The organism is Bacteroides cellulosilyticus (assembly GCF_020091405.1).
GTDB lineage: Bacteria > Bacteroidota > Bacteroidia > Bacteroidales > Bacteroidaceae > Bacteroides.
Map to the genome: position 1 here is coordinate 2,542,501 of NZ_CP081903.1, position 54,696 is coordinate 2,597,196.

General features: G+C 43.8%; 70 protein-coding genes and 1 tRNA gene (2 of these 71 cut by a window edge). 64 read left to right on the plus strand and 7 right to left on the minus strand.

From position 1 onward, the window contains the following. From K6V21_RS08905 to K6V21_RS08955, 11 genes are all read left to right on the plus strand, one after another. Positions 1 to 244 carry the 3' portion of a hypothetical protein gene (locus K6V21_RS08905; protein WP_044265594.1) on the plus strand. 206 nt of this gene lie to the left of the window's left edge, so the window shows 244 of its 450 coding nt (coding positions 207-450); the start codon falls outside the window, past its left edge; the stop codon is at positions 242 to 244. 203 nt (positions 245 to 447) lie between these two features. Continuing rightward, positions 448 to 1,260, plus strand: coding sequence for a MotA/TolQ/ExbB proton channel family protein (locus K6V21_RS08910; protein ID WP_007667673.1), 813 nt, complete (start codon positions 448 to 450; stop codon positions 1,258 to 1,260). A 31-nt stretch (positions 1,261 to 1,291) separates the two neighbouring features. Continuing rightward, positions 1,292 to 1,897, plus strand: a complete 606-nt coding sequence (locus K6V21_RS08915) for an ExbD/TolR family protein (RefSeq protein ID WP_195538492.1) — start codon at positions 1,292 to 1,294, stop codon at positions 1,895 to 1,897. A gap of 12 nt (positions 1,898 to 1,909) precedes the next feature. Continuing rightward, positions 1,910 to 2,566 (plus strand): ExbD/TolR family protein, encoded by a 657-nt coding sequence (locus tag K6V21_RS08920; RefSeq protein WP_195538493.1) that lies wholly within the window; start codon positions 1,910 to 1,912, stop codon positions 2,564 to 2,566. A gap of 26 nt (positions 2,567 to 2,592) precedes the next feature. Then, positions 2,593 to 3,408, plus strand: coding sequence for an energy transducer TonB (locus tag K6V21_RS08925; protein WP_195538491.1), 816 nt, complete (start codon positions 2,593 to 2,595; stop codon positions 3,406 to 3,408). Positions 3,409 to 3,421: 13 nt separating this feature from the next. Beyond that, positions 3,422 to 4,372 (plus strand): PstS family phosphate ABC transporter substrate-binding protein, encoded by a 951-nt coding sequence (locus tag K6V21_RS08930; protein WP_224321530.1) that lies wholly within the window; start codon positions 3,422 to 3,424, stop codon positions 4,370 to 4,372. A 5-nt stretch (positions 4,373 to 4,377) separates the two neighbouring features. Continuing rightward, a complete protein-coding gene (locus tag K6V21_RS08935; protein ID WP_217714659.1) occupies positions 4,378 to 5,823 on the plus strand; it encodes a tetratricopeptide repeat protein in 1,446 nt (481 codons plus the stop codon). Positions 5,824 to 6,052: 229 nt separating this feature from the next. Continuing rightward, entirely contained in the window at positions 6,053 to 6,907 is an 855-nt protein-coding gene (locus tag K6V21_RS08940; RefSeq protein ID WP_195538488.1) for an ATP-binding cassette domain-containing protein, read from the plus strand. Beyond that, positions 6,904 to 7,740: a hypothetical protein gene (locus tag K6V21_RS08945; RefSeq protein WP_217714657.1), complete on the plus strand. Its 837-nt coding sequence runs from the start codon at positions 6,904 to 6,906 to the stop codon at positions 7,738 to 7,740. The genes K6V21_RS08940 and K6V21_RS08945 overlap by 4 nt, the downstream gene beginning before the upstream one ends. A gap of 2 nt (positions 7,741 to 7,742) precedes the next feature. Beyond that, complete coding sequence (locus K6V21_RS08950) at positions 7,743 to 8,111, plus strand: GntR family transcriptional regulator (RefSeq protein WP_007209418.1); 369 nt, start codon at positions 7,743 to 7,745, stop codon at positions 8,109 to 8,111. Between the two features lie 11 nt (positions 8,112 to 8,122). Further along, a complete protein-coding gene (locus K6V21_RS08955; protein WP_224321531.1) occupies positions 8,123 to 8,947 on the plus strand; it encodes a hypothetical protein in 825 nt (274 codons plus the stop codon). 249 nt (positions 8,948 to 9,196) lie between these two features. On the opposite strand, the gene K6V21_RS08960 is transcribed toward K6V21_RS08955, so the two are convergent. Then, positions 9,197 to 9,649 (minus strand): hypothetical protein, encoded by a 453-nt coding sequence (locus K6V21_RS08960; RefSeq protein WP_224321532.1) that lies wholly within the window; start codon positions 9,647 to 9,649, stop codon positions 9,197 to 9,199. A gap of 58 nt (positions 9,650 to 9,707) precedes the next feature. Here K6V21_RS08960 and K6V21_RS08965 point away from each other — a divergent pair, with 58 nt between their 5' ends. The 41 genes from K6V21_RS08965 to K6V21_RS09165 all read left to right on the plus strand — a co-directional run bounded on the left by K6V21_RS08965 (position 9,708) and on the right by K6V21_RS09165 (position 40,549). After that, positions 9,708 to 9,980 carry a hypothetical protein gene (locus K6V21_RS08965; RefSeq protein WP_224321533.1) on the plus strand — a complete coding sequence of 91 codons (273 nt, stop codon included), beginning with the start codon at positions 9,708 to 9,710 and terminating at the stop codon, positions 9,978 to 9,980. A 1-nt stretch (position 9,981) separates the two neighbouring features. Then, entirely contained in the window at positions 9,982 to 10,332 is a 351-nt protein-coding gene (locus K6V21_RS08970; RefSeq protein WP_224321534.1) for a response regulator transcription factor, read from the plus strand. Positions 10,333 to 10,376: 44 nt separating this feature from the next. Further along, entirely contained in the window at positions 10,377 to 10,655 is a 279-nt protein-coding gene (locus K6V21_RS08975; protein ID WP_224321535.1) for a hypothetical protein, read from the plus strand. Between the two features lie 22 nt (positions 10,656 to 10,677). Then, on the plus strand, positions 10,678 to 10,872 hold the full coding sequence (locus tag K6V21_RS08980) for a hypothetical protein (RefSeq protein ID WP_224321536.1): 195 nt from the start codon (positions 10,678 to 10,680) through the stop codon (positions 10,870 to 10,872). Positions 10,873 to 10,891: 19 nt separating this feature from the next. Then, on the plus strand, positions 10,892 to 11,920 hold the full coding sequence (locus tag K6V21_RS08985) for a hypothetical protein (RefSeq protein WP_224321537.1): 1,029 nt from the start codon (positions 10,892 to 10,894) through the stop codon (positions 11,918 to 11,920). Between the two features lie 203 nt (positions 11,921 to 12,123). Then, entirely contained in the window at positions 12,124 to 12,345 is a 222-nt protein-coding gene (locus K6V21_RS08990; protein WP_224321538.1) for a hypothetical protein, read from the plus strand. A gap of 129 nt (positions 12,346 to 12,474) precedes the next feature. Beyond that, complete coding sequence (locus tag K6V21_RS08995; protein WP_224321539.1) at positions 12,475 to 12,816, plus strand: hypothetical protein; 342 nt, start codon at positions 12,475 to 12,477, stop codon at positions 12,814 to 12,816. Between the two features lie 58 nt (positions 12,817 to 12,874). Continuing rightward, a complete protein-coding gene (locus K6V21_RS09000) occupies positions 12,875 to 15,916 on the plus strand; it encodes a CHC2 zinc finger domain-containing protein (protein WP_224321540.1) in 3,042 nt (1,013 codons plus the stop codon). After that, positions 15,916 to 16,236, plus strand: coding sequence for a hypothetical protein (locus tag K6V21_RS09005; protein WP_224321541.1), 321 nt, complete (start codon positions 15,916 to 15,918; stop codon positions 16,234 to 16,236). The genes K6V21_RS09000 and K6V21_RS09005 overlap by 1 nt, the downstream gene beginning before the upstream one ends. Before the next feature lie 59 nt (positions 16,237 to 16,295). Beyond that, positions 16,296 to 16,625, plus strand: coding sequence for a hypothetical protein (locus K6V21_RS09010; RefSeq protein ID WP_224321542.1), 330 nt, complete (start codon positions 16,296 to 16,298; stop codon positions 16,623 to 16,625). A gap of 603 nt (positions 16,626 to 17,228) precedes the next feature. After that, entirely contained in the window at positions 17,229 to 17,813 is a 585-nt protein-coding gene (locus tag K6V21_RS09015) for a hypothetical protein (RefSeq protein WP_073314394.1), read from the plus strand. Further along, complete coding sequence (locus K6V21_RS09020; RefSeq protein ID WP_224321543.1) at positions 17,794 to 17,973, plus strand: hypothetical protein; 180 nt, start codon at positions 17,794 to 17,796, stop codon at positions 17,971 to 17,973. The genes K6V21_RS09015 and K6V21_RS09020 overlap by 20 nt, the downstream gene beginning before the upstream one ends. Further along, entirely contained in the window at positions 17,957 to 18,274 is a 318-nt protein-coding gene (locus tag K6V21_RS09025; protein ID WP_224321544.1) for a hypothetical protein, read from the plus strand. The genes K6V21_RS09020 and K6V21_RS09025 overlap by 17 nt, the downstream gene beginning before the upstream one ends. Positions 18,275 to 18,396: 122 nt before the next feature. Further along, on the plus strand, positions 18,397 to 19,524 hold the full coding sequence (locus tag K6V21_RS09030; protein ID WP_224321545.1) for a Clp protease ClpP: 1,128 nt from the start codon (positions 18,397 to 18,399) through the stop codon (positions 19,522 to 19,524). 19 nt (positions 19,525 to 19,543) lie between these two features. Next, complete coding sequence (locus tag K6V21_RS09035) at positions 19,544 to 20,779, plus strand: hypothetical protein (protein WP_224321546.1); 1,236 nt, start codon at positions 19,544 to 19,546, stop codon at positions 20,777 to 20,779. 11 nt (positions 20,780 to 20,790) lie between these two features. Beyond that, positions 20,791 to 21,390, plus strand: a complete 600-nt coding sequence (locus K6V21_RS09040; RefSeq protein ID WP_118424663.1) for a hypothetical protein — start codon at positions 20,791 to 20,793, stop codon at positions 21,388 to 21,390. A 134-nt stretch (positions 21,391 to 21,524) separates the two neighbouring features. Further along, a complete protein-coding gene (locus K6V21_RS09045) occupies positions 21,525 to 22,415 on the plus strand; it encodes a hypothetical protein (RefSeq protein ID WP_224321547.1) in 891 nt (296 codons plus the stop codon). A gap of 20 nt (positions 22,416 to 22,435) precedes the next feature. After that, on the plus strand, positions 22,436 to 23,005 hold the full coding sequence (locus K6V21_RS09050; RefSeq protein ID WP_224321548.1) for a hypothetical protein: 570 nt from the start codon (positions 22,436 to 22,438) through the stop codon (positions 23,003 to 23,005). Continuing rightward, positions 22,977 to 23,264: a hypothetical protein gene (locus K6V21_RS09055; protein WP_224321549.1), complete on the plus strand. Its 288-nt coding sequence runs from the start codon at positions 22,977 to 22,979 to the stop codon at positions 23,262 to 23,264. Before K6V21_RS09050 ends, K6V21_RS09055 begins: the two co-directional genes overlap by 29 nt. Continuing rightward, positions 23,257 to 23,856, plus strand: coding sequence for a hypothetical protein (locus tag K6V21_RS09060; protein WP_224321550.1), 600 nt, complete (start codon positions 23,257 to 23,259; stop codon positions 23,854 to 23,856). Before K6V21_RS09055 ends, K6V21_RS09060 begins: the two co-directional genes overlap by 8 nt. Before the next feature lie 104 nt (positions 23,857 to 23,960). Next, a complete protein-coding gene (locus tag K6V21_RS09065) occupies positions 23,961 to 24,278 on the plus strand; it encodes a hypothetical protein (RefSeq protein WP_224322021.1) in 318 nt (105 codons plus the stop codon). A 35-nt stretch (positions 24,279 to 24,313) separates the two neighbouring features. Then, positions 24,314 to 24,496, plus strand: coding sequence for a hypothetical protein (locus tag K6V21_RS09070; RefSeq protein ID WP_224321551.1), 183 nt, complete (start codon positions 24,314 to 24,316; stop codon positions 24,494 to 24,496). A gap of 75 nt (positions 24,497 to 24,571) precedes the next feature. Next, positions 24,572 to 24,784: a hypothetical protein gene (locus K6V21_RS09075; RefSeq protein WP_025834342.1), complete on the plus strand. Its 213-nt coding sequence runs from the start codon at positions 24,572 to 24,574 to the stop codon at positions 24,782 to 24,784. A 12-nt stretch (positions 24,785 to 24,796) separates the two neighbouring features. Beyond that, on the plus strand, positions 24,797 to 26,524 hold the full coding sequence (locus K6V21_RS09080) for a hypothetical protein (protein WP_138292324.1): 1,728 nt from the start codon (positions 24,797 to 24,799) through the stop codon (positions 26,522 to 26,524). Positions 26,525 to 27,341: 817 nt separating this feature from the next. Further along, a complete protein-coding gene (locus K6V21_RS09085; protein WP_073314388.1) occupies positions 27,342 to 27,908 on the plus strand; it encodes a phosphoribosyltransferase in 567 nt (188 codons plus the stop codon). A gap of 15 nt (positions 27,909 to 27,923) precedes the next feature. Next, positions 27,924 to 28,514: a RadC family protein gene (locus K6V21_RS09090; protein ID WP_224321552.1), complete on the plus strand. Its 591-nt coding sequence runs from the start codon at positions 27,924 to 27,926 to the stop codon at positions 28,512 to 28,514. A 166-nt stretch (positions 28,515 to 28,680) separates the two neighbouring features. Continuing rightward, positions 28,681 to 29,241 carry a phage holin family protein gene (locus K6V21_RS09095; protein ID WP_224321553.1) on the plus strand — a complete coding sequence of 187 codons (561 nt, stop codon included), beginning with the start codon at positions 28,681 to 28,683 and terminating at the stop codon, positions 29,239 to 29,241. Next, positions 29,225 to 29,725 (plus strand): hypothetical protein, encoded by a 501-nt coding sequence (locus tag K6V21_RS09100; RefSeq protein ID WP_224321554.1) that lies wholly within the window; start codon positions 29,225 to 29,227, stop codon positions 29,723 to 29,725. Before K6V21_RS09095 ends, K6V21_RS09100 begins: the two co-directional genes overlap by 17 nt. Next, a complete protein-coding gene (locus tag K6V21_RS09105) occupies positions 29,719 to 30,795 on the plus strand; it encodes a hypothetical protein (RefSeq protein WP_224321555.1) in 1,077 nt (358 codons plus the stop codon). Before K6V21_RS09100 ends, K6V21_RS09105 begins: the two co-directional genes overlap by 7 nt. Before the next feature lie 12 nt (positions 30,796 to 30,807). After that, positions 30,808 to 31,086, plus strand: a complete 279-nt coding sequence (locus tag K6V21_RS09110) for a hypothetical protein (protein WP_025834352.1) — start codon at positions 30,808 to 30,810, stop codon at positions 31,084 to 31,086. Continuing rightward, positions 31,086 to 32,441, plus strand: a complete 1,356-nt coding sequence (locus K6V21_RS09115) for a hypothetical protein (RefSeq protein ID WP_224321556.1) — start codon at positions 31,086 to 31,088, stop codon at positions 32,439 to 32,441. Before K6V21_RS09110 ends, K6V21_RS09115 begins: the two co-directional genes overlap by 1 nt. Next, complete coding sequence (locus K6V21_RS09120; protein ID WP_224321557.1) at positions 32,441 to 33,472, plus strand: DUF6712 family protein; 1,032 nt, start codon at positions 32,441 to 32,443, stop codon at positions 33,470 to 33,472. Before K6V21_RS09115 ends, K6V21_RS09120 begins: the two co-directional genes overlap by 1 nt. After that, entirely contained in the window at positions 33,469 to 34,263 is a 795-nt protein-coding gene (locus K6V21_RS09125) for a hypothetical protein (protein WP_224321558.1), read from the plus strand. Before K6V21_RS09120 ends, K6V21_RS09125 begins: the two co-directional genes overlap by 4 nt. Beyond that, entirely contained in the window at positions 34,260 to 34,736 is a 477-nt protein-coding gene (locus tag K6V21_RS09130; RefSeq protein ID WP_025834359.1) for a hypothetical protein, read from the plus strand. The genes K6V21_RS09125 and K6V21_RS09130 overlap by 4 nt, the downstream gene beginning before the upstream one ends. Position 34,737: 1 nt before the next feature. Next, complete coding sequence (locus K6V21_RS09135; protein WP_224321559.1) at positions 34,738 to 36,183, plus strand: hypothetical protein; 1,446 nt, start codon at positions 34,738 to 34,740, stop codon at positions 36,181 to 36,183. Beyond that, a complete protein-coding gene (locus K6V21_RS09140; protein WP_224321560.1) occupies positions 36,180 to 37,301 on the plus strand; it encodes a hypothetical protein in 1,122 nt (373 codons plus the stop codon). Before K6V21_RS09135 ends, K6V21_RS09140 begins: the two co-directional genes overlap by 4 nt. Positions 37,302 to 37,319: 18 nt before the next feature. Further along, a complete protein-coding gene (locus tag K6V21_RS09145; protein ID WP_224321561.1) occupies positions 37,320 to 37,628 on the plus strand; it encodes a hypothetical protein in 309 nt (102 codons plus the stop codon). Continuing rightward, complete coding sequence (locus K6V21_RS09150) at positions 37,625 to 38,665, plus strand: hypothetical protein (protein WP_224321562.1); 1,041 nt, start codon at positions 37,625 to 37,627, stop codon at positions 38,663 to 38,665. The genes K6V21_RS09145 and K6V21_RS09150 overlap by 4 nt, the downstream gene beginning before the upstream one ends. Before the next feature lie 18 nt (positions 38,666 to 38,683). Beyond that, on the plus strand, positions 38,684 to 39,487 hold the full coding sequence (locus K6V21_RS09155; RefSeq protein WP_224321563.1) for a hypothetical protein: 804 nt from the start codon (positions 38,684 to 38,686) through the stop codon (positions 39,485 to 39,487). Positions 39,488 to 39,589: 102 nt separating this feature from the next. After that, the gene (locus K6V21_RS09160; protein WP_034524878.1) at positions 39,590 to 40,123 is read left to right on the plus strand and encodes a hypothetical protein; all 534 of its coding nucleotides are present in this window, start codon (positions 39,590 to 39,592) and stop codon (positions 40,121 to 40,123) included. Between the two features lie 63 nt (positions 40,124 to 40,186). Beyond that, positions 40,187 to 40,549, plus strand: a complete 363-nt coding sequence (locus K6V21_RS09165; protein WP_224321564.1) for a hypothetical protein — start codon at positions 40,187 to 40,189, stop codon at positions 40,547 to 40,549. A gap of 6 nt (positions 40,550 to 40,555) precedes the next feature. Here the strand turns inward: K6V21_RS09165 and K6V21_RS09170 are convergent, their stop codons facing one another. Beyond that, positions 40,556 to 41,287, minus strand: coding sequence for a hypothetical protein (locus K6V21_RS09170; RefSeq protein ID WP_224321565.1), 732 nt, complete (start codon positions 41,285 to 41,287; stop codon positions 40,556 to 40,558). A 75-nt stretch (positions 41,288 to 41,362) separates the two neighbouring features. Here K6V21_RS09170 and K6V21_RS09175 point away from each other — a divergent pair, with 75 nt between their 5' ends. The 5 genes from K6V21_RS09175 to K6V21_RS09195 all read left to right on the plus strand — a co-directional run bounded on the left by K6V21_RS09175 (position 41,363) and on the right by K6V21_RS09195 (position 48,542). Continuing rightward, on the plus strand, positions 41,363 to 41,971 hold the full coding sequence (locus K6V21_RS09175) for a master DNA invertase Mpi family serine-type recombinase (RefSeq protein WP_224321566.1): 609 nt from the start codon (positions 41,363 to 41,365) through the stop codon (positions 41,969 to 41,971). Between the two features lie 42 nt (positions 41,972 to 42,013). Then, complete coding sequence (locus K6V21_RS09180; protein WP_224321567.1) at positions 42,014 to 42,538, plus strand: glycoside hydrolase family 108 protein; 525 nt, start codon at positions 42,014 to 42,016, stop codon at positions 42,536 to 42,538. A 64-nt stretch (positions 42,539 to 42,602) separates the two neighbouring features. Next, positions 42,603 to 43,175, plus strand: a complete 573-nt coding sequence (locus tag K6V21_RS09185; RefSeq protein ID WP_224321568.1) for a hypothetical protein — start codon at positions 42,603 to 42,605, stop codon at positions 43,173 to 43,175. Then, complete coding sequence (locus K6V21_RS09190; RefSeq protein WP_224321569.1) at positions 43,162 to 46,737, plus strand: phage tail tape measure protein; 3,576 nt, start codon at positions 43,162 to 43,164, stop codon at positions 46,735 to 46,737. Before K6V21_RS09185 ends, K6V21_RS09190 begins: the two co-directional genes overlap by 14 nt. After that, positions 46,734 to 48,542: a hypothetical protein gene (locus K6V21_RS09195; RefSeq protein ID WP_224321570.1), complete on the plus strand. Its 1,809-nt coding sequence runs from the start codon at positions 46,734 to 46,736 to the stop codon at positions 48,540 to 48,542. The genes K6V21_RS09190 and K6V21_RS09195 overlap by 4 nt, the downstream gene beginning before the upstream one ends. A gap of 51 nt (positions 48,543 to 48,593) precedes the next feature. On the opposite strand, the gene K6V21_RS09200 is transcribed toward K6V21_RS09195, so the two are convergent. The 3 genes from K6V21_RS09200 to K6V21_RS09210 form a co-directional block, all read right to left on the minus strand. Continuing rightward, positions 48,594 to 49,010 carry a DUF5053 domain-containing protein gene (locus K6V21_RS09200; protein WP_224321571.1) on the minus strand — a complete coding sequence of 139 codons (417 nt, stop codon included), beginning with the start codon at positions 49,008 to 49,010 and terminating at the stop codon, positions 48,594 to 48,596. A 44-nt stretch (positions 49,011 to 49,054) separates the two neighbouring features. Then, positions 49,055 to 49,252 (minus strand): hypothetical protein, encoded by a 198-nt coding sequence (locus K6V21_RS09205; protein WP_224321572.1) that lies wholly within the window; start codon positions 49,250 to 49,252, stop codon positions 49,055 to 49,057. A gap of 287 nt (positions 49,253 to 49,539) precedes the next feature. Next, complete coding sequence (locus K6V21_RS09210) at positions 49,540 to 49,800, minus strand: hypothetical protein (RefSeq protein ID WP_224321573.1); 261 nt, start codon at positions 49,798 to 49,800, stop codon at positions 49,540 to 49,542. A 178-nt stretch (positions 49,801 to 49,978) separates the two neighbouring features. Here K6V21_RS09210 and K6V21_RS09215 point away from each other — a divergent pair, with 178 nt between their 5' ends. From K6V21_RS09215 to K6V21_RS09240, 6 genes are all read left to right on the plus strand, one after another. Then, positions 49,979 to 50,488 carry a phage antirepressor N-terminal domain-containing protein gene (locus K6V21_RS09215; RefSeq protein ID WP_224321574.1) on the plus strand — a complete coding sequence of 170 codons (510 nt, stop codon included), beginning with the start codon at positions 49,979 to 49,981 and terminating at the stop codon, positions 50,486 to 50,488. A gap of 208 nt (positions 50,489 to 50,696) precedes the next feature. Continuing rightward, entirely contained in the window at positions 50,697 to 51,125 is a 429-nt protein-coding gene (locus K6V21_RS09220) for a hypothetical protein (protein ID WP_224321575.1), read from the plus strand. 419 nt (positions 51,126 to 51,544) lie between these two features. Next, positions 51,545 to 51,742, plus strand: a complete 198-nt coding sequence (locus K6V21_RS09225) for a hypothetical protein (protein ID WP_224321576.1) — start codon at positions 51,545 to 51,547, stop codon at positions 51,740 to 51,742. Further along, the gene (locus K6V21_RS09230; RefSeq protein WP_224321577.1) at positions 51,739 to 52,101 is read left to right on the plus strand and encodes a hypothetical protein; all 363 of its coding nucleotides are present in this window, start codon (positions 51,739 to 51,741) and stop codon (positions 52,099 to 52,101) included. Before K6V21_RS09225 ends, K6V21_RS09230 begins: the two co-directional genes overlap by 4 nt. After that, entirely contained in the window at positions 52,094 to 52,279 is a 186-nt protein-coding gene (locus K6V21_RS09235) for a hypothetical protein (RefSeq protein ID WP_025835944.1), read from the plus strand. The genes K6V21_RS09230 and K6V21_RS09235 overlap by 8 nt, the downstream gene beginning before the upstream one ends. Further along, positions 52,272 to 52,577, plus strand: a complete 306-nt coding sequence (locus K6V21_RS09240; RefSeq protein WP_224321578.1) for a hypothetical protein — start codon at positions 52,272 to 52,274, stop codon at positions 52,575 to 52,577. Before K6V21_RS09235 ends, K6V21_RS09240 begins: the two co-directional genes overlap by 8 nt. Positions 52,578 to 52,643: 66 nt before the next feature. Here K6V21_RS09240 and K6V21_RS09245 read toward each other — a convergent pair whose 3' ends face one another. Both K6V21_RS09245 and K6V21_RS09250 read right to left on the minus strand, forming a co-directional pair. Then, the gene (locus K6V21_RS09245; RefSeq protein WP_224321579.1) at positions 52,644 to 53,813 is read right to left on the minus strand and encodes a tyrosine-type recombinase/integrase; all 1,170 of its coding nucleotides are present in this window, start codon (positions 53,811 to 53,813) and stop codon (positions 52,644 to 52,646) included. 132 nt (positions 53,814 to 53,945) lie between these two features. Next, positions 53,946 to 54,018: transfer RNA gene (locus tag K6V21_RS09250), tRNA-Met, on the minus strand. 233 nt (positions 54,019 to 54,251) lie between these two features. Between K6V21_RS09250 and K6V21_RS09255 the strand changes: the two genes are divergently transcribed. After that, positions 54,252 to 54,696: the 5' portion of a TetR/AcrR family transcriptional regulator gene (locus tag K6V21_RS09255; protein ID WP_026367270.1), read on the plus strand. Its footprint extends 143 nt past the window's final position; 445 of the gene's 588 nt are visible here — the first part of the coding sequence; it begins with the start codon at positions 54,252 to 54,254; the stop codon falls past the right edge of the window.

Sequence of the window (54,696 nt, forward strand, 5' to 3'; positions counted from 1 at the left end):
TATGTGGACCACGGATGCCGAACTTGGAAGCAAACCTATCTCTGAAAGATATTCTTTTAATCCTTATCGTTTTCGTAGAGCTATTGAAACAGCGTCTGTAATGAGAGGCTTTTTGATGATTTCTTCTCACCACAACTTGTTGGTACACGACCAATCCAAATTGTATTATTCAGATAAAGACCCGCATTACACATCCTTCAGTAGTGAATACTACATCTATACTTTGCGGCGGATTGTGATTTAAACTTCCTTTTTATTTAGTTTTCCCTTTTTTCCCTTTACTTCTTTCCCTAAATATGGCTGAAAGCAGGTGACCTTTTACAACCCTATGTCTTGGGGTAGGTTATACGGGCGTTAGCGGCATGTCTATGCTGTGAAGGGGAGAACTGTATCCATGCGCTTAATTTTAAAAATCAATTTAATACAAACCCATTTAATTTTTTCATCATGGAAACTATTCAAAAGAAATCCGCCTCTTTTAAAGGCATCAAGTCCGCCGGTTGGGTAATCGTAATTTGCTTTATCGTTGCCGTGCTTATTTTTCACTTTGTGTTGGGAAACCCCTCTAACTTCATGAACAATGACCCGAACAACCATCCGCTGCCAGGGAACTTCCTCGGTACTATCTACAAAGGTGGATTCATCGTTCCGGTTATTCAGACTCTCTTGCTGACCGTTATTGCACTGAGTATTGAACGCTACATCGCTATTGGTGCTGCTTTCGGTAAAGGTTCATTGGCTAAATTCGTTGCTAACATCAAAGCTGCTTTGGCTGCCGGTGATATGAAGAAGGCTCAGGAACTTTGTGACAATCAACGTGGCTCTGTAGCCAATGTAGTAAATGCTACTCTGAAGAAGTATGCTGAAATGGAGAATGATACGACTCTTGCTAAAGACCAGAAGTTACTTGCCATCCAGAAAGAGTTGGAAGAAGCTACCGCATTGGAACTGCCGATGATGGAACAGAACCTGCCTATTATCGGTACTATCACTACTCTGGGTACATTGATGGGATTGCTCGGTACGGTTATCGGTATGATCCGTTCGTTTGCCGCTCTGGCTGCCGGAGGTTCTGCTGACTCTATGGCATTGTCACAAGGTATTTCCGAGGCTTTGATTAATACTGCCTTCGGTATCTTAACCGGTGCATTGGCCGTTATCTCCTATAACTATTATACCAATAAGATTGATAAGTTAACTTACAGCCTTGACGAGGTTGGTTTCTCTATCGTGCAGACATTTGCAGCTACGCATAAATAAATCGGTCGAACCCTTTTAAAATACTACAATTATGGGTAGAGCGAAAATAAAAAAGAAAAGTACGTTCATCGACATGACCGCGATGAGTGACGTGACTGTATTGCTGCTGACATTCTTCATGTTGACGTCTACGTTCGTGAAGAAAGAGCCGGTACAGGTTACCACTCCGGGGTCCGTATCCGAGATTAAGATCCCGGAAACGAATATCCTACAAATATTGGTCGATCCGGAGGGAAAAGTATTTATGAGTCTGGACAAACAGTCTGACTTGAAAGATGTGCTGGAAGCAATGGGGCAAGAATATGGAGTGACTTTCACTCCGGAGGAAACTAAAAAATTCTCATTGGTATCTACTTTCGGGGTACCGATGAAGAGTATGAAGAAGTACCTTGATTTGCCGCAGGATCAGCAAGACGCTGTGTTAAAGAATGAGGGGATACCTACCGACAGTATCGATAATCAGTTCAAAGCCTGGGTACGCAATGCCCGTGCCGCGAACAAAGATTTACGTATCGCCATCAAGGCGGATGCCAATACTCCTTATTCCGTAATCAAGAATGTGATGAACTCACTTCAGGACCTCAGAGAGAACCGGTATAACCTGATTACTTCTCTGAAGACTACTTCTGAAGACTAACAGAAAGGAAATATTATGGCTGAAATACAAGAAAGCGGCAATAAGAATAAAGGCGGAAAAAATAAGCAGAAGAAAATGACCGTCAGGGTGGACTTTACACCGATGGTGGACATGAATATGTTGCTGATTACCTTCTTTATGCTTTGTACTTCACTGAGCAAACCTCAGACAATGGAGATAAGCATGCCGAGCAATGACAAGAATGTTACCGAAGAGCAGCAGTCCAAAGTGAAGGCTTCACAGGCTATCACATTGCTGTTGGGAGGTGACGATAAATTGTATTATTACGATGGAGAGCCCAACTATAAGGATTATAGTTCGCTGAAGGAAACAACCTATAAGGCGGATGGTCTGAGAGCAATGCTTTTGCAACGTAATAGAGCTGCTGTAAATGAAGTGAACGAACTGAAACAGCAGAAACTGAATCTTAAGATATCAGAAGAAGAGTTTACGAAGAAAGTGGGGGAAATTAAGAGTGGAAAGGATACCCCGACCGTGATTATCAAAGCCACCGATGACGCTTCGTACAAGAATCTGATTGATGCACTCGATGAAATGCAGATATGTAATATAGGTAAGTATGTGATTACGGACATCGCTGAAGCCGACCAGTTCCTGATAAAGAACTACGATAGCAAAGGTGAATTGTCGCAGAACATTGCCGAATAATGTGTAACACCTAAAAAAGTAAGAATATGGCTAAAGTAGATTTAAGTTCTTCGGAATGGTGTGACCTGATATTCAGTGGCAAGAATAAGGCATACGGTGCCTATCAGTTAAGAGAGAAATCTCCGAAGCGTCATAATATCGCTGTGATACTGGTGATTGTCATCGCATTGATAGGGTTTAGTATCCCTACTTTGATAAAGATGGCTACGCCGAAGCAGAAGGAAGTGATGACCGAGGTGACTACCTTGTCTCAATTGGAAGAACCGGAAATTAAGCAGGAAGAAATGAAAAGAGTGGAGCCCGTTGCTCCCCCGCCTCCTGCACTGAAGAGCTCTATCAAATTCACGGCTCCCGTCATCAAGAAGGACGAGGAAGTGAGAGATGAGGATGAAATAAAGAGCCAGCATGAACTGGCGGAAACGAAGGTGACTATTTCTATCGCTGACGTGAAAGGTAACGACGAAGAGCATGGTAAGGATATTGCCGACCTGAAACAAGTGGTTACCCAAGCTGAACCGGAACCTGAAAAGGTTTTCGATATGGTAGAACAGATGCCTCAGTTCCCTGGTGGGCAGGCTGAGATGATGCAGTTCATCAGCAAGAATATGAAGTATCCGACTATTGCCCAGGAAAACGGAACGCAGGGACGTGTGACTTGCCAGTTTGTAGTAGGTGCGGATGGTCGTGTGCGTGATGTGAATGTGCTGAGAGGTGTAGACCCTTACTTGGACAAAGAAGCTGTCCGTGTGATTATGTCCATGCCTAAGTGGATTCCCGGTAAACAGAATGGTAAAGCTGTATCGGTGAAGTATACAATTCCGGTAGTGTTTAGGTTACAATAATAATGTGTGTGTCATGAAAACGGTGAAACAACTTCAACTTTTGAGTTTGGCAGTGATGCTGCTTGCAGTGTCTGCCTGCCAAAGTAAGCCTAAGGATGGGCTGACGGATACGTACACTTCGGGTGTGATAGCAATTGCTGCGGACGAAAGTTTCCAGCCTATCGTACAGGAAGAGGTGGATGTATTTGAAGGACTGTTTCCTCTGGCAGGAATTGTGCCCCGTTATGTGACGGAAGTGGAAGCCGTCAATCTATTGCTCAAGGACAGTCTGCGGTTGGCTATAACCAGTCGCAGGCTGACACCGGAGGAGGTGAACTCTTTCAATAGCCGGAAGTTCTTCCCGCAGGAGATAAAGATTGCTACGGATGGGCTAGCGTTGATTACGAACAGGGAGAATCCTGATACGTTGATCACCGTGAACGAAATTCGCAGCATCCTGACGGGAAAGGTTACACAATGGAAGGAGATTTATCCGGCATCCCGGCTGAAGGATATCTGCCTGGTATTTGATAACAAAAACTCCAGTACCGTGCGTTTTGCGGTAGATTCCATTTGTAAGGGTGCTCCGTTATCGGACCAGGTGAAAGCATTGAAAACCAACAGAGAGGTCATCGACTTTGTGTCAAAGACTCCTGATGCTATCGGTATTATCGGCGTGAATTGGCTGAGCGACCGTAATGACAGCACAGGGCTCTCCTTCAGCAAAGAAGTACGTGTGATGTCCGTCAGCGCTGCCGACAAGGCGACGCCGGAAAACAGTTTCAAACCCTATCAGGCATATTTGTTTTACGGTGATTATCCGTTGGCACGCAGCATCTATGCCCTGTTAAACGATCCGCGGAGCGCGCTTCCGTGGGGATTTGCCTCCTTCCTCGCTTCCGACCGGGGACAGCGGATTATTTTAAAGTCGGGATTAGTACCCGCTACCCAACAGGTACGGGTGGTGAATATAAAAGATAAATAACTAAAATGAGTGCTATTATGAAAACGATGTTAGTTCTTAGTATGGGAGCGTTGCTGTTGGCCGGCACACTTTCCGCACAAACGCCTGTACCCGAATGGCAGGCTGGGGTAGATAAAGTAAAAACCTTGATTCAGTCCAATCCCGCACAAGCTTCCGAGGAGGCTGGGGAGTTGCTGAAAGGGAAGAATAAAAAGAATGTGGATCTTGTGACTTCCGTAGCCCATGTTTATCTGGACGCCGGAAAGATCACCGAAGCTCAGGAATATCTGGCTATGGCAAAGAAAGCCAATAACAAGGATCCCAAGGTGTCTGTATTGGAGGGGGATATTGCCCTTGCACAAAAGAATATTGGACAAGCTTGCCAACTTTATGAGCAAGCCATCTATTTTGATCCGAATTGCAAGGAAGCCTACCTGAAGTATGCGCAGGCTTATAAGTCTGCCAGTCCTACACAGGCCATTGAAAAGTTGGAGCAGCTCAAAGCTGTAGATCCGAACTGTCTGGAAGCTGACAGGGAACTGGCTGAGGTATATTATTCCGGCAACCGTTTTGGCAAAGCTGCCGAGATGTATGCGAAATTCATCGACACGCCTCTTGCTACGGAAGATGATATGCTGAAATATGCTTTTGCCCTGTTCCTGAATCATGATTTTGAGAAATCATTGCAGGTTGCACAGAAGGGGTTGCAGAAGAATGCACGCCACGCTGCCTTCAACCGCCTTGTCATGTATAACAATACGGACCTGAAACGCTATGAAGATGCCGAGAAGGCTGCTGATGCTTTTTTCAATGCTTCGGACCGTGCAGACTATTCTTATTTGGATTACCGCTATTATGGCGCTTTACTGAGTGCATTGAAGAAATATGATAAAGCTATTATAGAATATGGCAAAGCATTGGATAAGGATAATACACAAGTGGACTTGTGGCGTGAAATATCCGATGCCCATGAAATGAACAATAATTATGCAGAGGCTATTGCGGCTTACCGCAAATATTACGATGCATTAGCTAAAGACAAGAAGACTCCTGAAACATTATTCCAGTTAGGACGTCTTTATTACGGACAGGGCACATCTTCGGATTCGCTCGCCGTGCAGCCTGCCGACCGTAAACTGGCGTTGCAGTCTGCTGACTCTGTGTTCGCACTTGTTTCCGAACAAGCTCCTGACAGTTATCTGGGAGAAATGTGGCGTGCCCGAACCCATTCTGCTATGGACCCCGAAACTACTGACGGGTTGGCGAAACCTTATTATGAAAAGGTAATGGACATGCTGCTGAGTAAAAACGAACCGAAGTATAACTCTGCGTTGATAGAGTGCTACAGTTATCTGGGCTACTACTATCTGTTGAAGAGCGACTATCCTGCTTCGAAAGAGTTCTGGAATAAAATTCTGGCTATAGACCCCGCCAATGCTACTGCCAAAAAGGCGTTGGAAGGCATCAAATAGCAACAATTTTAGTTGTTTGTCGTGTCGGGAGGAGTGGAGAGTGATTCTTAGCTCCTCCTTTTTTTATGTTTTTTTCTGTAAACGCTTGGATTATTAAAAAGATTATCTACCTTTGCGGTGTACTAATAAACTAATACACTAATATTGGGGTTAACAAGGTATCAGATACCAGTTGACAAGGCCTTCTCCTTGTATCTTGTTTCCTTGCCACCTATAAAAACATATAAGTATGCTACAGGTAGAAAACATTTCGTTCAGTTATCGTCGGGGTAAAAAAGAAGTCCTGCACGATTTTTCGCTCTCGTTAGAGAAGGGTAGGGTATACGGGTTACTGGGAAAGAACGGTGCCGGCAAATCTACACTGCTTTATCTGATGAGCGGTTTGCTTACTCCCAAGAGTGGGAAAATAATGTACCATGATACCGATGTACGCCGTCGGTTGCCTATCACACTACAGGACATGTTCCTGGTTCCCGAAGAATTTGAATTACCTCCTATATCTTTAGTCAGCTACGTGGAGTTGAACAGCCAGTTCTATCCCCGTTTCAGTAAGGAGGACATGGTGAAATACCTGCATTACTTCGAAATGGAGCAGGATATTGATCTGGGAGCCTTGTCTATGGGGCAGAAGAAGAAAGTCTTTATGAGCTTTGCATTGGCTACCCACACCTCACTGCTGATTATGGACGAACCGACCAATGGTCTTGATATTCCGGGTAAGAGCCAGTTCCGTAAATTTATAGCTTCGGGCATGTCGGACGACAGAACCATTATTATCTCTACCCACCAGGTGCGGGATATTGATAAGATACTGGATCATGTGGTGATTATGGATAACAGTCATGTGTTGCTCGACGCATCCACTGCCAACATCTGTAGTAAGTTTCTTTTCGTTGAAAGCGATGACCGCGAATTGGCAGAAGCAGCAATATACACGCTTCCTTCCATACAGGGTAATTTCCTGATGTTGCCGAATACGGATGATGAAGAGTCGGAGATCAATCTTGAATTGTTGTTCGGTGCTGCGCTTACGGACCCTGAGAAAATAAAAGGAATGTTTCACCCTAAACAGAATGAACAATGATACGCGATACCTTTTTTAGTGCACCCCGTTTTGTGAACTTATGTCGCAAAGAAATGGTGGAGAGTTGGAAGGCAAATTTGCTCCGCTTCGTAATGATGTACGGTATAATGGCGATTGCTTTCGTATGGAACGGATATTTTCAATATAATTATCCGGAAGGTCTGATTAATAGAGGGATAACTCAGGATCCTATCTGGAATTTCGAGTTAGGAGCTTTCGTCTGGGCACTTGTTATTATGGGGCTTTTGAGTGCTTCGTTTATAATGGAGCGCATGAAGACTAAAACGAGTCGGATAGCTATGTTGATGATTCCTGCCACAATGTTCGAAAAGTTTTTCTCACGTTGGCTGGTATTTACCTTCGGTTTCCTTATCGTATTTCTAATAGCTTTCAAACTGGCGGACTGGACACGTGTAACAGTTTATATGATTAGTTATCCCGAGTTGAAAGGCATTATTGCTTCTACTCCGCTTTCCCATCTGGTAGGAAAAGAACAATTCTGGACGGTTTTTGATGATTGCAATTATTTCATGTTGGGAGTAAGTGCTTATTTCTTTGCACAGTCCCTGTTTGTTTTGGGTAGCTCCATTTGGCCAAAGAATTCATTTGTGAAGACTTTTTCAGCTATTGTTGTGATTGCTATAGTTTATATAGCGATAGGCTCAGTATTAGCGAAAATGCTATTTGAAGGTCGCGGTGGTGGAGTAAATCAGACCGTATCGGATGAAACGATGACACTCTCATCTACGGTAATCTTTTTCGCAATGGCCGTCTTTAACTGGGTAGTTGCTTATTTCCGTTTCAAAGAGTCTGAAATCATTAACCGCTGGTAAGTATGAATTTTAAAGAAAGTAAAGCCATCTATCTTCAAATAGCAGATCGCATTTGTGACGAGGTACTTCTCGGGCAATATCGGGAAGAGGAACGCATACCATCCGTCAGAGAATATGCAGCTGTGGTAGAGGTGAACGCCAATACAGTGATGCGTTCATACGATTATCTGCAATCGCAGGAAGTTATCTATAACAAACGTGGTATCGGTTATTTTGTCGCTTCCGGTGCTCGCGCGTTAATCCTTTCATTGCGTAAAGAGTATTTTCTCAAAGAAGAAGTTGATTATTTCTTCAAGCAGATGTATACCCTCGGTATTTCGGCGGAGGACATGTCTGCTATGTACAGAGAATTTAGTAAGAAACAAAAATAAAGAAGAAGATTATGAAACGAACAACTTATATAATATTTGGAATGTTGCTTACCGGATTGGTTGTGGTGTGCGCTGGCATATTCTACGCCTCTATGCAAGTTACAGGTTGGGATAATATTTTCCTGGATATTAAAGGAGAAAAGAAGGCGGTTCAACTGCCGGAATGCAAAGTTATACAGATGGTGGCGGTTAGAAATATCATCACTACCGGCGAGGGCGAAGAGAAGGGAATAAGAATGCCGGCATTTGGAGGGCTTCCTTTGAAAATTACTCCTGCCGAAGCTGGACGGGGAACTTTCACTTATGCTTCCGGTATGGATGAATTCATGACGATGAACTCAGTTGGAGATACATTACGTATCGTATTTGATTTTCCTAATGATAAGCTTGAAAAGAAATATCAGGATCTGTATTGGCTTAATTTGCGCTCCGAAGAGATGACTATAGCTCTGCCGGATCATGTTCAGTTCTTACAGACCAGTCTTGAAGCTCAAAAAATGACTGTTGAAGGGTTAACCCGCGATTCATTGTCTTTGATGGTGCAAGATTATGCTACCATAAATGACTGTAATTTTAGAGCTCTAACAGTCCAGAATGGTGCGTGGTTGTTTAATACTGGCAAAGCGGATAATTTGTATCTTCATCTGAACGGGATACGGAGTTGGAATGTGAATGCAAGTTCTTTCCATGTTGATACGGAATATCTATATGCTCATGGTTATCAAAAATGTACTTTGGAAAATGGCGAATGTCGCCAGGTAGTTTGGATGCCTCAATCTAAAGACGCTTCATTGGATATAAAGTTGAAAGAAGCTGCAACAGTAGTTGTGAAATAACAATAGGTATTGTCAGGATACGAAAAAAGACCGTTGAAAAACGGTCTTTTTTATTTAGTTGCGGAGATCCGACCTTATATGTAAACTTACATTATTCGGCATATCTGAATATCAATCTAATACGCTTTCTGATTCAGTTGTTTTTATAGGGTATTTGTCCGAAATCTGTCCGAGGATAAATCTCGTAATGTGATTTTTACTGCTCTTTTTTATTTGGTACAATCATCTAATATTTGGATATAATATATTCTATTTTCCCAAATCTGATCCGCTTGCAATGGCACATATTACATTGTCTTTCTCGGGGACATGTTTTTTAATTTCTTTGATCTGTTCTTGAAGTTTACCTATTTCGCGATTTAATTCTTCATTTCTTATTTTTAATTCTTTATTTTCTTCTTTTAAATGCTGAAAAAGGGCGTCTGTAGGTTCAGGAGTTATGAACTTTTCTCCTTTTCCAGTGATAAGCCACATAATATTGACTTGAGGATATATGATTAATATATCATTCAATACGCCTGAAGTTATATCATTGTTTAGACTTGTCACATAGGTTGATGTACGGCCTATGCTGATGGAAAACTCACGTCGTGATAGCTCTAATGCCTCGCAAAGAGCAATTAATCTATCTCGAACAGCCGATGATTTTTGTTTTGTACCCATAATAAAAGTTAATCGAACTATATATAATTCACATTTCATTTGTTTTTAAACTATATATTGTTCATATTTGCATTGTATTTTAAATCACACGAAACAAATGTACAAAGAAATCGAAACCCCTGCAATAGCGAAAAAACGCTATTACTTTAAAAAAGGCTATCGTCAAGTGACTATAGCCCAGAAAGATGAAGTTCGCAAGAACTTGATGCATGCATTAGGCATTACACGTTACACTTACTTTTCGCACTTACTTAATAGTGGTATTGTGGATATCACTATGTCGAAGTATGAAGTAATCACTGACATTCTCCAGAGATATGGAGTGGTTGATATTTGGGAGATTGTTCCTGAAGATCAAAATATACGATGATATGGCTGCATTGTCGAATAGAGAAATACAAATCGCGGAACGTATAGCTTGGGGGGCTTCCCAAAAAGAAGTTGCTGATGATCTTGGTATTTCTCGCTATACCGTGGATAATATTCTTCGTAAGATATATCAAAAACTTCATATCGGTAAGATAAATGAGCTGTCTGCATGGTGGTTTTGCACGCACTTCAACATTAGCTTTGAGCTATCACCTTTAAAGCGTGCCATTGGTGCAGTGGCTTTGGTTGTTTTGATAATCTTTAATGATTTTATTTCAGATGGTTCCTATTGTCGTAGTCGAGGACGGAAAGTAAAAACGGAGGAGTTGGTGCGCTTGAAAGAAGTAGCTTAATTATTTCTTTAATACATGGGTGATAAGTTAATAACTAAAGAAATATGAGCAAATATACAGCAAAGCAAATAGCTGAATCTGACGAACTGTTTGAAAAGCAAATACATAAAGTCAGAAAATTTTATTTGAGCCGTAATCCCGATAAAATGATGATGCTTGAAGAAAGAAAAGCCGTCATTAAAGAACGAAATAAAGGTCTTTCCCCGGAATATGACAAGGAGTATTATTGTGGAACTTGTGGAGCTAAAGACGGTGCGGAACATCCTAAAAGCGGATATTGCTTTTACTGTGATACTGATAATTGGATTTCAAAGAATAACTAATAACTAATTAACAATGAATCAAATGGATATAAAATTAAGCAAGATGCAGTTTATTCATTTAGAACATATCTGCAAAAAAGGATGGGGTGGTTATAGCAAACCATCCGATGAATTAGACAAAATGGTAGAAAACGGTTTATTGACAAAATCGGCTGGACCATTCGGAGATGTTGTTTATCGTCCAACTAACAAGGGATATGAGTTAATAAATTCCTAATAAAATTATTGAAAATATCATGACTACATCATTAATTCAATTTCACAAAACAGATAATGTCTGTCATTATGAACTAACTCAAGAAGGTAAAAAATGCCAGTTCCTCCAGTTCTTGATTAATACCAGTAACTTCACTTGGCGCAAAATACCGGAAGAAATCACTGAAGAAGACAAACGGCAAGAAGCCTCTATCCTATTGAGCAAACTTTGTGCTATTGGGTACTTGATTTTTCAGAAAAAGAGACCGGATGTTTCGCGTGCAGTCATTGCAACCGATTACATGAACAAAGAACCCGGACGGAGTGGGAAAACCTTATTTGTGAATTTCATAGCCAAGTTCATTCAAGCAGAACACATAACTGGTAGATTCATCGATATAAATAATGCTTTTATTTGGAATGACCTATCCTCACAGACCAAACTCGTTGTGCTTGATGATCTACCGGAAAACTTTGAATTTGATTGGTTATTTCCATGTATTAATGGAGACTGGGTGATCAATAGAAAAGGAAAACAAGTAGATATGATCCCTTATTCATATTCTCCCAAAATAGTTATCACAACTTTCTCGGAGATAGCTGGCAAAGGAGTTAGTGTCGATTATAGGAAATGGGAACTTCCCTTTTCTGATTATTACAATGCCAGCCATAGCCCCATTGATGATTTCGGAAAATGTTTCTTCACAGACTGGGATATCGAAGACTGGAAGTATGCTTATATGTTGATCGCTGACTGCGTACAACTTTATTTGAATTATGGACCTGTGTTAACCCAGGAAATTCTATGGGAAAGTAAAATAGAAGTCGAAATAGGGATGGATTTTACTTCTTGGGCAGACAACTATTTTTCAAATCCTTCATATCTAAATCAGACCATCTCCAGAAGAAAGCTATATGAACTATTCTATAAAGAGGATAATGCGAGACGTAAATATGTCTCATATACAGTTTTCAAATACAAGTTGGCTAAATATTGCAATGCAAAAAAGATAGCTTTTAGCACACAAATTTCAAATGGAACTGAGTTGTTTTCTTTTTCAAAAGTATAATAAATCATATATGAAAAAGCAGTATGTTATAGCACGTTATTTTCGAGGTTGGCACGTGGAAACAATGTGCCAACCTACAACAAAGAGGGATGCTGATAAACGATGTGCTAAACTACAAAAAAAAGCGTCCCCATTGACTGAATACAAGGTGCTCAAAATTGCCACTACGGATAAAAAAGTGACTTACATTTAACGTATAACAAATGGGAAAAAGAACAATGCAAATAGATGTAATAGGTTCAGTGGAAGGTACTGGATTTATGAAATGCAAATTGTATGCCGATGGGCGTGTATGTGTATTCTACATGACGGAGTCTAACTATAAAGCCTTGATGTATGATAAAATATTTATTCGTGATGGTCAAACTATTGATTCAGCAGGAGTTATAAATACGACCAACACTTTTATTGAAGAAGATTTATGAATGTTTGAGGAATACCGGCTTTGGGATTTAACTTCGGGTGTTCCTGAATTATTTCTCTAAATTCAAAGGGAAACAAAATTATACGATTAAGCAGCTAATAGGTGATTAACTTTTATATATAGGGCAATTATGGCAGAAGACAATCTTGCACTCGATATCCCTATCGAGATCTTATTCAAATACCTGCTCAAAGATTATCACAGAGAGCAACAGCGCACCCTGTATCTGGAGAGGCAAATCAAAAGTGTGCTGAAGCGGAATGCTTACCTGGAACAGGAAATCGGCAAGGTGAAACAGCAGCTACTGAAGAAGATAGAAAGGAGTGAGAAACAAATTGATTATTCGCAAGAAATCAGCCGGCTACACCAGGCTGTTTCCTGCCGGAACAATACCATTGAGCAACTCAGAAATGAGAATGCCCGGCTGAAAAATGAACTCGATACGTATATGCTGTTTCTTGGCAAAATTTAAGTCCTATCACTTAATCCTAAAAACAGTGTAATTCGTAGCGGCAACATATAAAACTCTTATGTACTTTACTAAAGATGATATAAAACGGATCAAGGAAGCTTCCAAAGGGAAGCTCCTTGATATTATCGGTGACTTTCACGAACTACGGAAACGGGGCGCTGAATATAAGTGCGAATGTCCCAAATGCCACGGACAGGAGAAGCTACATATTTCTCCGGCCAAACAGATTTTCAAATGCTTCAGTTGCCCGGATATAAAGGGTAAGGAACCGCTGGACTATTTGCAGAGGGCGGAAGATATGCAATTTCTGGAAGCCCTCGACCACCTGGCACGCAAGTTCAATGTACTGCTTGATCCAAAACCGGAGAAAAAGCCAGCCAAGCCTGCTAAAATGAAGAAACAAAGCAAGGAGGCCAAAGGAGAAAGCATTGATACATTCTGCGCCCGTATGCTTGCCGGTAGCGGACTGACCTATCAAGATGTGACGGCACATATCTTTAAAAAAGGAGATACACAGAGTATTTTTGAGGCAAAAACTTTCCGTCCGGGAACCATTGATGAATATGGTAATATCGTTGATGGGGATGATGTCATTATAGAATACTATGATCTGGACGGTATGCCGGTTACCTATATGCGCAAATTACCGGGACGTGGCAAGCAGGAACCCAAGGTGTATTATCGGGTCCGCTGGCAGTTCCCGGACGAACATCGGGACAAGGAAGGGAAACCGTTCAAATACAAATCTCCTGCCGGCAGCGGTACGCCCATATACATTCCGGAACGCATGAGGCAGATGTACAAAAAGAAAGAGCAATTTCCGAGACTCTACATCCAGGAAGGGGAAAAAAAAGCGGAGAAGGCTTGCAAACACGGTATTCCCTCAATAGCGGTTAGCGGTATTCAGAACCTGGGGCAGAAAGGGGCATTGCCGGAAGATCTCGTCAAGATTATCACCGTTTGCGGGGTCAAGGAAGTGGCCTTCATCTTTGATTCGGACTGGAATGATCTGTCCAACAATATAAAGTTTAATACTCCTGTTGATACACGTCCGCGGTGTTTCTTCGCCGCTGCCCGAAATTTCAAAGAATATATGCGGATGCTGAAGAACCGCGGCATCATGGTGGAAATATTCATTGGCCACATCAATAAAAACGATGAAGGTGACAAGGGATTGGATGATCTGTTGGCAAACAAACTGAGCGGCCATGAAGAAGAACTTGCCAAGGATCTGGAATTTGCCTGCAATGAGAAATCCGGAATCGGCAAGTATGTAGAAATATTTAAAATTACGGCATGGAACGATCAGAAAATACGTGAGTTATGGAATCTGCATAGCCACGAAAAATTTGCCGAGCAACACCGCGAAGTTTTACAGGAACTTCCGGAGTTTATCTTTGGCCGGTATGCCTATAAGTTTGACGAAAGCGGCAGGGTGGTATCCGCACTACCCTATGATGAAGATGAAAAATTCTGGAATGAAGATTTTAAGGAAACGAACGGTAACAGAATACCGGTGTTTGAATACGACTATGTGGCCGCCAAAACCTTTTTTCAAAACCGGGGGATCGGGCGATATCGTTTGCTCGATACGAAGTTGTGGACCTACATTCATCTGGATCCGCCAGTAGTCCGGACTATTGACGTAGAAGATGCACGCGATTTCATGTTCGCCTTTGCCGAACAGAATTGCAGCCGCTTCGTCAATAATCAGTTACTCAAGGGAGGCTCGCAATATGTCGGACCATTTCAGATGTCAAGGCTTGCTTTTATCCAACCCAATTTTATATCCCCGTCCCGTGATGAACAATACTTCTATTTCCGTGACCGCTGCTGGCATATCACACAACATGAAGTCAAAGAAGTGGGCTACGAAAGTATTACTCACCAGATATGGGAAGAACAGCGGAAAAACACCGATGCCAAATACCTCGGGCATCCCCTCATTGCCTTCAGAGAAAAAGCCGGCAAATATGATTATGAACTCTCTCTGGAAGGAAAGAAATGTCATTATCTGCAATTCCTGATCAATACCAGTAATTTTACCTGGAGAAAAAAAACTGAAGAGATTGAAGAAGACGAACTTTATGAAAACAACCTCCACTTGCTCAGTAAAATGTGTGCTATTGGCTATATGCTGATGGAGTGCAAGGACGCGAACGTGACACGTGCCGTTATTGGCATGGACGGCAAGCAGTCGGAAGTGGGCGACAGTAACGGCCGTAGCGGTAAATCGCTTGTTGGCGAATTAATGCGCCAGGTAGTTGATACAGTCTATATATCCGGAAAACGGACGGATATCTTCAATGACAGTTTCATTTGGAATGATATTGATGAACAGACCCGTCTGGTGTTTATTGATGATGTCATGCAGAATTTCAATTTTGAGTTTCTGTTTCCTAACCTTACCGGTGACTGGACTGTAAACAAGAAAGGAGGCGCACGTATCACCTATCCTTTCGCAAAGTCTCCTAAAGTATATATTCCAACGAACCATGCTATCCGTGGTACGGGTTCCAGTTATACTGACCGGCAATGGCTGATAGCCTTTTCTGATTTCTATAACGACCAGCATAAGCCTATGGATGATTTCGGGGTGTTATTCTTTTCCGAATGGGACTTCACGCAGTGGAACCTGACTTGGAACATGTTGGCCAACTGCATACAGCTTTACTTGAAATTTGGAGTTGTACAGGCACCGGGCGAACGCTTGCAGCAACGTAAGCTCAGACAGGAAATTGGCGAAACTCTTATATCCTGGGCGGATGAATATTTTAGTAGCGAAGAAAACCACCGCCGTACTCCCCGTAAGGAGATTTACGACAATTTCTGTAACTATGATCCGCAGCAACGCAAGTTTATCAGTGCTACGGCATTTAAAGACAAACTGAAGAAATATTGCGAATGGAAAGGCTGGGTATTCAATCCGCATAAGTATGACGCAAAAAGCGGTTTGCCCCTCTTCCTGGATAAAGACGGAAAGCCGGTTATAGATGACAAATCCGGAGGGATTGAATACTTTACCATAGGAAAAGCAGCTGGCGAACTGGCACCGCAGAGTGATCTTCCTGAAGCATCAACTAATAAGCTTGCATTCTGATGAACGATACACATTCCGATATTATAGCCCGGCTTATGCCTCTCTATGAGATGGCACCTGAGCGTTTCATGGCGTTCTATGATGCAGTATATCTGATGTGTATTGACTTGCCGGAAGGTGAACAGTTCCGTATTTCAGATCGTTGTCAGGAAAAAGACCTGAAGCTGTTTCAGGATATCGTGAAAATACTCATTGCGGAACAACCATACGATGTGCATACAGGACAGTTGGAGTTGTCGGATGATGTGGAGTACGTGAGACGGACAACGGGCTTTAGCCCCTCTGTAAATCGCTTCACTCCGAGACGGGAAAAGGAGTAGATTATGCCAATTTACTACGATGTAAAGATACATATTTTCAATGAATTACGCAAGAAATCATGCTAAAAAAAGAGCATAAAATATTGGTGGTCGTTTCACCGGATCCGGTCGAACGCAAGCAGCTGTTGAGTCGCCTGGTAGTACGGCTTGGCTTTGCCCGCATTCCTTCAGATGCGGCAAAAATCATATCGAATGATATCTTCAGTATAGACCTGGCAACGGCCTATTTCGTTTTCTGTAGTAATTATAATTTTCGTGGGGCCGTACTCACTAACCAACGTTTATATGAAATGGCTGCACGGGGCCTGTGTGTAGTTGTAGGAGTCCGTTCAATTCCCCGTGAGTACGAGTTCATTTGCAGAGTATTCTATCCGGAGGACCTTCCATAACAGGAGTATTCTTTTGATGATTACCGGTCATTCCGGGAAAACATAACACGGAGTATTCTTAAAAGTACATATTGAGTGTTTGCCTGCATCCGGCGGTACGTGAGTACAGTCGGATGCTATCTTTTCTTTCTTTTGCCCCTTCCCCCTTTCCCCCAACCCATTACAATAACGATTTGGACAAACGTGCATGAGCGACAGTCGTGGGAACTGCCGGAGGGGGTATATTATTCTTTTTTTTATTCTTCTTTTAAAAAGAGACTACCTTAAAAAACAGAAAAAAAATCGTGCATTCGTGCAGAAGTACTGTTGTTTTCTTATATCAATTTGATATGCAACAAATTACAGGCGCACAAAATCCGCACGAATTGCGCACAAATAGCGCACGAATTGTACTTTTTCGGGAAAAAGGCCGAAAAGTACGCAAACGGAAGAATTAGTGCGGGAATGTACGATTTTTGTGCGGGTGTAATCTATTGATATACAGGTGTGTATAAATGTGTACATGTACAAAAGTACTGCCGCACGAATTTTATACTATATCCGTGCAAGGACTTGGTTATATGCTCGGTATTTAGTATATTTGTGTAAAAATCAACACTTTAAATGATAAAGAAAGACCGATTTGTCTGTTGGCTGCCTTGCAAACCATATGTTAAGCAGTTCCTTTTGCATAATTTCAATACGCCTGATGATACCTGGACTGAAATCGTTAACCTGTCTTCCGACAAGGAGTTGCAGAACGATTTCCTTTCCCGGCTGTCCAAGCCCGGACGCTACGAGAACAAATACCGTAACCTCTACCGCTATACGGCCAATGTGGCGGTAGAGATACGTCGTGATGACTTCTACCGCTATGGCTGGTCGATGTCAAATACTGAAGTGGTGGCGTTCGGTACCAAGATTGAACGGCGGATCAAACAGATATTGTTCCTCTATCTTGATACCCATGTGAGTATGGGACTTCCATTATCAGCCGCTATCCGCAATTTCCAGACGAAGTTCGGATTTACTGAAGACACCTGGTCTTATGACACCATCCGCAGGGAGTATAACCGACACGGATATCGGAAGACAGTGGAGAATACTACTATTTTTGATTTTATTAACCGTATAATATTGGGGAAGTTGTCCGAGTTTGGGACAATTTCCCAGCAAGGAAGATTAGCGTATGAAAGTGATAAATTATGATTTTGAAAACATCGGAGGACTGTTGCAGGTGATTGCCGTTTCCCCGACTTCGTTTTTGCGGATCCGTAAGGATTATGCCGGTGGTCTGAACTACCTGGAGCTTCGCAACCGGGAGAACATTATTTCCATTCCGGTGTATGCCAATGACACTTATATATAATGAGGACAAGGAGGTAAATGATGCGGGGGATTGCTGGAATGTGTCGGTTGAAGGGGTGATTCCGAAACTTTCCTCAGTGAATCATCAGCTGATGGAGACTCTGGAGCGTGGCTTGTGGTATGTATTGGCGGTGGACGGCAACGGCCAGGTCCATTGGTGCGGGCAAGAAGACGCGTTAATGTTGTTTGCCACGAACAAAACAAGCGGGCGTTCGGTTTCAGAACGGAACGGCACGTCTTTTACATTCACCTGTATCCAGGATGAACCCACCATCTTCATTGAAAATATAGAAGAAATGTAGCTGCATGACTTCTGCTGTTTATGTGTAACAGGCTTTAAATTATAGATTTATCTGCCGTCCGGCGGTGCCCTGTGTCCTTGGGCACCGCTTTTTTTGCATTTTTCTTTGCGCAAAAAAGTTATATGAACGAAACAGTTATCACACTTTTTGGAGCGATTGATCGCTTCTGGTATAACAAGAACTACCTGAAATACTTTTTGGACAAAGCAAAAGGGCAGCCGGTACGTCTGAAGGTTTCCAGTCCGGGCGGTGATGTGGCTGAAGCTATCGCCATGTCAAGCCTGATGGCCGATCATGGCAACGTGACGGTGGAGTTTATCAGCTTCAACGCTTCGGCAGCTACTATACTGGCGTTCGGTGCCAAGTCCATTGAGATGCACGAAGATGGCATGTGGCTGGCTCATAAGTGCAGCCTGGGCGTGGACATTTGGGGACAGCTCAACGCGGATCAGCTCGAAGACACCATCAAGGAGTTGCAGAACAAAAAGAAGAGTGCCGAGGCTATTGACCTGATGATCGCACAGAAGTACATCAACCGCAGCGGCAAGAGTCTGAAGGACGTTATCACCCTTATGGAAGAAGAACGCTGGATGCCTGCCGCAGAAGCCAAGGACTGGGGATTCATAGACAAGATTATTCCCGGTACCCATAAGAAGCCGCAAGTGACCGATGAGATAACGGACTGTTTTACCGCCAATGGTTTACCGTTGCCGGTACTCAATGCTTCCGAATCGGAAACGCAACCCAAAGGAAATGACAGAAACCTTGTTTCCCAAATCATTGACGGTATCAAAAGCCTGTTTCCTGCCAATAATACCTCTGAAGACATTTCTAATTCAAATACAGTTATTTCCATGCGTAAAGAATTTACTTTCATTAATCAGATCCTCAATTGTGAAGGCATTGAGGAAAAAGACGGTAAGATATCGCTTACCGTAGAGAACTTGCAGGCCATCAATAACGCCATCAAGGTAGCCAATGAAGCGAAAACCAAAGCTGAAAGCGATCTGACAGCCGCCAATACAGCCAGACAGACGGCCGAAAACAATCTGACGGCAGTTGTCAACGACCTCGATAGCCTGAGCGATAGCGTCAGGAATGCGGCCGACAACAAGACTAAGGTACAGGTTATCCGCAATATCGTGGCCAAGATTCCCGGAACGGCAACCGCCAGTCATCAGGAATCGAACGAGGACAGCAAATTTGCCGATATCGCTACGGATCCGATCAACAGTTATGAGAATGAATAACATCTAAACTATTCTATTTATGGATTTTAAAGCACCTATTGACATTACCACGGTTCTGACCGCGGTAAAAAAACACAGAGACATCCTGAAGGCGGTCGATAAGCTCGACGCTTCGGAGGTATTGAAACATTTCACTCCGGTACCGGGTATTACCGATTCCCTTGAATTGGGCAAGGTAGAAGGCGGCAGCATCTCCAGCAAGTACACCGGCAAGTTTACAGCCGGCAAGTATCTGGGTAAGATTGTTCCGCGTCGTCTGGTCGTTCGTCCCGTCGTGATGGAGATGTCCGATGAGCCGGAACGTTACCGCCGCACCTACATTGCTGAGGTACCCGGTACGCTCCGCAAAGAACATCCCTTCGAGTTGTGGCTGATCAACCACGGCCATGAACTGGCATCCAATGATTTGCTGTTTGCTCTTTTCACAGCGAAATACAGCGCTGATGAGAACAAGACGGACATTCAGGACTCTTTCGACGGTATCGGTACCATTGTTACCGAAGGCGAGGCAGTCGGAGATATCTCCAGTGCTGAAGGCAACGTATATGCCACCGGTGAGCTGACTCGTGCCAACATTGGCGAAAAGTTGCTGGAGATGTGGCGTCACATGCCGCGTACCTTCAAGCGCAAGAAGAACATCAAGATGTTCATTTCCGACGATTTGGGCGACATGTATGATGACTGGCGCAAAGATGAAGGTACTATCGTTATCGGATTAAAAGAAGATACTTCCGATACACAACACCTGCTCGGTTCCAACAACCGTTGTGAGCTGGTACGTGTTCCAAATCTTCCCGATGGTAGCCAGTTTATCATGCTGAGTACTAAAAATAACATTTGCTACGGATTTGACAAAGAGAGCGATTTCAAGTCTATCAAGCCGTTCAATTCCGGCAATCCTTATACGTTCGATGCTGCGGGCAAGTACGTGATTGGCTTCCAGTTCGTATCGGTGCATAAATCGGAGTTCTGCGTCAATGACCGTCCGGTGGATCCTGAAGGGACCAATCCATTCGGATATATCGAGGTCACAATTGCACCGGATGAAGCGAAGGCCAACGGTGGCAAATGGCGCATTCAGGGTGAAGAGGCTTGGCGTGATTCCGGTACGTATGTAGCGGTTCCCGGTGGTAAGGAATATACCGTCGAGTTCCTGGAGGCCGCCGGATATACCACTCCTGCCGTGCAGAAGAAAACTCCTGCTGCGGGTGCAGTAGAGAAAGTGACGGGTACATACGTTGTTAAATCTGAATAAATCCTGTGACTATGGCAGAAGTAGATCCTAAATTATGTATTGCCCTTGATGATATCAACGAGGCAATGGACTGCGAGAACCAGGATAATATGGGCGGTATCATACCGTCCGTTATCTTCGGTTATCATGCAGATGTGGCGACATGGCCGGACTACCCGAAAAAGACGGATGATCCGCTTTCACTGGAGGCCGCCGGTGCACTGGTCGGTGATCTTGTTATGAAAGAAGGTTGCCGGGCCTATAAGATGGATATCACTGACGAACTGGCTGAGTTCAAGATTACGGATCAGGGAGAAACCGGTGGTGAATCGTTCCTGATGGACTTGAATATCATTTCGGCCAAGATGCGGAAGAAGATATTCGGTTTTGAGAATGCGACCAAAGGCCGCAAGATGTTCTTTATCGTGACCGACAACAACGGCACGAACTACCTGATGGGTGACAAACGCCGCGGTGCTATGCGTGCCTCCGGAGATGGTTCTACCACCGGGGCAAACTCTACTGCGCGTAATCAGAACACACTTCATTATACTTTCACTGCACCGCGTAAATGTGTGTATGAAGGTGATGCGGAAGACATTCTCACTGTAAAGAACGCACCTGGAGGTTGATTTTTGTTTCTTCGTTTGGTTAGTTGCTTGTTTATGTCCGTCTCCGGAGTTTTTCCGGAAGGCGGACATTTTGTTTTGTCCTATCACAGCAATAAAATTCGCAACACCTTTGTATAACGTTAATATCAAGAATCATGGCTGAAATTACAAATGCTTATATCGTAGCCCGCAGAGAAGGTATCGCCTGGCTGAACTCTGCTAAGAGAGAATACAATACTGGTGTGGCTATCCTTGCTAAATCAGGTTACAAGACAATCGTATCATCCAAACTGGCTAAATTAGGCGAAAAGCCGCATACCCGCGAGAAGCTGGAATATGAAATCCGGCAGATGATTAAAGTCTGGTACCATCCGGATGATCCGCGCTTTGAGGATGTGGACCTGGCGGATGATGCGGTACCGGGTAATGACGGACGTTCTGAGACAGTTCCGGAAGAAACGGCGGCGGCTATCGTTACCATTGCGGAAAAAGAACTGGCACGTGAAACGGATGAACAGCCCGCTTATCCGCCTGTCATTGCCAAAATTATCTATGATTTCCGGGATTGCTACAATGAACGTTCACGGCTGCACCGGTTACTCTCCGAACAGGGTGAGACCAATACAGCGGCTGTATGTGCACAGCGCAAGGATATTGTTACCCGTATAGCCTTCCTCTCCAACCGCATGACATTGCTGGCTGCCATCAAACAGCAATATGAGCAGAAAAAGGAGTTGCCGACTGATGAGCAGCTGGACGAGCTTTATAAAAAAGTGGATGTTGCTGAAGAGAAGCCGGAAAAGGAAGATGAACAGACTGATATCAGTTCCCTTTCCGTCGAAGAACTGAAGAAAGCGAAATCCAATGCCAAGAGTAAGATTACCAAGGCAAAAAACATGTTGCTGTATTCTTCAGAGAGCAAACCTAAAGACGGCAAGGAAAACCCGCTTCCGGACTGCCCCAAACGTGTGAGATACGAGAAGAAGGTGGCTGATCAGGAGGCATTGGTAGAGAAAATAGAGTATAGACTGGCCGAGCTGCAATAATGTTGGTATGTTGCAGCGATATGAATGAGATGCCGGCGGAGAGAATGAAGGACAATGCGCTCCCTCTCCGCCAAACGGATGTGGCAGCCTCCGACCATGATCGGGTTTCGGAGAAGCTGCTGCATCCGGACGCTATGGGAATGCTGGTTCCCGGCAGAGATAAGCATTTCTATTCTTCCGGAGCATTTAACCTGATCCAGTTGATTTTATATATTTTGAAACAGACCGGTCCGGCACACCTGTTCTTGACTACTTACTCCATCTCGATGGATAGTATCAACGCCCTTCATCGTAAGGTCGAAACGAATGAACTGTTATCTGTACGGTTCTTAATAGACAACCGTGTACGCAGCATTTCACCGAAGCCGTTTGACTATCTGGTAACTACATTCCCGGACAGCTACCGCTGCCTGGCACTACATGCAAAAGTGGCGTTGCTGTATAACGAAGACTGGAAGATTACCGTTGTAGGCAGTCAGAATGCTACGCACAACCCGAAGCTGGAGCGTGGAATCATCCATACCGGTAGAGATATTTTTGACTTTGACTTTAAAATGTTGAATGATGAGTTTGACGCAGGAACAACGTGAGGAGATTGAGAAAATGGCGTATCGCCTTATCCCTCCGGGAATGATTGCAATCAATATCGGTGTGGATGAGACGGATTTTCTTGCAGAACTTCGTACTCCGGGCACTGAGGTGCGTACAGCTTTCTACCGGGGACATCTCAGACAGATGGTTGAAGTACGGGAGGCTATCATCAAGTCCGCCATCAACGGCAGCAATCCAGCACAACAGGAACTGATCAAGTTCTTTAAATCGCAAAAGCAATATCTTGAGTATGAGTAACAGCTTGACAACATCCAAAAGTAAATCTGCACTGGAGGAACAGTCATATGAACTCATCCGGCAGCACATTATTGATCCGGAAAACAGTCCGTTGCCGGAGCATCTTCGGGTGCAGTGCAACCGGGTATTGCAGATAGCCCGTTTGCTGGATGATTATCCCAATGAGAGCCATATCATCAACATCATGCTGGCGAAATACCGGATTTCACGTACACAGGTACGTAAGGATATCGCCCTGGCAAAAGAACTGTTCAAGACACAGCACCAGTTTGACTGGGATTTCTGGTTTGCTTGGATGATCAAGGACCAGATACAGCTTATCCGGGACTGTAAGCTCAGAGGTGATCTGAAGAACTGGAACAACGCCAAGAAGGTGCTACATCAGATGATTGGCGAACGTCCGGCTTCGGTTGAGGATCCGCGACGCATGGAGAAGAACGTGTTCTACATTCAGATCAACAGCATGGGGCAAAAGGTGGATATTCCGCTGGATGCCATCCGCAATCTTTCTCAGGAAGAGCAAAAGGTTTTGGTAGATTCGATGTACACACCTATTGACGATGTGCAGGCAGAAGAAATAATGAACTCATAAATATAACAGCCTTGGGCGGGCTTTGTAAAACCCATATAAAAGCAATGAGTATGAAAAGTTTTTTTATTAAAGTTATGGTTTTGGTAACGGTGTTGGCTATTCTTATGTTTGGCGTTCCTCATTATCGGATATGGTCCGCTGAACAAAGAGGCAAGGCTGAATTTGCAGAAGCTGAACAGAACCGGAAAATTAAGATTGAAGAGGCGAAAGCGAATCTGGAAGCAGAGAAACTGAATGCCCAGGCTGAAGTGGAACGTGCCAAAGGTGCGGCAGAAGCAATCAAGATTGAAAATGGCAGCATTACCCCCGCTTATATCCAATATTTGTGGGTACGTCAGCAGAATAATCTGAATGACAAGACTGTAGTTTATATTCCGACAGAAACAAACCTTCCGTTATTGGAAGCTACAAGAAACAAATAGCCTTGGGTGGGCTTTGTAAGACCCTTATACATATTATGAAAGAAATAGGATTAGGCGACAAAGTTCGCAGTAGTGTATCAGGCTTTTCAGGGACTATAACTGCTAAATGCGAGTACTTACATGGCACAACAACGTATGCTGTTACAGCCCCTGAGCCGTTAAATGGAGAAGTAAAAACAGAATGGTTCGCAGCCTCTGAACTCATAATTGAAGAGTAAGAGGCTTGACAGGTCCCGGAAAGGTTACTACTTTTTCGGGTTCTGTTAAATTAATACTTTCAAAACAGATTAATCATGAAGAAACTGACCAATAAACGCCTGATCTCTTATCTGGTTGACCACAAACATATTGATATGGTATCGGTCAGCAAGACACAGATTGTTTGCACCGTATCCGCAAAGTTTAAGCCGGATGAAGTAAAAAAACTATTAGATGATACAGGGCAGCCAATGCCCCGTATGACTTCTTCCGAAGGTGTGAACTATATTGTTTTCCCACGTTATTGATACGGCAGGACAATGGACGAAAACGTTTGGGAAGAGGTCATACAGGTCAATCCGGCACAGGCGGCATTCCTGGTAATGCCGTACAAGAACGGGTATGTCATCTATTCACGTGCAACGGGTAAATCATTCATTACCGGTGCCGTGATAGATGACAATATCCGGCTGATGCCTCGTGGTATTACCACGCTCACACAGGCTACCATTGGTCAGGCGCTCACTAAAACATTACCATCCGCTTTCAAGATGCTGGAGATGCTCGGTTACAAGCAATGGGATCCGGTCAGCAAGACCGGTGACTATGTGGTGTGCCGCAGTCCCATTGAAGGATGGTACAGGCCCTATGAACACATCATGTCGTTTGAGTACGGCATCAGCTTCTCCAATGGTCACATGCTCTACATACTTACGCAGGGCGGTAACAGCCGCGGTCCGAACGCGGATTACAACATCACCGACGAAGCGTTGACGCTTGATAAGGAGAAGTTTGACCAGGAGGCGGCACCGACCAACCGTGGTAATGAACACATCTTTGGTCGCAAGTCCAAGAATCCCGTTCTGAAACATCACGGCAACACCTTCCTCTCTTCCATGCCTTACACGCCTGAACAGAAATGGTTGCTTGAACCGGCCAAGTATTACGAAGAAGAACGCGGCATCCGGCTGTTTGATGTCTGGAATAAGATTGTGCGGTTACAGATGCAGCTCATTGATGCAAGGATTGCGAATGATGCGGGACTCTTCAAGGAGATCTGGAATGAAACCGTCCGTCTCCGTCAGAGTATCACACCGTTCGTTTCACGCGACGGCACGCTCTTTATCCTCGGCTCTATCTTCGACAATATCGCCAATGTGGGTATGAACTATATCCTGAACCAGTATAAGGTGATGGATAAGCTTTCCTTCATGATCGAGATACTGAACTTCATGGTGGATAAGATTGATAGCTGTTATTACCAACTGGATGAACGGCACGTGTATTACAATGCGACCAATGACGACTATATCCGTGACTTTGCCGAAGATCATAACTACAACTGGCAGCAGCTTGCCAATAACGATGACAGCCGGCGTGACCTGGACTGTACCCCCACGAAGCCGCTGGAACTGACGCCTGACTGGGGTTCTGCCGCCTCGTTCCTTGAAGTGGCACAGGAGCGCAATTATGATTTCGTGACGAAGCTGCTGACACGTGAGCCGGTGGATAACAATATCAATGAATTTTTTGTCAAGCGTGACGAAGAAGACGATACGATGGTCAACGCGCTGATGGATAAGTTCTGTCACTATTACCGTAACCATATCAACAAGCACCTGCATTATTACCGTGACCGCTACGGGGATGCACGCCGCGCCAACAATAAGAAATCCTATAATGAGCTTGCCATTGAGCGCCTGGAGAAACACGGCTGGACGGTGGAACAGCACACGCATGCGGGTATGGAGCCGCCGCAGCATGATAAATATCTGTTGTGGGCTTCTATCCTGGCGGAGAAGGACGAACGGTTCCCGAAGAAGCGTTTCAACGGCTCGAAATGCAAGTACACGCTTATATCCATGAACAACACGCGTGTCATTGAAGATCGTGAAGGACGGTTTGCCAAGGATAAGCGCAGCGAGCGCAACCAGTCCATCCTTCCTGAAGAGGCAACACACTTCGGGGATGCAGTCGATAAACGTGTCTGGACGAAGTACGGGCATCTGCTCAGGCAGGCATACGGGTTCGTGGACGCACGTATCTGATTCACTGCACATACATTCGCAACAGTTATCGCAATACTTATAACAGGACTCGCAACGATTGAGGACCGGATGCCGCATCGGAGGACAGGCGGAGGGTGTTTTCTTTAATGTAAAAACCTATTACTTTTGTCATATTTCCTTACTTTTTGCGGTTTCCCTTGCGCTTTTTGATAGGGCGCGGTAGGAAGAAACTTCCGTTTCTTTTTCCATTCGGATGGAAAACGGGGTGTTGTGTGTTCATTTTCAAGAAGGTAACTTTCTTATAACATTCATTAACAGAGTCCCCGGCGCGCGCAAAATCCGTACTGAAGAAATAGGCAGGCAAATCTATTTCCCCAGTACGGATTTTGCGCGCTTATAGAGGTAGGAAGCATCGCTTCCCGTGTTTGTTTGCACCCGTGCAGGTCCCCGGTCTTTTCTGTTTCAAATTCTTAGGTAGGGACCGTAGAGCGGTAAGCGTTCCGCTTGACGTACCTCCGTTTCTCTTCCGGAACTCCTTTTTATTTCTGCATGTCTGTATGCGGTCAGGTAGTCTTTTGAGTCCGCAAATGTAGGGCACCGGTCTGACAAGCAAGGTCAGGCGTTGTCCGCTAAAAAATCTCCACCTTGCAGGTAGTATTCAAGCCTCCGGTTTTAGTCGGAACCTTGCAGAATGTCATCCTCGGCACCTCAATTATTGCGGCATCAAAAGGCAACCATACCGCACGTCATACAGACACGCCGGAATAAAAAAAAAGTCGTTCCGGGAAACGGAGAATCTGAAAAAGGCTCCACCCGACGACTCCAAAAATCCAGAATAAAATTAAAACTTACAGTTATGGCAGCAAAAAGAAACATTCCCGAAGCATGGAAAAATCAGTGGCATAAACCGATGATTTCCTTATTTGACTACATACCGGCAAGATACGAGGCTACAGAACGGGAAAAACAAATCCGCTCACTGATATGGGACTTCAAGGCTGGGAAACGCAGCAAACAGGTAGCGGCTATCGTAGCGGGTAAGATAGCGGAAAAATTCGGTTCGTTTGCCGATACCATTGTGTTTGTCTGTGTTCCTGCAAGTTCGGCAGAACGGACGGAAAAACGCTATCGGGACTTTTGCGAAGAGGTTTCCAACCTTTGCGGGTGTATGAATGGCTACAAAGCCGTGAAAGTGGGCGGAAAACGTATGACCATCCACGAAACCAAGAAAGGCAAAAGCATACAGAACACGGAAACTATTACGCTGAATACTGACTTTTTCAACGGGAAGCGGGTACTGGTTTTTGATGACATACTAACGAAAGGACACAGCTACGCACAATTTGCGTGCGCACTGGAGCAATTAGGTGCGGAAGTGTTGGGAGGTTATTTTTTAGGTAGAACAATTCTTTCTTATAACTAATATATATTTTTTGTTATGAATACTTTATTCGATAATGATTGCCGCTACATGAGTGACAGTGAACTGATTTACGAGATTAGCAATAACAGGCAGATTGTTTCAGACGTTGAACGCAGCAACGGGGAGATAGATATAGACAGGCTGTTTGCATCTTTGACGCCTGGACGCAAGAAAGTAGCTGTGGCAGCGGTGGAGATGTACAAGAGACAGCAGTCTCAACAGGTTGAACGCAGGCAGATTCTTTCAAGCAAGGATGTATACGAACTGATGCAGCCGTTAATAGGTGATTTACGGAATGAAGAGTTTTGGGTCGTGGCTATTAATAATGCATCCAGAATAATCAAGAAAGTACAGGTTTCAGTAGGCGGTATAGACCAGACTTCGGCAGATGTACGGCTGATAATGCAGGTGTTGATAAATACGGGAGCTTCGCAGTTTGCAGCGGTACACAATCATCCGAGCGGCAACAGCCGACCGAGCAATGAGGACAAGAGGCTGACGGAACAGCTTAAAAAGGCGGCAGCGTTATTCAATATTCGGATGATGGACCACGTAATTATAACGAATGACGGATATTATAGCTTTTGCGATGAAGGGATGATTTGACGGATGGGGTGCGGGCGCACCCATTCCGTTTGCTCGCACGCTCGCAAACGGAATGGGACCCAAAGCGGTATTTTGTTTTATGTTTCCCGTTCCTTCAACCACGGAGGGGCTTTTTTTGTCCTATGAAAGCGGATGGTATGATTGTACCTTTGTGACAAAAAAAGATATGATACGCTTTATTACCAAGTTTGTCGGTACCTATGGGTATGATTCCCTGAAGGAGTTCTTTCTTTCGGTGGCGCCCAGTTTCAAATATAACCTGCAACTGCCGGCTATCTCCTTCAGTGCAATCACTGCGGTAGTCAGTGAATGGATAGGTATTACCCCGTTGCTGGCGATGGCCATGCTGATCGCCATTGTTTCCGAGATGTGGACGGGCATCAGGGCAAGCAAGATTCAGGGCATAGGATTTGAATCCTTCCGTTTCTCACGCTGTATCATCAAGCTGTGTATCTGGCTGACCATCATTTATATCACCCACTCATTCTATCTGGAGAGCAAGGCGGGGGCTGAAGAAAGCTTCATCATGCTGCTGGCCACCCTATTCTTTTCCATTGTCAAAGTGTTCGTCATGACCTGGTTCTGTGTGGAGCACGTGACAAGCATACTGGAGAACCTGGCGGTTATTGACGGCAAGCCTAAAGATACGCTGATCAGGCAGGTGGGCATGTTGTGGGTGACGGTTACAGACAAGTTTAAAAAGAAGGTAGATGAGACGGAACGTTAGCTATATGTTGTTATGTGCGGTTATTGCGCTTCTTTCCTATCAAGTCGGCTATTGGCTGGGATCCCGTCACCGGAGTATTGTCCGCGTTCCGGAAACGGTGGTCAGGCATGATACGATACGACCTGCCATTCCGGAACCGGAGGTAATTGTCCGTGAGGTACCCGCAGAAGTGGATACGGCGGCTATACTGACCGACTATTTCTCGGAGAAGCATTATCTCGATACGATTATTGAGCGTCCTTACCTGCGGGTGGAAATGACCGATGTCATATCCCGCAATGCGCTACTTGACCGTACTGTAGTGGTGGATTACCGGCAACCGGTTGTTTATAACAATGCCCTGGCTCTAGGATTGGATGCCGGGCGTTACAGCTGTGTGTTATCCGCGGGGTATCGGCGTAGGTCGTGGGAGTTCAAGGCGGGCTATGACCTGTACAATAAATCACTGGTGTTGGGTATATCTAAAGATCTGTGGAGATGGTAGCGAATTTGGTCAATAACACGTATCTGTTTTCCGCCGATATGGAGGATATCCGTATTACGGACGTACACGAAAAACTGGTTTTCAAGATGACGGTTGACGGGCAGGAGGCGCTTTCTGAAGTGTACTATCCGGACAGTGGGAACGCAGTCGTCATTTGCGATCCGGGTGATATCATCAATGAATATTTCGTTCGTCCGGAACTGGGAGGCGGTGATGACCGGATCATATTGCCGCCCATGACGGTACAACTGTCCCTTTCAGACAGCGAGGCAACTGCTGACTACACGCTTTATGTGTTCCACTCAAGATACCGCGTGTCTTTCGAGCCGCTGACCGGCTTCATATTTTATTCCCGCTATAAAATCAAGCATATCAGGCAGAATACGATTGATTACCTTTCCTTCTTCGTGTCTGACAAGACAAAAGTGTATCTGGATATCATCCACCTGGAATCCGGCAGCAGCGTCAAGAAAACCGTTGAGCTGCAACTCTCCGATGCCAACCGGATGATGGCATATAACATGAGTCCGGTTAAGGTGGGCAAACTCGCGAGTCTCAGGGCCGACAATATCTTATCGTATGATGCACGCATCACCGATGGCACATTGACGGACCTTGTAAGGTATGTCATTGACCGGAAAAGCCACCGTGAAATGCACCAATTTCTTTATTACAATGTATTCGGGTTGCCGGAATCCATATCATTCTCAGGATTGGTGCAGTATAGTCCGGAACTGGAGGGTGATATCGCGGACATGGTGAAGCTGAAAAGGAGATTCAATCCGTTTTTCAATGATCTGCGCACGGTCAACACCGGGTATTTGGACGAAAACAAATACAAGGCCCTGATAGACATGCTTACCTCTCCGGTACAGCGATGGTACGACACGCCTTCGTTGCCGATGGAGATCATCATCACAGATATTGACTTTACCCATACGAAAATGGGTAACCAGCGGGTAAACGTGAATCTGACCTTCTGCCCGGCAAGCCGGAAGCATCAGGTATTTGACAGGTACTCGTTTGGGGGAGGTATCTTCGATTATACATTTGACAGGACATTTGAATAAATAATATACACAATGGAAACAATACGCAGAAATTTGGCATTGGCCGATATGGATATCCGCAGGGATGAACGCGGGAACCGGCGCGTCTTTTCGATAAAATTCGTCAGCAAGGAGGGTAAGGTCTACTTTATCCCGCAGGCATACGCCTGTGGTGCCGGACGCATGAACATGAAGGAATACCAGCTTCGGGGGGTACAGCCCTGCGACTGCAAGGGCAATCCCGAAGGGCATCCCTATCCCGTGGATATAGACCTGATACTGGAGTATAACAAAATGAAAATCGTATTCTGATGAACATACTGTTTAATTCAAGCGGCATTCCCCTGCTGATGCAGTCCACGTACATATTCGGAGAGACAACCGGGGCACCGCAGAACGAGATGAAGGACCGTGCCCGGATCCTGTCGCCATACGACTTGTCGAATGTCAGTTACATAGATATCGACGGGGTGAAAGTACGCCCGTGGGGAGACGAGAACGATTTCCCGCAGAAGGCGGCCGAAGAGATCGGAAATACCAGTGTGCTTAATACCGGCTTGAAATTTCTCCGTAACCTGACACTTGGGCAGGGCATTTATCCTTGTACGGTGAACGGTTACGATGATGGCGGTAACGAGATACTGAAGCCCGTTACGGATAGCCGGGTACAGGCTTTTGTTGCTTCCCGGAATGTAAGACGCTACATGGAGAAGGTACTGCGGGATTATCTGAAGTTCGGTAACGGTGCTGTCCAGTTCGTTCCATCGGCAGCGGGTAATTCCTTTGCAGGAGTTAATCCGATAAATGCGCTTTATCGGCGCTATTCCGAAGTGGATGAGTACGGAGCATGTAAATGTATTGTTTCCGGATATTGGCCGCAGCATCCGGGCAAGGGGCAGTACACCAAGCTGGAGGTATTATCTGAATATGATCCGCAGATGCACGCCGAAGTACTGAAGTTTGCCGGGAAGATGAAGAACGGATTCATCCTGCCGGTACGTGACAGCTGGAGCAATGATGACCTTTACGGCATGCCTGTATGGTGGCCGGCATACGTTTGCGGATGGGTGGAGATTGCCCATCTCATCCCCCATTTCCTCAAGAAAGCATACAAGAACCAAATTACCTGGAAGTGGCATGTACAGATACCGTATTCTTATTGGGAGAAGAAATACCCTTCCAAGGACTATTCCGTCACAGAACGCGAAGCGGCCATTCAGAAGTATATGGACTCGGTAGAACAGAATCTTTGCGGCCCGGACAATGCGGAGAAACCGATCTTCTCACATTATGCCGTCAATGAGATGAACGGCAGGATTGAAGAGGAATGGAAGATCAAGCCGTTGGAGAATAAATACCAGGGCAGCGACAACCTTCCGGTATCGGCAGCCGCCAACTCCGAGATATTGTTTGCCTTAATGGTCAATCCCAATGTGCTTGGTGCCGGTATGCCGGGCGGTACATACGCCGGCAATCAGGGCGGTTCCAATATACGTGAGGCGTTCCTCGTGAATATTGCCAATGCCTGGATTGACCGGCAGAATATTCTGGATCCGATTGAACTCTACATAAAAATGAACGGTATGCCGGAGTGTGAGTTGCGTTTCCGCAATACCATTTTAGTAACCCTCGATACCGGAAGCGGTACCAAAAAAACGTTGAGCTAATGATATTCAGTGCAGAGAAATGGAACAAGGGTGCCGAACTCAAGGCACTGATGAAGGTGAATACCGCGATTTCGTTTGATATGATGGAAGCACCGCTTCGGGGTGCCTTCCGGCAATTCCTGTTTCCACTACTGGGGGATGCGATGGCGGCCGAAGTGATTGAGATATATAATTTCGGTCCGAATCCGGATGTGTTGGAACCGAATACTGAAGGGGCAACTGAACGGGAAAAACTGGATGCTCGGCTGCTTGAGATCTGCCAGCGCGCGAACGCGAACCTGGCGTTCTGGAATGATTTCGATGAAATCAGTGTCCGGATTACGGATGCGGGATTTCAACGGCAGAAGTCCGACAATGAAACCTTTCAAGGGGTATATAAGTACCAGGAAGACAATCTTCGGCAGTCTTTCCGCAACAAGGGGTTCAATGCGCTGGATGAGCTGCTTGAGTTCCTGTATGCCCATATAGCGGAATATCCGGAATTTGCCGCCTCGAAAGCCTACCAAGACCGGAAATCCGCCATTGTCCGCAGTACTGCAGACGTGAATGATGTCTGTTTCATTGGCGGCAGCCGGATTATCTTCCTGCGGTTGCAGCCGCATCTGAAATTTGTGGAGGAAATGCTGCTTCAGCCGGCTATCGGTGACAGGCTCTATGAGCATCTGATTGACGGGCTGGTCAATCCCCCTGAAGATGAAGAACAACAGAAGAATGTGGAACGCTTGCGTCTGGCTTGTTCCCGCTATATTGGGACAATGGCGGTCAGACGGCTGTTGATGGAGACGGGCAGCATTACAGACCGCGGACTGTACTTTACAACAATCCGGTCAGGTGAAAAGGGTAATGAACAGAAAGAGCCGGTTGATACGAAACGGATAGCCGTACAGATACAGAACCTGAAGGCGGATGCCGACATGTATATGACCGCATTGCTGCGGATTGCCCGTAGTTATTTTACTGATTACTATGCCGGTGATCCCCGTAGGATATTCGACCGGGACAATGACCGTAAACGTACATTCTGGGTATGAGAGAGCTTCGTATTGCATATCGCAGCTTCGGAGTCCGGCGTGAGGTTATACGCCGGGTGCCTCAGAAATGGGAAGAGCTGACACCGTCGCAGTTCCTGCTTGTGTCACGGTTTTACCTTCAGGAGACGGATGAATCATCCTTCCTGAAGGAGTTCTATCCCCTGCCTTCCGGTGTCATTGCGGACAGCTATTACAGGTATAAGCTGAGTGAGCTGATAGAGTTCATCAGCGACTGTCGTGTCCGGATGGATCGCTTTATTCTTTCCGGTGTGTCCGGATTGAAAGCACCGGGTGAACGCCTGAAGGGGATGTGTTTCGAGCACTTCATGCATGTGGACACCGCCTTCAACCGCTATGCGCGTGACGGCAAGGATGCCTCACTGGATGCTTTCATATCAATGCTGTACCTGAAGGATAACGAATATATTGTCCTACCGGCAGGTGGAAAAAACGGCTTATTTAGCAGGCAGAAACCGCTGATACTGCAAAAACGGCTGTCGGAAGTGGCGAAGATAGACAGGCATGTCAAGTATGCTATATTCCTGAACTATGTTTTTGTCAAAAGGTGGCTTTCCAAGGCGTTCCCTTTCCTGTTTCCGTTGAACGAAGATCCGGAACCGGAGAAGAACAACAAGAAACCGACCGCGCCATCGGTCAACTGGCTTGATATCTTTGATGCTTTTGTCGGTGATGATGTGGCGTTGCTGGAGAAATACCAGGCGATGCCAGTGGCAACGGCGTTCCGCCTGCTTAATAAAAGAATACGTGACGCTCAAAAACAGAAGAAATGACATTTTCAGAGTACATAGAGAATTTGGCCGAACGCCATGTCGATATCCGGCACAAGGAGAATGACGAGGTACATTTCCTTTCATCCGAACGGGAGAAGCACACGGCACTGGACAGCGTGCTCCACTATCCGGCGGTGATTCTGGACCGTGGCTCAGGGTTCGGATATGGCGGTGCTACGGGGGCATACCTGAAGGATCGTGATTATCTGCTCTTTGTATTGGAACATGTGTCCGATACTTCAGACTACGAACAGATAGAGGCCGCACTTGATAAGTGCGAGCGCATTCTTGATGAGATGCTGAACCAGGTACTTGAAGACAAAAGGAAGAACCGCCAATGGATTGCCTTTTCACTTGAAGAGGTAGAAGCGGATTATGTGGTGAATATTGATAGCCAGCTTTATGGGGTGATCGCGGCAATACACTTGTCGCAACCCTATAAGGCTGTTAACTGTAGGAAGGCATTCAACTGATATGGCAGATACGGTTGAAACACTTAAAGAATTAGCCCGGCAGGTACGATATGCTACGCAGGAGGGAGAAAACACGGGAGAACGTGTTGGACGTACCTTGGTGGGCATTTTGAATCTGTTATCACAGTGTTCTTTGGAAGAACTGAATAAAATCTTCCTTCATAAATCCAAGCCTGACGAAACTCCTTTCCTGCTGAAATTATTAGGAGGTGCCGAAGTTGGCGAAACAATAGACTCATTAGTTGCCGGGAAAGGGATTCTACTTAAAAATGGCCGTGTACAGGCTGATACTTTGGAAGCTCGTTTTGCTCTCATTGTTCAAGAAGTGATATTCAACCGGCTTTCTGCCATGGAAAGTGATTATTCTTTTTCTGAATCGGGCACGATTGAGAGCGTAGAACTTCTGGAGGATGGCACTTACCGTTTACCGCTCCGTAAACGTTTGGAGAATGATTTCACGGCTTTGGATGAAAATGATATCATTTACGGCATGGTAAACAACCTTGCCTCCGGAGGAGGAGATTATTATACTTCCTGGTTACGTGTCCTGCATGTGGATACTTCCGCTAATGTGATTACTGCTGTTCTGTATCCGGATAGTGAAGTTCCAGGGGGAAAGAATTACCCGCCGGAGCCATTGATGATAATAACGCGTCGCGGCAATCCGGTCAATGAAGATCGTCAGGCGTACTGGTATCTTTCTACTCGTGAGAAATGTATCTGCATGCTCGATGGCGTAACGAAACCCATACTGGAAGAGCATAATTACGCCATTATCATCGGCAGACTGAAACAGTTATCATTATTCGATAACCTGCCTATAAATTACCGGCATAGCTATGTCTATTGCAGGGGTATAGCCTTTCAGGAACGCCTACAGATTCAGTATCCGGGGATTCCTGTCGTTTCCCTTGTGGACCGCGGAGACTGGAGCTCCGAGGTTGCTGCTTCTGATAATCCCTATTCTGTATCTTCTACGTCTGCGGATACCGTATGGCATTACGGGTGTCGTTGGCAATGTCTGATTAACGGCACGCTTGATGAGCCCCGATTCGGTTCGACGGGATGGGCCATGAAAGAAGGAAACCCAAACTTCTCTATTGATATATCTTCTGCCAACGATTGGAGGATAGACCTGGACAAGATGGATGAAAACGGCAATCTTGTTGATGATCTGGACGTGCTCACTATAACCGGAATGCTATATAACCGGGATGTTACTGAACATATACTTGATGCTGATGTGGAGTGGACGCGTGATAGCGGTAATATTACGGAAGATAACGCCTGGGCAGTGAAACATGCCGACACGGGAAAAGTGCTGGTGCTCAGGCGTGATGATCTCGGAACGAACTTTGTGCAGGTCGGTTCCTGTAAATTTAAGACTACCGTGCTGCTGCGTGACGGTAAGAATGTATACCCTGATGAAATAGAAGTTGTGATATGAAGACAAAGAAAATAGAAGTAAACTACAAACCTCTTAGCGTACATATGGCGATTAACGAGGTTGGTTCCGTATCATCATTGCAAACGTATGATGCGGTGACGGGAATCTTTGAGGCGGACTATACGTTGACGCCATTGGTGTTGTTGCCTCAATGTGATGTTGTTGACAAGGATGGTATTATTAAGGAATTTAATATAAATTCCTCTCTAACCAATCTTAAGTGGTATGAAATCATTGATGGCAAAAGAATCCTGATTGAAACGACGAATACCGGTTATGAAATCACTCAGGAAGGCTCAAATAAAGGTCAGATAAAAGTAAAGAAGAATGCCGCACTCTTGCACCCTATAACGTTGGATTTTTATGCAGAATACCTGGATACGCGCACAAATCAGATCATCGTTTACCGTCAGTCAAAATTAATAAAATGTATCAATGCTACCAATGCCAATCCTTTATTGACGCTTGATAGTGAATCTACCCATTTATACAACCCCTGGGAGGACCCTGTACAGCAGACCATAGTAGCTACCCTGATGGCAGGTGAAACCGATTTTACCGGTGTATCAGCAAAAAGAAAATTCTTCTGGTACAAACGTCGTGAAAATGGCACCCTGACGCTTGCCGGTTCTGATGAATTTGATCTTGATGTGGTCAGTGTGAATGATAATGTGCTTGTCATTGATCGCGAGGCGATAGGAGAAAAGGAGACCTACATTTGCAAGGCTACCTTTTCCCCTGATGGTTCCCCGGCTGCCTCACCGACGGATGCGGACCCTACGGCTACCACTACTATTGTGCGTCGTCTCCCGAATTATGATTACGACATAACCAATCTGCCGAACCGTATTGCTCCTGGAACAGTGACCGTAAATCCCAAAGTCGTGGTAACAGGAGCGAAAGGCATTATCGGCAATGCCATGCAGGAGTTGAAAGCGACCTGGTATAAGGACAGTACGGTTATCGGGACCGGTGAATCCCCCTCTCTTTCCGCCAATAATGTGACCAGCGGATTATTGGGTGTGGATATGACAGACAAGGGTAATTACAAGATACTGACAACCAGTGACGGAAAGGCAATATTAGCAAGTGCTGATAAAGTAATAATAGCAAAATAACAATTAAATTTTAAGAATATGGCTAATTACATCAAAGTAACAGAAAAGGTGGCTGCGTCAATGGGATTGACAAGCATCCGCAACAAGACTGCAGACGGGAATTATCTATTATGGCAGGCTGACATCCTGCGCTTTCCGGGAGACGACATATTTTCCCGTGCGGCTTATTGCGGTGGAGCCGTGCTGACTCCCAATGCCGCAAAAGAAGAAGTGGATGGTACTGATCATCCTGTGCAGGTTGCTACACCTGAAAGGTTCCTGTTTTCCTCGGAGCAATCTCCGTCTGAAGAGGAAAAATCGGAAATAAATAAGGAGGATGAGGTATGAGTATAGCAACCCGACAAGTGAATGTAAGATTTTCGCCGAAGGCGGGAACTTACACTACTATTATCCAGTCTCCAAGCGGGGACCTTTATCAGGAATTTGAAGGATCCGTGGGGGCAATCGGTGCTATATCGCCCGATTTTTCCCAGACGCAGCCGCAGTTGGTGTTTATTGCGACCTCGTCCCGCGTGGCGGAAGGTATTTCCATACCTATCTCTTGTGACTGGTATTTCAACAGTGTGAAGCTCACTTTCACCAATAATGTCTCCACTAATGTGTTTAATGGAGAGACAGGGCATTTCCGCAAGTTGCCGTATGTTGCAGGGACGCAGGATTATTGGGGCTTGAAAATCTTGAAAAACCTGGTTGTGGCTGCGGGCGCGGCTCCTTGCAGCATTAAGGGAGAAGCCATAGTCGTATATGGTAATGTCACCGATAAGGTAGAGGCTATCTACAATATCCCTATTCGTCGGGCTACCGGTTCTCCTTATTTTGTTACTATTGCCGCTGGAGATAACAAGTATTATACCATCACAGAAAAAGGCGGTAGCTGCATACTCAAGGCTATGACTTATCAGGCGGGTGTTTCTGTTACCTCTAATCTGACTTACAAGTGGTATAAGTTGGTTGGCGGTGCCTGGTCCTTACTCTCAGGAAAAACGGCGCAGACATTGACGGTTACAGGTGATATGGTAGATTGCTATTCCAGCTTCAAATGTGTTGTCTCGCAAGGGGGAACTGAAATCGGTACGGATATACAAGGCGTAATGGATGCTTCAGACCCTTATGATATCATTCCTAATCCAAGTCCGGCTGATGAGACGATTGTCGAAGAGGGCGATACTGTGGTGTATACTCCTATGGTTGTGAAAAGAGGCTCTACGACTAAGGCAATGGAGATGAACTTTAATTTTACCGCCATTGATAGTGTAGGACTTATCCTTGGGCAAGCTACTAACCAGGCAAACTTTACTGTGACCTATGCGATGTGTGAACAGGCTGGTACGGATGTAGGCGTGTATATTGAAACTGTGTCATAAATTTTAAAATGTAATTGTATGCCGATAGCGAGTGTAACAAGAAGTGTAAAGTATGCACAGAAGGGTGCTCCCGGAAAGAGTGGGCGTATTCCGTATCCGGCCGGAGAGTACAATCTATATACTTCCTATATTTGTACAGATACGGTTACTCCTTATGTGTTGGATGGGAAGTATTATGTAATGAATCGAAATACGACATGGGTAGGACAGGGTATGCCCTCAAATATCAATTCTCCTCAGAAGGATGTTGCGGTAAATGGATCGAAAGCCACTTGGACGCTTGTTGAAGACTATACAGCTATTTTCGTGGAGATTCTGATGGCTAACTTCGCTAAATTAGCGAGTGCCATCTTTTCAGGAGATTACATGTTTTCGCAGCAGGGGGTTGACGCTGATGGTAATCCGACATCGAATTATGAGGAATTTAATACGGGGAATTTTGTACCTAATCTGCTTCTGGATTTTGCCACGGGCTTATTCAAAGGGAATAAAGTAGAGTTGACGGGACAGATTTCTACCGCTTCTGAAGGTAAGCGAATTGTTATTGATCCAACTACTAATAGTATTGCGATGTATGATTTCCTTGGAAATCTTGTTGGAAAGATTAGCTTTTCTACTGTAGAAGACTATACTTCTCCTGTAATTGAACTATATGATATGGCTCCAACAGGTGTTATAGGTGGTAAGACGACAATTATGCCGGGTAGTGTATCGTTGGAATCTTTATATTTCGGTGATAAATATTCGGTTCATATATCTCCTTACATCGGCATTCAATTTCGAAAAAATGATGTTACAACTAAAACATATGGTAATAGTTAATTGATATACGAGAATTTATAATTACAAAACGAGATCAAAAAATAAATGTTGAATTTGGGCGTTTTTCGCTATAGTTTAAACGCCCGTTAAAAATACAAGGATATGGAGAAGACTACAATTAAGGACTACAACAATGGCTTGGAAACCAAGGATAGCCTAAGTAAAGTGAAAGCTGTTGATGGTTCCGGTAATGATATACTTGTTAATCCTGGAATTGTCGTACAATCTGGAGGGTGTGGAAGATACACTCCGGATGAAAGGGTATCGCAAAGCAAATGGTACAGAATTGCTTTGGGGCGTTATGGGAATGTTCCTCATGCTGTGCTCTTGATGGTAGGCAACTATTATAATAGTGAGGTTCCAAGTTCTCAGTTACTATATATCCATGCTGATGGATATAGTGATAGGCAATCTATTGTTCAGTTGGCAAATTCCGGCAGAGTAATAAGTAAAGCTCGAATTTTATATCAAGCATCAACGGCTAACGGGCCAATGCTTGATATATTTATTCGAACTGCAAAAACAAATCAATTAACGCTTTCTTACTCATGTAACATGAATTTTACTTTCCAATCACCGATTGAAGTTCCTGAAGAACCTGATGCGGGATATTCAGTCAAAGAATTTTCATTTTAAAAGAGGGCGACTACGGTCGCCTATTTTTGTACCATGTCTTTTGCCCCTTAAAAATACAATGGTATGGAAAAAGTTTATTTGAAGGATTCAGATGTAGTGAACGAATTGATAACCACAATTCCGGTTGCTACAACTGAGAAAAATGGTCTTAAACCCGCCAGTGATGTAAGAAAGGAAAAGATGATCGCAACCACAACCTCAAGAATTGTGTATGAAGGATCATCCTCAACAACAGCAATATCTACCTCCTTACTTATCAGTCTTGCCGCTTACGGTGGCGGGCCAATGACCTTATTCTATATGACCATTAACAGGTCAGTCGATGTTTTGAAAGCCCCCACTATCATTTTAAATCGGATAGGTGGGGCAAATGCTCCGACAACTCTACGATTTAAAATATGGTCAACGAAGTACCGGAGCGTTTAAAACATATTAGAGCATACGCAACAACGCCATCCATATATATAAAGATTCGAATACTATTATACTACTTATGATATTGTACTTTATCAGTAGTCTAATCAAGATGAAGTTGACGCAGGCGACAATATTGATGTGACACACAATAATAGTAGGGGCACTATGCCTATATTTAAAATGAAAACCTGTGTTATAATTCCGTCGTCGGTTACCTCTCTTAAATAACTTTGACGAATATCCCGCATCAGGTTCTTCAGGAACTTCAATCGGGTTGGAAAGTAAAGTATTCATGTTACATGAGTAAGAAAGCGTTAATTGATTTGTTTTTGCAGTTCGAATAAATATATCAAGCATTGGCCCGTTAGCCGTTGATGCTTGATATAAAATTCGAGCTTTACTTATTACTCTGCCGGAATTTGCCAACTGAACAATAGATTGCCTATCACTATATCCATCAGCATGGATATATAGTAACTGAGAACTTGGAACCTCACTATTATAATAGTTGCCTACCATCAAGAGCACAGCATGAGGAACATTCCCATAACGCCCCAAAGCAATTCTGTACCATTTGCTTTGCGATACCCTTTCATCCGGAGTGTATCTTCCACACCCTCCAGATTGTACGACAATTCCAGGATTAACAAGTATATCATTACCGGAACCATCAACAGCTTTCACTTTACTTAGGCTATCCTTGGTTTCCAAGCCATTGTTGTAGTCCTTAATTGTAGTCTTCTCCATATCCTTGTATTTTTAACGGGCGTATGAAGCACAATTTGCCTCTGCTGAATTACTTTGTTATCTTCACGGGCAAAAATGATTTACGCATACATTAGGGTGAGTACCGATAAACAAACTGTCGAAAACCAGCGATTTGAAGTGCAGAATTTTGCCAATGAACGCAAATTAGTGATTGATAAGTGGGTTTCGGAAACGGTGTCAGGCACAAAGGCCGCTAAAGACAGAAAGTTGGGCCCACTTTTAAAGAGAATGAAGAAGGGTGATACGCTCATACTTTCTGAAATTAGCCGGTTAGGTCGTAATCTTATGGGAATTATGTCGATGCTCAACCTCTGCATGACGAAAGAAACCTTTGTGTTGACAGTAAAGGAAAGATATGAGCTTGGCAATAACATTAATAGCCAGGTACTGGCTTTCGCTTTCGGGCTGTCAGCTCAGATTGAGCGTGATTTAATTTCTCAACGTACCAAGGAGGGGCTTGCCAGGCGTAAAGCAAGCGGTCAGCAATTGGGTCGGAAGAAGGGCGATAAGAATACACATTATAAACTCACCGGAAAAGAAAATATAATCCGGACTATGCTTAATTATGGTTACTCAAAGGCTGCTATCTGTAGAAAACTGAAATGTAACTTTAAAACACTTGATGACCATTTATTAAGAATGAATGTCCTATGTACCGGCTAAGCTACATGCTACTTTTGCCTATATTTCATTCATTTATACATTATGGCAAAAGCAGAAGTTTTATTCAAGATCATCCGCAAATGGGAAGGCGGATGGAGTGATCACAAAAATGACAAAGGTGGTAAAACCAACATGGGTATTACCTTGTCAACATGGAGATCATGCGGTTATGACAAAGACGGTGATGGCGATATCGATGCGGATGATCTACGATTGATTACTCCGGAAGATGTATTCAATATCTTCAAAAAGTATTATTGGGACCGTTATCAGGCTGATTTTATACATAACCAGCCCATTGCCAACATTTGTGTGGACTGGGTATGGGCTTCCGGACGTTCGGGAATCACAAGGGTACAGCAACTCCTACAGATTAAGGTGGACGGTATTGTAGGGCCTCAGACGGTTGCCAGTATTAATCTGGCCAACCAGTGCCAGTTGTTTGAAGCTGTCAAGGCGGACCGGATCCGGTTTGTTGAAGAAATCTGTAAAAAGAATCCGTCGCAGCTTGTGTTCCGGAAAGGATGGTTGAACCGAATCAATGATTTCAAGTTCTCTGTTCGCTAATTTCTTGTCCTTTTTCCCACTCTCTTCAGCCTTTAGTTTTGTGCCTGAAACTAAAGGCTTTTTTATGGCAGAAGATACTAATCAGAGCAGACTGGTCACAGCACCGGAATTTAAAAAGAATGTAAGTACCTGGATGGACTCCATCATTGGCATGTCAGGAAGCATCCTTTATCTCAGGACTAAAGGTACCAATGAGTTAAACCGGAGTCTGGAGAAGAAAATGCGGTATGCCGAAGGGGGTACCGAAGATGATATAAACCGCATCGCATTCAAGTTCAAGCAATATGGCGTATTCGTTCATTACGGTGTGGGACGTGGATATACCCGCATCAATGGCATGGTAGTCAGAGGATATAATCTGTATAACCGGAAAAAGCGTACGTATCGCAACGAGGCCATCAGGACGGCACTGGTCAAGAAAGGCTACTCCAATGCGGAAATAAAAAAGCAGAAATACCGGACCGAGATCGGTACTTTCACCGTACTTCGCAGACCCGTTGATTTCATTGATGGAGTAATTGACAAACATATCACCGAGCTTGCGGATATCTCCGGAGAATATTACGGAGACAAGGCTTTCAAAAAGATACTGGACACATTTGGCAAACTAAAGATTCAGAAAAATGGCAAAAAGTAAGTCAGAAAAAAGAGGCATCTATCTTTATATAGATGGAAAGGAAATAGTCAATGATGTCAACCACATAGAGAAAGAGTGTCGGCAATTGACGCAGCAGCTGAAGACCATGACTATGGGCTCTGAGGAATACAACCGCACTATGGCGAAGATACAGCACCTTCAGGGCATACTCAAACAACATCGCCAGGAGATCAAAGGTATCACTACCGAGACCAAGAAAGCAACTGTCAGTATCGGCAGCATGGTAGATTGGTTTAACCGATTCGGTGGGGTTATCTTGTCTGTGATCGGTTTTCTGACCGGTGTAACTCTTGCATTACGCACCATCAGAGATGAACGCAACAAATTAGAAGAGTCACAAGCCGGGCTAAAAGCTTTGACCGGACTTGATGATGATAACATTGCCTGGCTGACAGAACAGGCTAAGACGCTTTCCACCACTATGACAAAAGAGGGATTGCGTGTCCGCCAGTCGGCTGCTGAGATTCTGGATGCGTTCATGTTGGTGGGTTCGGCCAAACCTGAATTGCTTGGAGATAAGGAGGCATTGAAGCAAGTAACAGAAGAAGCTATGCGGTTACAGGCGGCTGCTAAGGATATCACTCTCAATGAGGCGGTTGATTCGCTTACTTTGTCGCTTAATCAATATGGCGAAGCTGCTGATCAGGCAGGGCGTTTTTCTAATGTGTTGGCTGCCGGTTCCCAAGCCGGATCCGCCAATATCGCAAGCCAGGCAAAGGCAATCCGGAATGCAGGAACGGCAGCAGCTTCAGCAAATGTTCCCATTGAACAGACGGTCGCTTTGATTGAAACGCTTGCCTATCGGGGTATAAAGGATGAAGTGGCCGGAACGGGATTGAAAAAGTTCTTCCTAGTACTTCAGACCGGAGCGGATGAAATCAATCCCAAAATTGTAGGGTTGGATAAGGCACTGGAGAACCTGAAGAATAAGAATATGGATGCAGGCGCCATTAAAAAGATGTTCGGGGAAGAAGGTTATAACACGGCATCCGTAATCCTTCAGAACACGGAGATGGTGAAGGACTTCACAGCAGCTGTTACCGGTACGAATGTGGCGTATGAACAGGCAGCTATTAATAGTGATACTGCGCAGGCTAGATTAGAACAGGCGCGTAATAAAATGAAATTGGCGGCTATTGATTTGGGTGAAAAGCTAAATCCGGCTTTGGCGGTCAGCACTAATATGCTGACTTATGTTATTAAAATTTTGCCTGGACTGATTGATTGGTTCCAAAAATGGGGCACAACGATAATAGCCTTCATTATCCCATTGGCAACCTATTATGCCACTCTAAAACTAATCTCTCTTTATCATACTACTTACAATGCGATTCTTCGGGGAGGAATCACCATACAAACCGCATACCGGATAGCTACCATTGCCCTGAATGATGCACTGGCAGGAGACTATAAGGCCATAGCCAGGCTGATACTACAAATGCGTTCTCATAATATCATAACTCGGACAGTGGCAGCAAGCACACTTGTTTTTCGGGCAGCAATGGAGACTTTAACCTTTCGTTTTTCTGCCGCAACTAAAGCAATACGGGCGGCATGGGCAGTATTGGGATTAAATCCTTTTGTAGCCATAGCCACAGTCGTTGCAGCCGCAGCGACCGGACTGTATATTTATGCCCAACGCACTTCTGTAGCTGCACGTAGGCAAAAAGAGTTAGTGGATATGAATAGGGAGGCCGAAAAAAGCATCAGCGAAGAAAAGAATAAACTGGATGCCTTACGGAAGGTGCTTGAGGATTCTAAAGAACCATATGCAAAACGAAAGGCTGCATTAGAAGAAATTCAGTCCATTGTTCCGGAATATCATGCTTCACTGACTAAAGAAGGGACGCTTATCAACAACAACTCTCAGGCTTTGGATGGTTATGTAGAGAAGCTCCTTCTGACAGCTAAACAACAGATGGCAAACTCTAAATTACAGGAAGCGCTGAGCCAACGTAGCGAATGGGTACACGAGAACGGTCCGGATGCCATGAAGTTTAAGAATCTTGAATGGGAGATAAATGATCCTGTTAATATGGGAAAGTCTGTTGAGGAACTGGCTGCATCTAACGGGGTATCACCTACTGCGTATAAAGTATGGGCAACACAGAAAAAACGTCTTGATGGCAATGTGCGTTACTACGAGCAGATGATGCAGGACTATACAGCCCAATTACTCGCTATCAACGACAAGTACAAGACTGTTACTCCGGATCCTTTGTCCCCTGTCACTAATGGCGGTAGTGGAGGTACCGAATCAGAAGAAGAACGCAAGAAACGCGTGAGTAAGGAACTGGAGGATCTGGAGACGAAACACATGCAACAGATGACCCATCTGCAAAAACTGTATTTAGAGGGTGAGATTAAAACCAATGAAGAATATACTGCCTTGCAAATAGACCTGGAGAAAAAGACGTTGGATGAAAAACTAAAAATAGTTGGACTGGAACCTCATGAACGAGAAAAGTTACAGGTTAAAATGCTGGAGGCTCAGATTAAATTTAATGAAGAATGTAAAAAACTGGATGAAAAAGCTGAAAAAGAACGGCAAAAAGCCGCAGACAAAACAGCTAAAGAACGTCTTTCCATACGTCAGAAGCAATTACGTATAGAATTGGAGGAAGCTACTGCAAACCATTATAGAAATCTCACTTCAGAAGAAGAATTTGCAAAAGAGGTTAACGGCATCAGACAACGTTACTGGGAGGATTTACTTGATAACTATCAATTGACAGAGGAACAGCGGACAGAAATAGATAAAGAGCAGGCCGAAGCAAAAACAGATGCCGAGAAAGAAAAGTATGAGAAAACGATGGAGATGCACAAACAATATGTATCCATAGTAGAAAGTATTGCTGCTGATTTTGGTGAAACCATCGGTCAGATGATCGCTACCGGTGAGTTGTCATTAAAAGACTTCTTGAAAGAAACAATTCTGATGGCATTGGATGCTCTGGAGCGTGTCATTGAAATTTCCTGTTTGGAAGTAATGGTTAAGAATCTGGCAGCAACAGCCCCTTTATCATTTATTGGTGCAGCAAAAGCTGCCTTGCAAATAGCGGCTATCAAGGCATCCTTTGCAGTGGTTAAAGGCGTGGTTGGCAATTTTTACACCGGAGGTTACACGGGACATGGAGCCTGGGATCAACCGCAGGGTATTGTTCATTCTGATGAATTTGTAGCCAACCGTTTTGCGGTGGCCAATCCGAATTTGCGGCCGATATTCGATGTTATTGATGTGGCACAACGTACCGGAAATGTTGGTAACTTAACAGCTGAAGATATCGCAGCCGTGGCAGGATCCGGAAAGAATACGCATACCGTTCCAGCTAAGGCACCCGGAGCCAGTGCCACAACCACCACCAATGATCCGGCTATGGTGGCGATGCTCGTTGAATGTACCCGTGCGCTACGTAAACTTAAAAATCGTCTGGATGATCCGTTAGTAGCGGAGACTTATGTTACCGGTAAACGGGGTATCAATCAGGCTCAACGAGATTATAAAAAATTAGAGAATAACAAATCACGTAACAAGCAATGACCGAATTATACATTGACGGACAGTTGGCCGCCCTTCCTGAAGGATTCAACTTTACATTCACTTCCGAAAATCCATATTTCACCCGTAGTTCCAATTATTCGTTGGATATAGAACTTCCTATGCCGGCTAATCATGCCATATTCGGACATATTAACCGGATGGATGTAACAAAGAAAAAGACCATACTTCCCGCCATGCTCATTGTGGATGCCAGGTGCCTGCTTTATGGCAGCGCAGTTTTATTGTCGGTAGAGGACACATTGGTTAAAGTGCAGCTGGTATCTGGTAATGCGGAGTTTAATCTTCTTACGAATGATGATATCTATATTGATGAGTTAGAGCTGGGAGGTCCTTATATGCCTCCGCAGCCGGGAATCTTTCAATTCTTCTTACCGGAATCAGAAATGAAGGCAGCCTACGGCTCGGTAGATGAAGTGGATGGGGTTTTTCTCCCGGTATTTTATCAAGAAACAAAAGAGGAGAATTTGGTCAATAGAGTTACATATGAAGAGGGAACAACCAACTTTAATCCCGGCTCTAACATGTTTGTAGGAAGTTTCCAACCCTACCTGCTTACGGTCATCAAAAAACTGGTTGAATATTTCGGATATACCTTTGATACTACTTTCTTTGATAACAGCTTCTTGCGGAATATCTATATATGCAGTGCGGTAAACTCATTCCGCATTGAAACAGCATTGCCACACTGGACAGTTTCCGAGTTCTTTGATGAATTGGAGAAATTCCTGGGTGTCATTACCGTTGTAGACGAACATGCCAAAGTAGTACGCTTTGTTGAACTGAATAATTATTTCTCCAATCCCGATAAAGAGATCATTGATCACGCTGCATTGTTGCGTGAATATGCGGTCGAAGTGGACGAGGAGAAGAACGATAAGGATGTAACCTCTGGCAATGTCGGTTATGATCTTCCCTCCACTTCAGATGACGGCTACTTCCGACTGGATCGGTATCTGCTGAAGGCTGCTAAAAAGGCTGAATATGCCAACTATCAGGATATGAAAAATGCTTACGACAGTATGAATAATGAAGAACGGAAAAGGGTGATATTTGTCGTAGGTAAACGTTACTACATCAACTACAATGAGAATGAGACAGACACACTGCGTGAAGTCAATCTATATGCTGACCTTATCCGTGATCCGGAATCTTATGATACGGATGCCGAGCTGAAGATAGTCCCTGCCAAGATTGTACAATATGATCGTGGTACATGGAAACGGCTGGAACATAATTTCGATGTGGTGAGAACTGACACCAGCTTAGTTTTGAATATTCCCTTAATCAGCTATTACCGCAAAAATTATAATCCGGATTGGATAATCAGTCCTCAGGGTGAAGCTTTCAATATCCAAGAAGCCATCAGCGGTGATGTTGAGTTACCGGAAAAACAGCAAAAGAATGATCGTATGGAGATAGCTTTCAATACCGGAAAGTTCAATCGGCAGAACGTGACCTCTAACGGACAAACCAAACCTTACAGTCATGCTTATCCGTTTACCGACTACCAGCAGAAAACTGCTGCGCAGCTCACTGATTTTCTTCCGTATTCGCTCAGTCTGAATGACGTTTGTCCGGACAGCATAGGTCATCGGCTTTCTGTTCTGAAGATGTTTCATTCCAATATTCCCTATACTATCAATTTCCAGGCTAACCGTTTGCCGGATGTTAACAAGGTATTTCTTATTGGTAATAAGCAATATTTGTGCGAGAAGATTGAGGCGGAAATAGATGCGGATGGGTTAAATAGGGTGCTGAAGGGGACTTTTTACAGGGTAGAATAAAAATCCCCGTAGCGGTTCATACTACGGGGATAAGTGTCAATAAAACGTCTCTCAAGATATGGAGAGTGAACCTAATTGTTTGCTGATGTCCTGAAGAGCAAAATTAAATGTTTCCAGGTCTTTTTTGCTAAGTGTATAAACTTTGCCTCTTACTTTACTTCCGTTGATACGCTGGCTGAGCCATGCTGTACTTTTACCGAAATATTTTTTAGCAATGTAGCCTAACGGAATAATTTCTGTATAAGGGGCTATTTGCTGTTTTAATGTAACATAATTGATCTGTTCTTCCGCCTCTGATGCAATTTCCTTGTAGCCATTGATTAAAAAATCGGCTATTGCATCGACATCTTTCTGATCCGTGTACTTGCTGGTTATCTCGTCAGAGAGCGCAACATATTTCTCCATGGCATCCGGTGCACCGGAGTGAGCGATTTCATGCAATTTCTTTAAATCATCTTTAAGTGCCATAATCGTATTGTTTTATGCTCCCCATGTGGGGAGCTTGTTTAACTTCATTTTTCCAATTCATTTAGAACTTTTTCCAAAAGTGCTATCTGTTTGTCTGTTTCAAGTTTGGCATCCAGGAGTTCATTCATTTTCTGTGTACTCATTTGGTTCCCTGCATTCTTGAAAGTGTGTTCATACATTTTAGATAACAATTTTAACTGGGTAAGTTTTGCAACCAGTTGCATTTTGGTTTCTTTTTCCATATCTCTTCGTTTTAATGACAATGCAAATATACATAAAGTTTTATTTATGTGCAAATTCCATAAAGAAAAGTTTATGTATTTCGTTTTTTTTATGTATTTATCGTGAATTGGGGTGGAGAGGAACAGGCTTTCTTTGGGATATTAATTTCAATTTTATATTTTTGTGGCATCTAATGATGCCAATTGTTTTACATGACTTACATAGTGCCTTTAGTATTTTCATCAGTCAAACATCGCGATTTTAAAGGCATGAGTAGCGCATCTTCTTGTAAGGTGTGCTACTCTTTTTATAATAAGAACCCTAACAAAAGACCAACTAATAAAGCTATGGGAATGGCTACGAGCTGTTTTTTAACCCGGGTTATGTCTTTTCTTAAAGACATAACTTCTTTGATTATAACAGAAATATCATCATCTATAAAATACATAACAGCATTGTTTTTTGCAAAATTATTATAAATAATTGAAGTTGAAGCGGAGAAATAAAAAATCTCCGCTTTTTTTTCTCCTATCCATACACAACCATCACCTATATCCGATATAGACATCGTATTTTAGATGGCCTGAAACAAACGGGTGGAACCTATAACTGGTTTCGTCCGTTTGTGTTTATTGTATTTGTTGTGTTAAATTATGGTTAAATATTTTATAATTATTTGGTTATCAAATAATTATAAAATATATTTGTCTTTGAAAATGAAAACAAATCATATGAACAACAAGATTATGGAAACAAAAATCATTACAAGAGTGAATAACGTGGACATTATTGCCACAAGTGACGAACAATTGGTACCAATCCGGCCTATTTGCGAGGCGTTGGGGATTGATGTGGAAAGACAGCGTAGAAAGATTCAAGAGGACGAAGATTTGAATTCAACTGCCGCCCTGACGCCCGCGGTTGGAGCCGATGGGAAAGAGCGCGAAATGCTCTGCCTTCCCATCCGTTATATCTTCGGTTGGATGTTCACCATCAACCCCAAGAACGTGAAACCCGAAGCGCAGGAAGCCGTACGTATTTACCGACGCAAATGTTATGATGCCCTATACAGTCACTTCTTCGGAACACAAAAGAGACAGATAGAGCAGAATCGGGTAGAAATATCCCTGTTAGAGGAACTGGCCGATCTGAACCAGCAACAGCAGCAGTTGAAGCAGACCATCAACGAAAAACGCAAGAAGTTGGAGAAACTTCGCGAAGAGAGGCTGAAAAACGAACCACAGCTGTTTGATTGAAAAAGTACTGAAGGAGCGGAGAAATAAAAAATCTCCGCTTTTTTTGTCGTTTGGTAACTTATTTCGACCTTTGCAGTGCCCAATTAAACCAAACGTTTCAATTCCTTATGTCGTGTAACCCGTACTCAATCGGGTTCCGGGTGGTTCTGGTGGGCGCACGGCATAAGGAATTGATTTTTTGCAGGCAATTAATTAACATTTTAATATTATGGAAAAGAAGATTTCATGTTTATTGTTTTCTATTTTAGCTCTATCAGCTTGTAGTGTAAGTAATTTACCGGCACCTAAATCAGAGGTTTTTATGATTGACTATTCTATGTTGACGCAACAAGGGTATTTTGTAACAGAATCTAATTCTGTAAGTTTCGACTACGAAGCGATAGGTAGTATTTATGCTGAAGAAGTTGGTGGGTGGGTACCAAAAGATGGAAAGCCCAAATCTACGGATCCTAAAGAGAACTACTATATAAATTCCGGTCGGAAACATATTTATCAGAAACCTAATCTCCAAAATACCTATGTCAATATAGCGGATAAGCTAAAAGCTGTGGGAGCCAATGGGATTATTAATCTAAAAGTCAGCAATTATTCTAATAAAATTATAATTACAGGTATGGCTATCAAAAAAAAGGATTGACATAAATTTCAATTTTATAAAGAAATTAATCGAATAGTAGAACAGCTTAATTTCTTTATGAGCAATACTAACTTTATGAAAAGATATGGAAGCGGAGCTGGTAGACTCCGCTTTTTTCGTACATAGCTACGAAATAGTTCTTCAAATAAAAAATCTCCGCTTTTCTTTTGCTGTTTCAAAAGAAACCTGCATCTTTGCAGTGCGTAACATTTGATACAGGCGAGATAGTTCGCCAACTTTAGCCGTTGGCATTTTTTATGCCTATTGGCTTTATATATAGTTCCGACCCCCGTGTGGAGAGTTTAATGACCTCCCAGCCTGTATCAGGTGTTACGCAACGGGAAAGCGGAACTTTTTTAGTTCCCTTCCCGTCTCTATTAACCAACAACATATTGTTTCATTTTAATGCGTAACAAAAAATGAAAAAACAGAATCAAAGCGCCCACGAACGCTATGTATCCGCGGAGAAGATCCAGCAAGCATTTGCTCAGCTGGGCATTGAATTGTGCGCCGGACGTAAACGGATCCGTGCAACACAAAGTGAGAAATCCATTTCCATCTATGTCAATGGTGGAACAGTCAACATCACCTTTAATGAGAAAGGAGGCAAAGCATGATGTTCTTTGTTTACCATTTACAGACATACGCTCCGAAGAACCGGGCATGGAAAAAGGTGATCGATTACGTGAATAAGTACGAGTATGTTCTTATCAAGGATGAACTTTCCCTGGATGCGCTCAAGCATGAATTATGTGACGTAATTAACCGAATCAATGCGGATCATCCCAAACTGAAACGCATACAATATTCTGCCGGTCCTCTGGATGGCAGCCGTACCATACGTATAGAGGCTCGTGTTATAAGTGGCGGATGTCCGGATCTTGTGTTCTTTCTCGATATTTGCAAGGTTCGTTCCGTTTATCAATTTAGCGAGAAGGCTAATGTACTGGAGCAGAAAGGAGGCGAGAATGAATGATGAGTTCTTTATCACCAAAACTGTAGATACAGGTAGCGAAGGCACTAAGAATGTTAGATATCACGTTTATGCTCGTAATTGTGATGGTGAGATTAATGAGATAAGTTATGAAGAACTGATGCGGTTTAACCAGTTCCTTACCAATTTCTTAAAAGAGGAGGAGAGCAGCCATGAATAATCGTAGAAAAATAGGCTTTCGGGCATACAATGATGATGCTCAGGATCCCGAAGAAGATGAACTGAAGAGAGAACAGGCAGAACGGCAGAAAGCTATAGCCGAATTTATCGGCCATAACTATTCGCCTATTGGTACTACTTCGCAGAAGTGTTACAAGACTTCTGCGGAATTGGTGTACGATATATCCAATATCATTGCTGTCCGTCCGGCAGAGTTGGCCAAACAACTCAGTGATGCTGGCTATCGTGTGGAATATTTGGCAGGACAGCCATATTGGGTGCTGTACGAGAAGACATAAAATATAAACGAAACATTTTTTTACATTTTTTTTGGAGGCTCTTGTCCGTGAGGATAGGGGCTTTCTTTATAATCCGCCTTTAAAATGTTTTGTTTCCTCGTGTACGGCTAAAGAATCTCCTTTTAAATACCTGTTTGTTGTAGCAACATCGCTGTGCCTTGCTTGATCACGCGCAACGACTATGCCTTCAGAGTTAGCCAAATCGCGAATGCCGGTATCTTTTAAGCTATAAAATTGGTAGCTGTTTGGCCACTTTAAGAATGCACGTACTTTATTAAAATATTCCCTGAATATGCGGGAATCCGCTTTGATGGCATTGGGTTTGAACTGCTTTCCGAATAAGTAAAAATGCGATGGGTTTTCAAAAACCTCAAGTTCTATCATCATTTTTATGACGGTATCATTGAGGCCAACCATGCCATCACGTCGGTTCTTACTGATGGTTGAAGATATAAATACCTTTTGTTCCTTAATGTTTATGTCGCTTAGGCGCACATTGCTTAATTCGTCCGGCCGGATAAAAGTATAATACTCCATCATACAGGCAAGTAAGAAATGCCGATTCGTTTCACCGAGATATTCTTTTAATCTTGTTAAATCAGGTGCGGTTAAGGCGGAACGGCGTTTCTCTCCTTCTACTAATGCCTTTATTCGTTCCGTTGGATTGTGATCTATGTATTTTTTTTCTTGTAGCCAGGTGCAGAATGCGGACAGCCATGTACGATAATTGTTTCTGGTTCTGGCTGTTGAATCCCGGTCTAATAATATATAGTCTAAAAAATCACTGATATAACATTGGTCGAACTGGTATATGTAGGTGATAGGGTTGCTTCTGGTAGAGTTGTATTCGAGCAACATGTTCATTCTCGATTGATAGTCGTAGGCTGTTTTCTTTTTCAGCGTGTTGTTACTTGTGAGTTTCTCGATATACCTTATGTATAAAGAGGTAACTTCTGAGAATTTGGCATATTGACGTTCTGTTGATGCTTCAATCCATGGATTCCATCCGCTTCGTAGGCGTGATGTGGCATTAGAGATGATTTCAGCAGCTCTTTTTTTTCGGTCTGAAATTTTAGCGATAGAATCCAGCATGTATTTTTTTCGCCGCATCTTTCCATCTGCGGGATCAAAACAAGTAAAGTCGACATACCAATTTTTACCGGTGTGTAGTTTGGGGAGGGTGTAATCCACTATATTATTTATTGTGGAGCCTTTTCGAGTTTTGGATAGAGACATTTTTTTATACGTTTTTCGAATACGAAAACGTATGATTAAACTTCAGCTATTTCGTTTGTCCGACATTTGTCCGACCTCTTTAATTGAAATGAGGATAAAAAGCTGAAATATAGCTAATTATCCTCATTGTAGTTGCGGAGATCCGACTCGAACGAATGACCTTTGGGTTATGAGCCCAACGAGCTACCAACTGCTCCACTCCGCGATGTTTAACGGGTGCAAAGGTACGGCTTTTTATGGAACAAACAAATAAAAGCCATATTATTTTTGCTAAAAAATGTAATAAGCGGACTAACTTATTGATAAGTAGTGTTATAACAGATATACTTTTTTATCCTCTCCCTGTGACCAAATGTTAATAAAATCTGTGTTTTCTTGTGTGGTATGCAGAAAAGTTTTACTTTTGCTCAAATTATTAAGCAATGTGCAATTATTAATATGGCCGTATCGAAGACAAAAGCTAAATTAGTGGATGTAGCCCGTCAGCTATTTGCGAAGATGGGCGTTGAGAATACCACAATGAACGATATCGCTCTTGCTTCTAAAAAAGGTAGAAGAACGCTTTATACCTATTTTAAAAGTAAGGAAGATATCTATATGGCTGTTGTCGAATCGGAGCTGGACATCCTTTCGGATATAATGAAGCGGGTAGTAGAGAAAGATATCTCGCCCGATCAGAAGATCATCGAAATGATTTATACCCGCCTGGATGCCGTGAAAGAGGTAGTGTACCGGAACGGAACACTCCGTGCTACCTTTTTCCGTGATATATGGCGGGTAGAGAAGGTGCGCAAACGTTTTGATGCCAAAGAAATACAGCTTTTCAAGGATGTGCTTCGTGAAGGCGTGGAGAAAGGGGTGTTTCAGGTTGACGATATCGACA

What these genes read in the sequence shown, in the direction of transcription:
- K6V21_RS09000 (WP_224321540.1), top strand. Translation starts at nt 12,875, where the DNA reads ATGTACTTTACTAAAGATGATATAAAACGGATCAAGGAAGCTTCCAAA.
- K6V21_RS08950 (WP_007209418.1), top strand. Translation starts at nt 7,743, where the DNA reads ATGAATTTTAAAGAAAGTAAAGCCATCTATCTTCAAATAGCAGATCGC.
- K6V21_RS08955 (WP_224321531.1), top strand. Translation starts at nt 8,123, where the DNA reads ATGAAACGAACAACTTATATAATATTTGGAATGTTGCTTACCGGATTG.
- K6V21_RS09100 (WP_224321554.1), top strand. Translation starts at nt 29,225, where the DNA reads ATGAGACGGAACGTTAGCTATATGTTGTTATGTGCGGTTATTGCGCTT.
- K6V21_RS09010 (WP_224321542.1), top strand. Translation starts at nt 16,296, where the DNA reads ATGCTAAAAAAAGAGCATAAAATATTGGTGGTCGTTTCACCGGATCCG.
- K6V21_RS09165 (WP_224321564.1), top strand. Translation starts at nt 40,187, where the DNA reads ATGGAAAAAGTTTATTTGAAGGATTCAGATGTAGTGAACGAATTGATA.
- K6V21_RS09095 (WP_224321553.1), top strand. Translation starts at nt 28,681, where the DNA reads ATGATACGCTTTATTACCAAGTTTGTCGGTACCTATGGGTATGATTCC.
- K6V21_RS09170 (WP_224321565.1), bottom strand. Translation starts at nt 41,287, where the DNA reads ATGGAGAAGACTACAATTAAGGACTACAACAATGGCTTGGAAACCAAG.
- K6V21_RS09105 (WP_224321555.1), top strand. Translation starts at nt 29,719, where the DNA reads ATGGTAGCGAATTTGGTCAATAACACGTATCTGTTTTCCGCCGATATG.
- K6V21_RS08960 (WP_224321532.1), bottom strand. Translation starts at nt 9,649, where the DNA reads ATGAAATGTGAATTATATATAGTTCGATTAACTTTTATTATGGGTACA.
- K6V21_RS09130 (WP_025834359.1), top strand. Translation starts at nt 34,260, where the DNA reads ATGACATTTTCAGAGTACATAGAGAATTTGGCCGAACGCCATGTCGAT.
- K6V21_RS09175 (WP_224321566.1), top strand. Translation starts at nt 41,363, where the DNA reads ATGATTTACGCATACATTAGGGTGAGTACCGATAAACAAACTGTCGAA.
- K6V21_RS09075 (WP_025834342.1), top strand. Translation starts at nt 24,572, where the DNA reads ATGAAGAAACTGACCAATAAACGCCTGATCTCTTATCTGGTTGACCAC.
- K6V21_RS09140 (WP_224321560.1), top strand. Translation starts at nt 36,180, where the DNA reads ATGAAGACAAAGAAAATAGAAGTAAACTACAAACCTCTTAGCGTACAT.
- K6V21_RS08940 (WP_195538488.1), top strand. Translation starts at nt 6,053, where the DNA reads ATGCTACAGGTAGAAAACATTTCGTTCAGTTATCGTCGGGGTAAAAAA.
- K6V21_RS08985 (WP_224321537.1), top strand. Translation starts at nt 10,892, where the DNA reads ATGACTACATCATTAATTCAATTTCACAAAACAGATAATGTCTGTCAT.
- K6V21_RS09220 (WP_224321575.1), top strand. Translation starts at nt 50,697, where the DNA reads ATGGAAAAGAAGATTTCATGTTTATTGTTTTCTATTTTAGCTCTATCA.
- K6V21_RS09230 (WP_224321577.1), top strand. Translation starts at nt 51,739, where the DNA reads ATGATGTTCTTTGTTTACCATTTACAGACATACGCTCCGAAGAACCGG.
- K6V21_RS09090 (WP_224321552.1), top strand. Translation starts at nt 27,924, where the DNA reads ATGAATACTTTATTCGATAATGATTGCCGCTACATGAGTGACAGTGAA.
- K6V21_RS09190 (WP_224321569.1), top strand. Translation starts at nt 43,162, where the DNA reads ATGGCAAAAAGTAAGTCAGAAAAAAGAGGCATCTATCTTTATATAGAT.
- K6V21_RS09060 (WP_224321550.1), top strand. Translation starts at nt 23,257, where the DNA reads ATGAGTAACAGCTTGACAACATCCAAAAGTAAATCTGCACTGGAGGAA.
- K6V21_RS09040 (WP_118424663.1), top strand. Translation starts at nt 20,791, where the DNA reads ATGGCAGAAGTAGATCCTAAATTATGTATTGCCCTTGATGATATCAAC.
- K6V21_RS09085 (WP_073314388.1), top strand. Translation starts at nt 27,342, where the DNA reads ATGGCAGCAAAAAGAAACATTCCCGAAGCATGGAAAAATCAGTGGCAT.
- K6V21_RS09185 (WP_224321568.1), top strand. Translation starts at nt 42,603, where the DNA reads ATGGCAGAAGATACTAATCAGAGCAGACTGGTCACAGCACCGGAATTT.
- K6V21_RS08990 (WP_224321538.1), top strand. Translation starts at nt 12,124, where the DNA reads ATGGGAAAAAGAACAATGCAAATAGATGTAATAGGTTCAGTGGAAGGT.
- K6V21_RS09030 (WP_224321545.1), top strand. Translation starts at nt 18,397, where the DNA reads ATGAACGAAACAGTTATCACACTTTTTGGAGCGATTGATCGCTTCTGG.
- K6V21_RS09245 (WP_224321579.1), bottom strand. Translation starts at nt 53,813, where the DNA reads ATGTCTCTATCCAAAACTCGAAAAGGCTCCACAATAAATAATATAGTG.
- K6V21_RS08980 (WP_224321536.1), top strand. Translation starts at nt 10,678, where the DNA reads ATGGATATAAAATTAAGCAAGATGCAGTTTATTCATTTAGAACATATC.
- K6V21_RS09070 (WP_224321551.1), top strand. Translation starts at nt 24,314, where the DNA reads ATGAAAGAAATAGGATTAGGCGACAAAGTTCGCAGTAGTGTATCAGGC.
- K6V21_RS09020 (WP_224321543.1), top strand. Translation starts at nt 17,794, where the DNA reads ATGAAAGTGATAAATTATGATTTTGAAAACATCGGAGGACTGTTGCAG.
- K6V21_RS09065 (WP_224322021.1), top strand. Translation starts at nt 23,961, where the DNA reads ATGTTTGGCGTTCCTCATTATCGGATATGGTCCGCTGAACAAAGAGGC.
- K6V21_RS09135 (WP_224321559.1), top strand. Translation starts at nt 34,738, where the DNA reads ATGGCAGATACGGTTGAAACACTTAAAGAATTAGCCCGGCAGGTACGA.
- K6V21_RS09150 (WP_224321562.1), top strand. Translation starts at nt 37,625, where the DNA reads ATGAGTATAGCAACCCGACAAGTGAATGTAAGATTTTCGCCGAAGGCG.
- K6V21_RS08910 (WP_007667673.1), top strand. Translation starts at nt 448, where the DNA reads ATGGAAACTATTCAAAAGAAATCCGCCTCTTTTAAAGGCATCAAGTCC.
- K6V21_RS09210 (WP_224321573.1), bottom strand. Translation starts at nt 49,800, where the DNA reads ATGTCTATATCGGATATAGGTGATGGTTGTGTATGGATAGGAGAAAAA.
- K6V21_RS09155 (WP_224321563.1), top strand. Translation starts at nt 38,684, where the DNA reads ATGCCGATAGCGAGTGTAACAAGAAGTGTAAAGTATGCACAGAAGGGT.
- K6V21_RS08945 (WP_217714657.1), top strand. Translation starts at nt 6,904, where the DNA reads ATGATACGCGATACCTTTTTTAGTGCACCCCGTTTTGTGAACTTATGT.
- K6V21_RS09045 (WP_224321547.1), top strand. Translation starts at nt 21,525, where the DNA reads ATGGCTGAAATTACAAATGCTTATATCGTAGCCCGCAGAGAAGGTATC.
- K6V21_RS09145 (WP_224321561.1), top strand. Translation starts at nt 37,320, where the DNA reads ATGGCTAATTACATCAAAGTAACAGAAAAGGTGGCTGCGTCAATGGGA.
- K6V21_RS09050 (WP_224321548.1), top strand. Translation starts at nt 22,436, where the DNA reads ATGAATGAGATGCCGGCGGAGAGAATGAAGGACAATGCGCTCCCTCTC.
- K6V21_RS08995 (WP_224321539.1), top strand. Translation starts at nt 12,475, where the DNA reads ATGGCAGAAGACAATCTTGCACTCGATATCCCTATCGAGATCTTATTC.
- K6V21_RS09125 (WP_224321558.1), top strand. Translation starts at nt 33,469, where the DNA reads ATGAGAGAGCTTCGTATTGCATATCGCAGCTTCGGAGTCCGGCGTGAG.
- K6V21_RS09055 (WP_224321549.1), top strand. Translation starts at nt 22,977, where the DNA reads ATGATGAGTTTGACGCAGGAACAACGTGAGGAGATTGAGAAAATGGCG.
- K6V21_RS09035 (WP_224321546.1), top strand. Translation starts at nt 19,544, where the DNA reads ATGGATTTTAAAGCACCTATTGACATTACCACGGTTCTGACCGCGGTA.
- K6V21_RS09115 (WP_224321556.1), top strand. Translation starts at nt 31,086, where the DNA reads ATGAACATACTGTTTAATTCAAGCGGCATTCCCCTGCTGATGCAGTCC.
- K6V21_RS08975 (WP_224321535.1), top strand. Translation starts at nt 10,377, where the DNA reads ATGAGCAAATATACAGCAAAGCAAATAGCTGAATCTGACGAACTGTTT.
- K6V21_RS08965 (WP_224321533.1), top strand. Translation starts at nt 9,708, where the DNA reads ATGTACAAAGAAATCGAAACCCCTGCAATAGCGAAAAAACGCTATTAC.
- K6V21_RS09225 (WP_224321576.1), top strand. Translation starts at nt 51,545, where the DNA reads ATGAAAAAACAGAATCAAAGCGCCCACGAACGCTATGTATCCGCGGAG.
- K6V21_RS08925 (WP_195538491.1), top strand. Translation starts at nt 2,593, where the DNA reads ATGGCTAAAGTAGATTTAAGTTCTTCGGAATGGTGTGACCTGATATTC.
- K6V21_RS09195 (WP_224321570.1), top strand. Translation starts at nt 46,734, where the DNA reads ATGACCGAATTATACATTGACGGACAGTTGGCCGCCCTTCCTGAAGGA.
- K6V21_RS09205 (WP_224321572.1), bottom strand. Translation starts at nt 49,252, where the DNA reads ATGGAAAAAGAAACCAAAATGCAACTGGTTGCAAAACTTACCCAGTTA.
- K6V21_RS08970 (WP_224321534.1), top strand. Translation starts at nt 9,982, where the DNA reads ATGGCTGCATTGTCGAATAGAGAAATACAAATCGCGGAACGTATAGCT.
- K6V21_RS09005 (WP_224321541.1), top strand. Translation starts at nt 15,916, where the DNA reads ATGAACGATACACATTCCGATATTATAGCCCGGCTTATGCCTCTCTAT.
- K6V21_RS08915 (WP_195538492.1), top strand. Translation starts at nt 1,292, where the DNA reads ATGGGTAGAGCGAAAATAAAAAAGAAAAGTACGTTCATCGACATGACC.
- K6V21_RS09160 (WP_034524878.1), top strand. Translation starts at nt 39,590, where the DNA reads ATGGAGAAGACTACAATTAAGGACTACAACAATGGCTTGGAAACCAAG.
- K6V21_RS09015 (WP_073314394.1), top strand. Translation starts at nt 17,229, where the DNA reads ATGATAAAGAAAGACCGATTTGTCTGTTGGCTGCCTTGCAAACCATAT.
- K6V21_RS09080 (WP_138292324.1), top strand. Translation starts at nt 24,797, where the DNA reads ATGGACGAAAACGTTTGGGAAGAGGTCATACAGGTCAATCCGGCACAG.
- K6V21_RS09110 (WP_025834352.1), top strand. Translation starts at nt 30,808, where the DNA reads ATGGAAACAATACGCAGAAATTTGGCATTGGCCGATATGGATATCCGC.
- K6V21_RS09180 (WP_224321567.1), top strand. Translation starts at nt 42,014, where the DNA reads ATGGCAAAAGCAGAAGTTTTATTCAAGATCATCCGCAAATGGGAAGGC.
- K6V21_RS09200 (WP_224321571.1), bottom strand. Translation starts at nt 49,010, where the DNA reads ATGGCACTTAAAGATGATTTAAAGAAATTGCATGAAATCGCTCACTCC.
- K6V21_RS09215 (WP_224321574.1), top strand. Translation starts at nt 49,979, where the DNA reads ATGGAAACAAAAATCATTACAAGAGTGAATAACGTGGACATTATTGCC.
- K6V21_RS08930 (WP_224321530.1), top strand. Translation starts at nt 3,422, where the DNA reads ATGAAAACGGTGAAACAACTTCAACTTTTGAGTTTGGCAGTGATGCTG.
- K6V21_RS08935 (WP_217714659.1), top strand. Translation starts at nt 4,378, where the DNA reads ATGAGTGCTATTATGAAAACGATGTTAGTTCTTAGTATGGGAGCGTTG.
- K6V21_RS09025 (WP_224321544.1), top strand. Translation starts at nt 17,957, where the DNA reads ATGACACTTATATATAATGAGGACAAGGAGGTAAATGATGCGGGGGAT.
- K6V21_RS09235 (WP_025835944.1), top strand. Translation starts at nt 52,094, where the DNA reads ATGAATGATGAGTTCTTTATCACCAAAACTGTAGATACAGGTAGCGAA.
- K6V21_RS09120 (WP_224321557.1), top strand. Translation starts at nt 32,441, where the DNA reads ATGATATTCAGTGCAGAGAAATGGAACAAGGGTGCCGAACTCAAGGCA.
- K6V21_RS09240 (WP_224321578.1), top strand. Translation starts at nt 52,272, where the DNA reads ATGAATAATCGTAGAAAAATAGGCTTTCGGGCATACAATGATGATGCT.